Source organism: Alcaligenes sp., assembly GCF_050255915.1.
GTDB lineage: Bacteria > Pseudomonadota > Gammaproteobacteria > Burkholderiales > Burkholderiaceae_B > Alcaligenes > Alcaligenes aquatilis.
In genome coordinates this window covers 57,672-115,342 of the sequence record NZ_JBFWIQ010000006.1, presented here as the reverse complement: position 1 = coordinate 115,342, position 57,671 = coordinate 57,672, and the positions used below count along the sequence as shown (strand labels likewise).

Genomic DNA, 57,671 nt, shown 5'->3' with positions numbered 1-57,671 from the left:
ACCCAACTCACTTAGCAATTGCAAAGCGCGAGCCTGGCCTTGCTCGTGGTAAGGCGAGACCCACACGGGCGCCAAGGAGTCCACAGCAGGAACGGCAGGCTCTTGAGGAACATGCTTCTTACCATCTTCATACTTATAAAAACCTTCACCATTCTTGCGGCCAAACAGCTTGCCCGCGTGACGCACTGCCGTGATGGGCGAAGGACGGAAGCGAGGCTCGTCATAGAACTGGCGGTAAATGGACTCCATCACCGGGTGAGACACATCCAGCGCGGTCAGATCCAGCAGCTCAAAGGGGCCCATGCGGAAACCAGCTTGTTCGCGCATGATGGCGTCGATCTGGTAGAAAGGTGCCACACATTCCTGGGCGATTTTCAGACCCTCGATATTCATGCCACGACCGGCATGATTCACGATAAAACCGGGCATGTCCTTGGCGCGCACAGGCGTGTGGCCCATATCACGCGACACTTGCATCAGGGCATCCCCCACTTCGGGCGATGTGCGCAAGCCATCAATAACCTCGACCACTTTCATCAGGGGCACGGGGTTGAAGAAGTGATAGCCAGCCACGCGTTCAGGGTGGCGGCAGGCTTGAGCAATGGCGGTAATGGACAGCGAGGACGTATTGGAGGCCAACACGCAATCGGCCGGCACGATCTCTTCCAACTGCTGCAGCAAGCCTTGCTTGACGTCCAGACGTTCCACAATGGCTTCCACTACCAGATCGGCAGGGGCCAAGGCGTGCAGATCGCTGGCGGTCTGCAAGCATGCTTTGGCCGCATCCACCTGTTCAGCCGTCATGCGGCCTTTTTCCTGCAAACGGCTCCAGACGGCGTGTACATCCGCCAAGGCCGCCTTGACCGAGTCTGCATTCAGGTCATAGAGCAAGACCTGCTTGCCAGCCTGGGCGGCAATCTGGGCAATGCCCCGCCCCATAGCGCCTGCGCCAACAATAGCGATGGTTTGTATCTGTTTCATGATTCACAACCTGATCGAAAAGCAATAAAAATTAAGCCTGTTCCACGGAGCCGGACACCAAGGCCTCTACCTTGTCGGGCGACAGCTCCAGCACTCGCGCCAGAACCTCGCGGGTGTGCTCTCCCAGACGCGGGGGCGCACTGCGATACTGCACGGGCGTGGCCGACAAACGCAAAGGGCTGGCCACCGAAGGTACGCTCCCCCCCTGCCCGGTCGGCAAGTCCAGTCGCAAGCCGCGCGCCAGCACCTGTGGGTCCTGATAAACCTGTTCCATCGTATTGATGGGGCCGGCGGGTATACCCACGGCTTCCAGCGCCTGCAACCAGCTATCGCGGGTCCGGCTCTGCATGACCTGCGCCAGCATGGGCACCAGTTCGTCCCGATGCATGACACGTCCGGTATTGCGCGCAAAACGGGGGTCATCCGCCCACTCGGGATGGCCCAGCTCCTGCACAAAACTGCGAAACTGGGTATCGTTGCCCACCGCCACAATCAAATGCCCGTCACTGGCCTCAAAGACCTGATAGGGCACCAGATTTTGATGAGCATTACCGGGCCGCTGTGGCGCCTGCCCGGTACACAAGTAATTCATGTTCTGATTGGCCATCATGGCCACCTGGCAATCCAGCAAGGCAATATCCAGATGCTGGCCCAGACCACTGCGATGGCGCTCCACCACGGCCGCCAGTACAGCCACCGTGGCGTACATACCTGTCATGACATCGGCCACGGCCACACCCGCTTTTTGCGGTTCGCCACCGGGCTCACCTGTCAGGGACATCAAGCCCCCCAGCCCCTGGATCATGAAGTCATATCCTGGCCGACTTGCATAGGGGCCCGTCTGGCCAAATCCGGTAATCGAACAGTAAATCAGGGCTGGGTTGATGGCTTGCAGACTTTCATAGTCCAGCCCGTACTTTTTCAAACCACCGACCTTGAAATTTTCCACCAGAATATCGCAGCGCCTGACCAGTTGCCGCACCACTTCTGCGCCTTGTGCAGTGCCTATATCCAGGGTGATGGACTCTTTATTGCGGTTGGCAGCCCCAAAATAGGCCGCATCTTCCGTGTCCGCTCTGTGACCATCTCGTAGATACGGTGGCCCCCAGCCACGGGTATCGTCTCCCGCGCCGGGACGCTCTACCTTGATGACCTCCGCCCCCAAGTCAGCCAGGTTTTGGGTACACCAGGGCCCGGCCAGCACGCGCGTCAAGTCCAGAACACGTAATCCCGCCAAGGGCGCTTTTCGTTCAGTCGTGGTCATAGCAAACAAAAATCCTTCAAGTCGCGTATTGTGCACTACGTCTTCTTAGTCCGGTCTATGGACAGAAAAAGTGCTCAAACCATGGTCATTTTCGGGCCCGGAGGAATTTGTGCAACGCACCAGGCCGGGCGACGATAAACCGTCCTAGAATAGGTGACGATAGATTATCAGCGGCAGATCTTCCTTGCAGGACCCCACCCCTTCAAGAGGCGGGGCACATCTTTCGATAATAGGAGACCGACCTTATGCCATCGGCATTAACGCAGCAGCTTTATCAATCTATGACCCTGCCTGTGATGGCAGCACCCATGTTCATTGTCTCGAACCCGGCCCTGGTGATTGCGCAATGCGCCAGCGGCATTATCGGTTCTGTCCCCGCCTTGAACGCCCGCCCCCAGGAAAAGCTCAAGGACTGGCTGGACGAGATCGACGACACCCTGGCCGAACTGCGCGAGCGCCATCCCGAGCGCCGTATTGCTCCCTACGCCATCAATCACATCATTCATCAGTCCAACGACCGCCTGGAACAGGACCTGCGGGTGTGCGCTGACCACAAGGTGCCACTGGTGATTACCAGCCTGCGCGCCCCACAGGATATTGTGCCGCATGTACACGCCTGGGGCGGCAAGGTTTTCCATGATGTCACCACCTTGCGTCACGCCGAAAAAGCCCTGGAAGCCGGTGTCGATGGCCTGATCGTGGTGGCTGCGGGTGCCGGCGGCCATGCCGGTACCTTGAGCCCCTTTGTGCTGGTCAACGAAATCCGTCAGATTTTTGATGGCCCAATTGCCCTGTCGGGTGCCATGAGCCGTGGCCGCGACATTCTGGCCACCCAGGCCATGGGGGCCGACATGGCCTACATTGGCACGCGCTTCATTGCCAGTACCGAAGCCAATGCCTCGGACGATTACAAGAACATGATCGTCAAGGGCCGAGCCGCCGATATCGTCTACACCCCATTGTTTACGGGTATCCCCGGCAATTATCTGAAGGACAGTATCCGCGCTGCCGGTCTGGACCCAGACAAGCTCGATAGCGAGAAAGCGGCCGACACCGCCTTTGGCTCTGGTCTGAGCAAGGCTTGGCGCGATATCTGGGGCGCTGGCCAAGGCATTGGTGGCATTGACTCAATAGAGCCAACCGCCGACATCGTTGCTCGATTGCATCGTGAATATCAGGAAGCCAAAGCAGCGCTGCTGGCCTCCCCTTTTGCCTGAACGAGGAGCCTCCCATGATACGGACTCATGACGCAGGTCATTGGCTGGAAGTCATTCTGGATCGGCCGGAACGACGCAATGCCTTGACCAGCCCCATGTACGAAGAGTTGGCCGACATCATCGACCAGGCTGATCAGAACCAGAAATACCGTGCCCTGATTCTGACTGGTGCGGGCGAGCATTTCTGTGCCGGCAACGATATCTCCGAGCTGTCCAATGTGCGCAACAACGACATGCCGCCGCCGATCAAATTCCTGCGCAGTCTGGTCAAAGCCGACATCCCATTGATCGTGGCGGTAGAAGGCCATGCAGTAGGTATTGGCGTGACCTTGCTGCTGCATGCAGACTTTGTGTACGCGGCCCGTGACGCGCGTTTACGCATGCCCTTCACGGCACTGGGTCTGTGCCCGGAAGGTGCATCCAGCCATCTGCTGGCCCAGTATGTGGGGCCACGCCGAGCCAACGAATGGCTGCTGCTCTCGCAGGCGTTCAGTGCCGAGCAAGCCATGCAGGACGGTCTGCTCACCGAACTGACCGACCATGGCAATAGTCTGGAAGCGGCCCGTGCCTGCGCTCATGCGCTGTCCGAGCAGCCTCCCATTGCCTTGCGTACCAGCAAGCGTTTGCTCCGTGAACCCCAGCGCGAGGTTTTGCTGGAAGTCCTGGAACGTGAACGCAAGCTATTTTCCAAACTGCTGGAAGGCGACGAAGCCCTGCAAATTCTGGGACAAATGAGCCAGAACCGCAGCGACAAATAGCCGCTCTAGTGGCCTGATTTCTACGCAAACCTACATGTGCAGCGATCTTGCCACACTGCACCCGGTTCAGACGGGTTATAAGGGGCCTGTGAGAGCAGGTCCCTAATTTTTTTTTGCCGTATTCGCAAAAAATTCTTGCGTACAAAAAAAAAATCGCTGTATTTTATTTTTTGCGCTGCAACAAATGCACCGCTTTAACACGTTCTTTGCGGATACGCCCATGACACACTCCTGTCCCCCCCAAGCGCAAGGCTTGTACCTTCCCGCTAATGAACACGACGCCTGCGGCGTCGGATTTATCGCACACATCAAAGGCCAGGCGAGCCACGCCATCATTACCCAAGGCCTCAAAATCCTGGAAAACCTCGATCACCGCGGCGCTGTAGGCGCAGACCCTTTGATGGGTGACGGTGCGGGCATTCTGATCCAGATCCCCGACCAGCTTTACCGCGAAGAAATGGCCGCCCAGGGCGTGACCCTGCCTCCCCCTGGCGAGTACGGCGTGGCCATGGTGTTTCTGCCCAAGGAAACAGCTTCCCGCCTGGCCTGTGAACAGGAGCTGGAGCGTGCCGTACGAGCCGAAGGCCAGCACATGCTGGGCTGGCGCGACGTGCCCGTAGACAGCACCATGCCCATGTCCCCCACCGTCAAGGCCAACGAGCCGGTCATTCGCCAGTTGTTCATTGGTCGTGGCCCGGATGTGATGGTGCCCGACGCGCTGGAACGCAAGCTGTATGTGATCCGCAAGACCGCCAGCCACGCTATCTACCGCATGGATTTGGCCCACGGACAGGAATACTTTGTGACTTCGGCCTCCGTGCGGACCATCGTCTACAAAGGTCTGCTGCTGGCGGACCAGGTAGGCCGCTACTACCGCGATCTGGCCGACCCGCGTGCCTGTTCGGCCCTGGCCCTGGTGCACCAGCGCTTTTCCACCAACACCTTCCCCGCCTGGCCTTTGGCCCACCCTTACCGTCTGATCGCCCACAACGGCGAGATCAACACCGTACAGGGCAACTTCAACTGGCTGCGCGCCCGTGAAGGTGCCATGGAATCGGCTGTGCTGGGCTCGGATCTGCAAAAACTCTACCCTATCGTGTACGAGGGCCAGTCCGATACGGCCACCTTCGACAACTGTCTGGAATTGCTGGTGATGGCCGGCTACTCCCTGCCTCACGCCATGATGATCATGATGCCCGAGGCCTGGGAACAGCACGCCGAGATGGACGAGAGCCGTCGCGCCTTTTACGAGTACTACGCAGCCCAGATGGAGCCCTGGGATGGCCCGGCTGCCATCGCCTTTACCGATGGCATTCAAATCGGTGCTCTGCTGGACCGTAACGGCTTGCGCCCGGCCCGCTATGTCATCACGGACGACGATATGATTGTGCTGGCCTCCGAGGCCGGTACTCTTCCTATTCCCGAGCACCGCATTGTCAAAAAATGGCGTCTGCAGCCCGGCAAGATGCTGCTGATCGACCTGGAGCAAGGCCGCATCATTGATGATGCCGAGATCAAGTCCCAACTGGCCAATACCCACCCCTACAAGCAGTGGATTGAACGCCTGCGCTTGCGCCTGGACTCCCTGCCCAGCGTGCCCGGCGTGCGTCCCCAATTGGCGACCCGTGACCTGCTGGATCAGCAACAAGCCTTTGGCTGGACTCAGGAAGACATCAAAGTTGTGCTGCAGCCCATGGCCAGCAAAGGTGAAGAAGCAACCGGCTCCATGGGCAACGATGCGCCTTTGGCCGTGCTGTCCGACAAATCCAAGCCCTTCTACAACTACTTTCGCCAGCTATTTGCTCAGGTCACCAACCCGCCGATCGACCCGATTCGCGAACAAATGGTGATGTCGCTGGTGTCCTTTATTGGCCCCAAACCCAATTTGCTGGACATCAACAACGTCAACCCACCACTGCGTCTGGAAGTGTCCCAGCCTGTGTTAAGCCCGGCTGACATGAACCAGATCCGGCGCATTGATGCCGCCAGCAATGACAAGTTCCGCAGCCAGGAACTGGACATCGTCTACCCTAGCTCCTGGGGACCGGAAGGCATTGAGGCCAGCGTGGCCGCCCTGTGCGCCCGTGCGGCGGATGCCGTACGCGATGGCTACAACATTCTGATCCTGACCGATCGCCGTTGCGATGCCGAGCATGTGGCCATTCCCGCCCTGCTGGCGACCTCGGCCATTCACCAACACCTGATCCGCAATGGTCTGCGTACCCGCACCGGTCTGGTCGTGGAAACCGGCTCGGCCCGCGAAGTGCATCACTTTGCGCTGCTGGGTGCATACGGTGCCGAAGCCATGCACCCCTGGCTGGCTTTTGAGAGCCTGCAACACCTGGCCCAGGACCCCATCAACCAGATTGATGCCTCCCAGGCCGAGAGCCACTACATCAAGGCCATCAACAAGGGCTTGTACAAGGTCATGTCCAAAATGGGCATCTCCACCTACATGTCCTACACCGGCGCACAGATTTTCGAGACCATCGGCCTGTCGCACTCGCTGGTGGACAAGTACTTTGTGGGCACCGCCTGTCCGGTAGAAGGGATTGATATCTTCACCGTGGCCGAAGAGGCACTGCGCCAGCATCGCGCCGCCTACAGCAAAGATCCCGTTCTGGAGAACCATCTGGAAGCCGGTGGCGAATACGCAGTGCGTGTGCGTGGCGAAGAGCATATGTGGACGGCCGACTCCATTGCCAAGCTGCAACACGCCACCCGTAGCCAAAACTACAGCACCTACAAGGAATACGCTCAGCTCATCAACGAACAAAGCCGCCGTCATATGACCCTGCGCGGTTTGTTCGAGCTGCGTCTGGACCCGGCCAAGGCCATTGCCCTGGACGAAGTGGAACCCGCCAGCGAAATCGTCAAACGCTTTGCAACGGGCGCCATGTCGCTGGGTTCGATCTCGACTGAGGCCCATGCCGTACTGGCCGTGGCCATGAACCGGATTGGCGGCAAGTCCAATACCGGCGAAGGCGGCGAGGACGAGTTGCGCTATCAGCATGAAATGAAGCACGGCAAAAGCGCCATCCGCCAAGGTGACACCTTGGCCAGCGTCCTGGGCCAGGATCGCGTATTTGCCAACATCGACCTGCAAGAGAACGACTCGCTGCGCTCCCGTATCAAGCAGGTTGCATCCGGCCGCTTTGGCGTGTCGGCCCAATACCTGTGCAGTGCCGATCAAATCCAGATCAAAATGGCACAAGGTGCCAAGCCCGGCGAAGGCGGCCAACTGCCCGGCCACAAAGTGTCCGAGTACATCGCCAAGCTGCGTTACTCCGTGCCCGGTGTGGGCCTGATTTCGCCCCCACCCCACCACGACATTTACTCCATCGAAGATTTGGCCCAGTTGATTCACGACCTGAAGAACGTGAACCCGCAGGCAGATATCTCCGTCAAGCTGGTGTCCAAGGTAGGTGTGGGCACCGTGGCTGCCGGTGTGGCCAAAGCCAAGGCCGATCACATTGTGATTGCCGGTCACGACGGCGGCACCGGTGCCTCGCCCCTGTCCTCCATCAAGCATGCCGGCACCCCATGGGAACTGGGCCTGGCTGAAACCCAGCAGACCCTGTTGCTGAACCGCTTGCGCAGCCGCATCCGCGTACAGGCCGACGGCCAGATGAAAACCGGCCGCGATGTTGTGATCGGTGCCTTGCTGGGCGCAGATGAGTTTGGCTTTGCTACCGCCCCGCTGGTCGTGGAAGGCTGCATCATGATGCGCAAATGCCATCTGAACACCTGTCCCGTTGGCGTTGCCACCCAGGATCCCGTGCTGCGCCGCAAGTTCAAGGGCAAGCCCGAGCACGTAGTGAACTACTTCTTCTTCGTTGCCGAAGAGGTGCGTGAGCTGATGGCCAAGCTGGGCGTGCGTCATTTTGACGATCTGATCGGTCGCAGCGACTGGCTGGATATGCGCAGTGGCATTGAGCACTGGAAAGCCCAGGGTCTGGATTTTTCACGCCTGCTGCACAAAGTTGATAACGACGAGTCGCCACGTCAGATCGCTACCCAGGATCATGACCTGGATCACACACTGGATCGTCAACTGATCGAGCGCAGCGCCGTCACTCTGAACCAAGGCACCCCGCTCTCTTTCATTACCCCCGTACGCAATCGAAACCGCAGCATCGGCGCCATGCTCTCGGGCGTATTCACCAAAAAATACGGTCATCAAGGTCTGCCTGACGACAGCCTGCACATTCAATGCAAAGGCACGGCAGGCCAAAGCTTTGGCGCTTTCCTGGCTCAGGGCATCACCCTGGACCTGGTGGGCGAAGCCAATGATTACGTGGGTAAAGGTTTGTCCGGTGGCCGCATTATCGTGCGCTCACCCAACGACTTCCGTGGCTACGGCCCGGACCACATCATCGTGGGCAATACCGTGCTTTATGGTGCCTTGGCAGGTTCCGCCTATTTCAACGGCGTGGCCGGTGAACGTTTTGCCGTACGGAACTCCGGAGCCAGTGCAGTCGTGGAAGGCGTAGGCGACCACGGTTGCGAATACATGACCGGCGGCACCGTCGTGGTGCTGGGTGAAATTGGCCGCAACTTTGCCGCTGGCATGTCCGGTGGCGTGGCCTATGTGTGGGATCCCCAACGTCGCCTGCAACTGCGCTGCAACCCTGGCATGGTGGATCTGGAGCCTGTGCTGAGCAAGGCCGAGCAAGAAATGAACAGCAGCATGGCGCAATGGCACAGCCGTACTGCCGGAGGCGAACGCCAGACCGACGAAGCCATCTTGCACACCCTGGTTCAGGAGCACTTCAAGGCCACGGGCAGCTTCCAGGCCCGCGAGCTCCTGAAAGACTGGGACAGCGCCCGCGCGCAATTCGTCAAAGTCATTCCACGCGAGTACCGCCGTGCACTGAGCGAATTGTGGCAAGGCCCGCAGGCAAGCAAGGCCGCACCCAAAAGCAGTAAAACCCGCCGTTCGGCTTCGGCCTGAACCCTTCCCATCACCATCAGGAAACGACACATCATGGGAAAGACGACTGGATTTCTTGAGTTTCAACGTCTGCAAGAGGCCGTAGAAGCTCCTTTAAAGCGGGTCAAGCACTGGAAAGAGTTTGTCCAGGTATTAAATGACGAGCAGGCCGGCCAACAGGCCGCCCGCTGCATGGACTGCGGCATCCCTTTCTGCCATAACGGTTGCCCGGTCAACAACATCATCCCCGACTGGAATGATCTGGTTTACCGCCAACAGTGGAAAGAAGCCCTGGACGTGCTGCACTCCACCAACAACTTTCCGGAAATTACCGGCCGCATCTGCCCCGCACCATGCGAGGCAGCCTGTACGTTGAACATCGACCGTGTACCCGTGGGCATCAAGTCCATCGAGCACGCAATTATCGATAAGGGCTGGGCAGAAGGCTGGGTAGTACCTCAAGTGCCCACCCACAAAACCGGCAAACGCGTGGCCGTGATCGGCTCCGGCCCTGCCGGCTTGGCCTGTGCTCAGCAATTGGCACGCGTCGGACACGACGTCACCGTGTACGAGAAAAGCGACCGCATTGGTGGCTTGATGCGCTACGGCATCCCCGACTTCAAGCTGGAAAAACATCTGTTGGATCGCCGTATCGCACAAATGCAGGCCGAGGGCGTGCAGTTTTGCCCCTCTACCTATATTGGCCAGGCACAAGACCAGGCCGCGCAGGAACCCGGGCTAAGCGTGTTATCACCTGACGAACTGGAACTACAGTTCGACGCCATCGTCCTGGCAGGCGGCTCTGAAACCCCCCGCCTGCTCGATACCCCCGGCAGCCAGTTGCAAGGCGTACACCCTGCCATGGACTTCCTGCGCATCCAGAATCAGCAAGTTGCCGGTTCACGAGGCACCCCCGCCATCAGCGCCCAAGGCAAACATGTCGTGGTGATTGGCGGTGGCGATACCGGCTCGGACTGCGTGGGCACCAGCACACGCCAAGGCGCAAAATCAGTGACCCAGTTTGAACTGATGCCCCGCCCGCCTGAGCAGGAAAACACGGAGCTGACCTGGCCCTACTGGCCCATGAAACTGCGCACCTCGTCCTCGCACGAAGAAGGCTGCGAACGCGACTGGGCGATCAACACGGTAGAGCTGGAAGGCAAGAACGGACAGGTCAAAGAACTGCGCGCCGTGCGCGTGGAATGGAAAACCGATCCAGCAACAGGCCGCATGAGCATGACACCCATTGCTGGCTCCGAAATGACCTTCCCTGCCGATCTGGTTCTACTGGCCATGGGCTTTACCGCCCCCGTTCGCCAAGTTCTGGAAGCCTTTGCCGTAGACGCCGATCAACGCGGCAACGTCGCCGCCAACACAGACGACTACCAAACCAGCCGGGCCAAAGTCTTTGCGGCCGGAGACATGCGACGCGGCCAGTCCCTGATCGTCTGGGCCATCCGCGAAGGCCGCCAGTGTGCCCGTTCCGTAGACGAGTTCTTGATGGGGAGTTCGACACTGCCCCGTTAAGTCCTCTTGGCAGTACCGGTAAGCAAACAGCCAGCCGCGATAAACGGCTGGCTGTTTGTCTTTGGGTGAACAAAGCCACTCATGACCCTGGGTGCCTTTACAAGCTCTTATTCGCTATTGATCACTGCTGTCTGCTGTCTGCTGTCTGCTGTCTGCTGTCTGCTGCCTGCTGCCTGCTGCCTGCTGCCTGCTGTCTGCTGTCTGCTGTCTGCTGTCTGCTGTCTGCTGTCTGCTGTCTGCTGTCTGCTGTCTGCTGTCTGCTGTCTGCAACTAGCCTACGGGCAGTCCCTCCACAAGCACCAGCCTTTTTTCCAATACTGAGACACAGCCAACAAACAACCAGAACGATTGGCTACTGGCTACTGGCTTCCACCATTCTGAAGCCCTTGCTGGCGGGGGCGGGGTTGGAACATTCAGAGAGCTTGCCGCCGTCTGGGGCGGTCGTAGGGATGCAAGCACCTTGCTGTTTGAGTTCGGCGCTTGTGATTGGTCCGGCGGACCAATCACCGAACGAGTTCAAGGTGCGCCCTACGACGGGCTCAGACAAGGGTATCGGTGCGCAGCGCCGGCAAGCTTCCGCTCCGGCCCCGCCCCCGCCGGCAAGGGCTGCCGCAAGAAAGCCCCTCACCCTAAAACCCACTCCCCTAACCAACTGATTCCAAAAAACATTTCCCAAAATTCTAGGGTTTTCCCTTAAAAGCTACAAACCACCCCACGACCTAGGGTTTTCCCTTGTTTTTAAACTAGGGAAAACCCTATAATGAGGATTCGTAACTTAGACCTTCACCTTAAAGGGACAGCAAATGTCTACCATGACCACTTACTCGCACTACATCCACTGGAGTGATGCTGTTGAGCGTGGGGTAATGCAGCATGCCCTGGAAAATGGTGAATCCGTGTCTTTAACTAGACTGACCAAAGCAGCGGCCAAACAAGTTTCCAAAGCCGCAAACGTGGTGTTCAACTACATGGTCGCACTGACCCAGGCCTTGAACGAAGCCCGCATTCGCGATTCGCGCATGTCGGCCAGCTACTGGTAAGCCACGCATCACCGTCGTAACGCTCAAGCAAAACACCGCTTGATGTTGAAAAGCCTGCTAAATCAGCAGGCTTTTGTTTTTTCTGCGTTTGCCAGTGTTGTCGACTATGCACGTTGCTGCTCAAACTACAGCCTGAACCTACCAGGCATAAGCACCTCAAAGCCTATCCCCCCTCTCCCCAAGATCAAGATGGGTCTGTGCAATAGATGCTCATCATCCCCTAAGCATGCAGACATAGAAAAGGCCAGCAAAAGCTGGCTTGCAGGCTTGCGCGACTTAAGAGCATGAACAAAGCCCCCAATCATCTGCAAGCCATGAAAACCGCTCAAGACTTGTTCAACAAGTTCTTCAGCATATCCAGCCGCTGCTTGGGACTTAAGGCCGCCTGCGCCGGATCCTCTTGAGCACCAGGGTCTTCGATCTTCATCTCATCAATAAAGCGCGACCGCTCCCGCACCAGGTTTTCGCGTGCGCGCCGGCGCTTCTTGCACCAGCTCAAGCGCAAGCTACGCTGAGCACGGGTAATACCCACGTACATCAAACGTCGTTCTTCCTGAATGCGCTGAGCCAGAATATCGGCCTCTTTATCCGGATCGATATCTTCGTCATCACGCCCGATGTGAGGCAGCAGCCCCTCTTCCACCCCCACCAAGAACACATGCGGATACTCCAGACCCTTGGAGGCATGAAGTGTGGACAATTTGACTGCATCCGGGTCTTCGTCCTCGCCACGCTCCAGCATGGTGATCAGGGCGACTCGCTGCACCAGATCATTCAAACTAAGCTCATCGTCCGCCGCTTTGGATTTCAGCCAGGTAATCAGCTCCAGCACGTTTTCCCAACGGGTCTGCGCGGGGCGTTCGTCGAACATATCGTAGAGATAGCGCTCGTAATCAATCGCCCGCAGCAGCTCATCCAGCAATTCGCTGACAGCCGTTTCATGCCCTTCCTGATCGCTTTCTACCCGATCCGCCCGTTGCTGGATGCGCCCTATAAACTGCGCAAAAACACGTAAAGGCTCCAACTGACGCTCGGGCAGGCGATCCGTCAGTGCAATCTGGGGCACAGCCGAGAACAGGGACAACTTCTGTTCTGCTGCAAACTGCCCCAACACCTGCAAGGTAGCCTGCCCAATACCACGCCTTGGCGTGGTGGCAGCACGAATAAATGCCGGATCATCATCATCGTTCGCAACGACACGCAAGTAAGACAGGATGTCGCGAATCTCGGCCTTGTCAAAAAAACTCTGCCCACCCGAGATGGTGTAGGGAATGCGAAGATTACGCAGGGCCTGCTCAAAAATACGGGCCTGATGGTTGCCCCGGTACAAAACAGCAAAGTCACGCCACTCGGCCTGACGCTCAAAGCGTTCTGCCGATATGCGCATGGCAACCGAGTCTGCCTCGTTTTGCTCATCGTCCGTCACATGAACCTGAATGGGCTCACCAAAACCCAGATCAGACCAGAGCTTTTTACCGAACACGACGGGGTTATTGCCAATAACGTTATTGGCGGCCTGCAAGATGCGCTGCACCGAGCGATAGTTCTGCTCCAGCTTGACGACTTTCAGGTCGGGATAATCTTTAGGCAACTGCGCCAGATTCTCCACGGTGGCACCCCGCCAGGCATAGATCGCCTGATCATCATCCCCCACCACCGTGAACATATTGCGCTGACCGGTAAGAGAACGCACCAGCTGATACTGACAAAGATTGGTGTCCTGATACTCGTCCACCAACAGATACTGCACCCGGCGCTGCCAGCGCTCGCGCACGTCCTGATTGTCCTGCATCAATTGCGCCGGCAAACGAATCAAGTCGTCAAAGTCCACCGACTGATAGGCAATCAGGGTCGCCGCATAATCACGGTAAATACGCGCAGCTTCAATCTGGCTGGGCGAGTTCGCAGCACGCTCGGCCTCATCCGGCCCCATCAGGGCATTTTTCCACAAGGAAATCTCTTGCTGCACGGATCTCAGGCGCCCCTTATCCGTGGTGGCCAGCAACTCCTGAATGATTGCCAACGCATCGTTGGAGTCCAAAATGGAAAAGCGCGGCTTCAAACCCACGTGCTGGGCTTCCTCGCGCAACATGCGCAAGCCCAGAGAGTGGAAGGTGCTGACAGTCAGCCCTCGCAGCAGCTTGGGGTCCACCAAGGCGCGAATCCGCTCGTTCATTTCACGCGCAGCTTTATTGGTGAAGGTCAACGCGACCACTTGCCGCCCCGTGTATCCGCATTCGCGCAGCAAATAGGCGATTTTCTGCGTGATCACGCGTGTCTTGCCACTGCCCGCTCCGGCCAATACCAGACAGGGGCCGTCCATATACAACACAGCCTGACGCTGCATGGCGTTCAGGTCAGTGGGGACGGTATGGCCTGGTGTAGTGACGGAGGTGGACATGGTGAAATCAGTGAATACTAGGCAAGAAAACGAGGTTCAACGCCAAACAACCAGCAGAACTAAACGTGACATCCCGGCCAAGCCGAGTATGGTTTGATGACAAGCGAAAGGCCAACACAGAGATACAGCGGAAACGAGGTACAAGAGCATGACAGCGGCAGGGCAACAACATCGCGCCACAGCCTCATCGCTTCCTGCCTCTTGGCTCATCGCTGCATAGCTGCATAGCTGCATAGCTGCATAGCTGCATAGCTGCATAGCTGCATAGCGCACAAGGATACACCCTGCGGTACCCAAGCTACTCCTACCGCCTCTGCACGCACATGAGCCTGTGGAATTTTAGATCTCGAGGGGGTCGACCTCGATCGTAATACGCACTTTATGCTGCTTGGCCAACTGCGCGACCTGCGGCCCCCAGTATCGTACAAAGGCCTGCAAGGCCGGGCGATGAGCGCTTTCCAACAACAGTTGAGCGCGCTCGACTTTGGCAACGCGCAACACGCGTAAAGGCACAGGATCGTACAGGAAAACCTGATCCGCGCCTGGAAATTCGTTCGGATAGTCTTCGGGCAAGCGTCGTGCCTGCGTCAGCAAGCGAATGGCATCGGCCAACTGCGGCGCTTCGGCCGACAGCAGCACTTGATAAGCAAAAGGCGGCAAACCCACCGACTCGCGCTCGTTCAAGGCGCTTTGAGCAAAGCCAATGTAATCGTGTTTGATCAGACTTTGATAAACAGCCTGCTCCGGGTAGCCCGTCTGGATGATGACATCCGCCCCTTCAGTATGACGGCCTGCTCGGCCTGCCACCTGCATCAGTTGCGCAAACAAGCGCTCGGGCGCACGGAAATCATGGGCAAACAAGGTGGCATCTGCATTCAACACGCCGACAACGCTCAAGCGCGTAAAGTCATGGCCTTTGGCCACCATCTGGGTACCCACCATGATATCCACTTCACCTGCATGAACCTGCTCGAACAATTGCTGCGCACTGCCCTTCAAGCGGGTGCTGTCCGCATCAATACGCACCAGGCGAGCATTCGGAAACCGCTCACCCAAAAACTCTTCAATCCGCTGCGTACCCCGGCCCATGGGCTGCAGGTCCTGATCGCCACAATCCGGGCAAGCACGCGGCACAGGCGCTTGATAACCACAGTGATGACACTGCAAATTATGCTTGAAGCCATTTTGCCTATGCAGCACGGTGTAAACCGTGCAGCGCGGACATTGGGACAGCCAGCCGCAAGAGGCACAATGCAGCACAGGCGCGTAGCCACGTCGGTTAATAAAAACCAGCGACTGCTCGCCCCGATCCAGACACGCTTCCAGCGCATCCAGCAGTTGAGGAGAAAAACCCGAATCCAGCCGCAAATGACGGGTGTCGACCAGGCGCACTCGCGGCAAAGAGACCTCGCGGGCACGTTTGGGCAGGCTCAGCAGGCTATAGCGCCCTTGCCGGGCATGATTCCAGCTTTCCAGCGAAGGTGTGGCGGAGCCCAGCACCACCGGCACTTTCAGATCGTAGCCACGCCACACGGCCAGATCCCGAGCGGAGTAGCGCAAGCCATCTTGCTGCTTGTAAGAGGCATCGTGTTCCTCGTCCACAATAATCAGGCCCAGCTCGGGCATGGGCGTGAAGATGGACAGCCGTGTTCCCAGCAAAATGCGAGCCTGACCACTATTGACGCGCAGCCAGGAGCGCAGCCGCTCGCCTTCAGACAAGCCACTGTGCAGGACAGCCAGCACATCACCAGGCAGCACGCGCGCCAATCGTGCCCGCAAGACCTGCTCGAACTGAGGCGTCAGATTGATTTCGGGCACCATGAACAAAACCTGCCGACCAGCGGCCAACACGTGTTCCAGCACCCGCATATAGACTTCGGTTTTCCCGCTACCCGTTACGCCATGCAGCAATAGGCAGCTACCGGGTTTGGCCGCCACAATGCCATCGACCGCAGCCTGCTGTTCGGCATTGAGCACAGGCAGGACATCGCTGTCCACCGGCTCCACCTTCTTTTCCTTGCGCTTGGCCATGCGCAGTACCGGACCACCTGCGGAACGCTTGCCCAGATAGGCAGAAGGTTTACGCAAGGGCCCCGGCAAGGACGGCATCATGACCTCGCCCAAGGGACGGTGGTAATAGGTGGACGCAAAGCGCGCCATCCGCAACCAGTCTTCCGGAAAAGGAGGCAAGTCATCCAGCAGTTGATCAATCGACTTGACCTGCTCGGGCGGGTAGGAAGGTTGTTCCGGCAAGGCCACCACCACCCCTATCATCTGCCGCCGCCCAAAATGCACAATGACCCGCTGTCCGACCAGAACAGGTTCGTGGTGCTGATAATCAAACACCCCATCCAGGGGGACGTCCAAAGCCACATGCAGCCAGAAAGGTCCGGTGCTTGCCGATGCAGAAATAGCGTCAGGAGTGGCGGTCATGGATGGCGATTCGCAAAAGGGCTGGCCTGGCTGAAAGCCTGATAAGTCAAGAGCTTAGCGGCCTGTGGATAACTTTGGGGAAAATGACATGAACAAAAAACACAAAGAAGCAAGCACAGATACAATTTAATTTTCAATGCCTCTGAAACAAGAATAAAACTCAGAGAAATCAAATAATTAAAACCGGCTATTAAAATTAAACCTTAAATATAAAGACCACAAACTTCTACCCATCTGTGTGCATAACTTTGCGCACAAGCTGCCATAGCCCGTGCGCAAAAACAATCAAACGCTGTGGTGACGACGGCTGTAGGAATGCACTTCATCGACCAGAATGCCTACGGCTTCCGGATCAGTGAAACGCGAAATACCGTGACCGAAGTTGAACACGTGACCGCCCTGACCCACGGGGCCAAAGTCGTCGATAACGCGGCGGGCTTCACGACGGATGGCCTCTTCGCCACCAAACATGGTCATGGGGTCCAGATTGCCTTGCAGGGCCAGCTTGTCACCGATACGCGTGCGTGCACGGGACAGGTTTACCGTCCAGTCCACACCCATGGCATCAGCACCACAGCCCGCGATATCTTCCAGCCACATGCCGCCACCCTTGGTAAAGACAATGACAGGGACACGCTTGCCGTCATGCTCGCGAATCAGGCCATCAACCACTTTACGGGTGTAGGCCAGGGAGAATTCCTGGAACAGGGAATCGGACAGTACACCACCCCAGCTATCGAACAACATGACCGCCTGTGCACCGGCACGAATCTGGTTGTTCAGGTATTCGCAGGTGGTTTGGGCATTGATTTCCAGCATGCGGTGCATCAGGTCTGGACGCTGATACATCATGCTTTTCACCAAGCGGTAATCGTCCGAACCTTGACCTTCGACCATATAGCAGGCGATGGTCCAGGGGCTGCCGGCAAAGCCGATCAGCGGTACTTTGCCGTCCAGTTCCTTGCGGATCAGCGAGACAGCGTCGAACACGTATTGCAGCTTGGACATGTCCGGCGCTTGCAGCGCCATGACATCGGCCTCGTTGCGTACAGGGCGGGCAAAACGCGGGCCTTCACCCGCCACGAAATCCAGACCCAGACCCATGGCATGCGGTACGGTCAGGATGTCCGAGAACAGAATAGCCGCATCCAGATCGAAACGACGCAGGGGCTGTAAGGTGACTTCACACGCAAATTCGGGATTCTGAGCCAGTTGCATGAAAGAGCCAGCCTGGGCTCGAGTGGCATTGTATTCAGGCAAATAACGCCCGGCCTGACGCATCAGCCAGATGGGGGTGTAAGGCACCGGTTCGCGCAACAGCGAACGCAGGAAAACATCGTTTTTTAATTGAGGTAAAGACACGGCAATCCCTATTGAAAAATGCCTGTTAATTTTAACCATCGTGTTCGTCGTCTGGGTTTGACGCGGATCGAAAGCGCGCTGCATCGATATGGTGTTTGCGCATCAGTGCCCAGAAAGCACGCCGGTGCTTTTGTGCGGAGCGGGCCGCCATGGCGATATTGCCGCTATGGCGATCAAGGGCGGCATGGATATAAGCCTGCTCGAAGCGGGCCACGATCCGTCCCTTGGCAACTTTGAAAGATTCCTGGCTGCTGGCGTAGCGCGAGGCTACCGCAGCGGCATAGGCTTCCAGCGTTGTCCCCTCCTGTTGCAAGATCGTTTGCGACAGGCGCTGCTCCGTTGGGCCGGGATGCAGGACCAGATCCTGGTTTTCCTGCACCCTATAGTGTATCCGACCGGACAGCCCCGGTTCATTCAAAGCGTGGGAGGCCGTCTGCAAACGATGCCGATTGATGCGGGCACGCAAATCGTCCAGGCACAAAGGCTCACGGACATAGTCGGCCAGCCCCAGTTCCAGAAGGTCTGTCAGGGCGGCGGCTTTGATGGCGGCACGTACCAGACCAAAGACCGGCACCGGCAAATGGCCCTGGGCCGCCGACAGAGCACGACGCACCTGAATCAGGGTAGAGGCCTCAACGGGAATCAGACAGGCGTCAAACCGCAGCAGCAAGGCAGCCGAACGGCGCAAAAACAAATAGTCCTGATCGGCATGGGCAGGCGGCGGAGCCTGCAAGGCGTGCAGTTGCAAACGCTCGCACGGCGGGATGATGGCCAGCACGTTCTGGGCCCATGTTGGCTGGGCATGCAGCAAAGCGCAATCGAGGTGGAGACGCATAAGACTATCCTTGAGAAGCTAGGCGGGCCACACCGGCCGCCCCAGAATCATGAGCTTCTAGGATAGGAATCCGAGCGGTTTGCGATAAGTCGGATTTGCGTCTACGTAGCTGTACTTAATCGCCCAAAAGGCGGCTGCGACGCCATTCACTGGGTGATACGCCATAGCGTCGGCGAAAGGCGTGGCTGAACACGGCCGCATCGGAAAACCCCATTTGCCAGGCCAATTCACTGATCTGCCGGCCAGGTTTGCCATCGACCAGCAATTGACAGGCGCGCTCCAGGCGGGCGGCCATGATGTAGTCGGCGGGGGCTTGTCCGCACAGCTCGAACAGCTTATAGAGATAGCGGCGTGAAATACGAAACTGCAATGCCAGGGACTGTGCATTCAAACCGGTATCACCCAGATGATCCTGTACGTATTGCTGAATTTGCAGCAGTTGCCCACGCCGCACTTCGTCCAGGGCCGACTCGGTCGTCACCGGACGGCCATCGGCCAGACTCAACGCCATCATGCGAATGACGGTTTGGGACAGTTCGCTCAAGGCCGAGGGCGACAAGTGCCCGCGTTCCTGCAAGCCCAGACGCAGCATGTCCATGGCAATCCGGGCCGGACCGGTGGTGGCCGAGAACGACCGGGCTACGGCATCGCTTAACCAAGGCAGCCAAGGCAGCAGGCGCTCTTCCTCGAACTGCAAGACCAGAAAATGGGATTGATCCTGCACGGCTACTTCGTAAGGGCGGGTGGTGTCATAAATGCCCCACTGCCCAGCCTGCAAAATGCTGCTGCGATTGTTCTGCTCAATCTGGCTACTGCCACTGATTTGCAAGGTGACCTTGTACAGCGCCTGCTCGGAACGGTTGGCCAGGGCCTGGGTGCGGCGCACACGCTGCGCGCTGGTACACAGCTCCATCACATCGACCGAACCCATGCGGTCGGTTGCTGCCCGGTTAGAGAAGCCACGGCGCGAGTCCGGCTGGACTTCCAAGGGCACGAAGTACGCACACACCACTTCCTGCCAAGCAGCCAGGCTCTTGAAAGAAGCAGAGGGAGTGCGCAATAACATAGACATTGCCTGAGGGGCCCTTGCGGCCAACGCTATTGATCGGGGTAAGGAGCAGGATATGCCCCTTTTCTTATAGCCCTAAAAAATTCAAGCGTCTACGGTCGTTAACCCGCTATCTCAGCGCTCCATGGAGCCATACAGATAAGGAGCGGGCTCCAAACCCATGCTGTTCATCTTGACGGTTAACGCTGTACGCGCCTTGAGCACATCATCAAAACGGTGATGACGTGCCGCCCCTACCTCAGCCGAGGTAAAGGGCCGGTAATCGGGTGTCATTTCTTCGGGGCTGAATTTGGCCACAATCCAGTTCAGCACACGAGCCAGATCCGCATTATCCAGTTGCGACTGTGCAGCACCGGGAACCCGAATCATATAGTCCCGTCCCGCCGGCAAGCGGGTAAACAAGCCAATGGACTGGTTGAAGTCGGGGATTCCACGCTGCGTCAGGCCCTGACCATCGTAGCGATGGCAGCCAGCACATTGCAGCATATAGTCTTTAAAAGCCTGGGAGCTTTGCAAGTAGTCGCCCGTTCCGGTCATCTCTTCCTGGGCATGGGCCCAAGGCGTCAACGCCAGCAGTACGACGCCCAAACAGGCCAGGCGCAAAGATGTCCACACAGTGATGCCTCCTTAAGTGACCGGACGCCATCCTGGCCGCCCGGCACCTTATTCCAACCCTGAGGTCTGCCAAGAAGGAAGAGAACTGACATCCAATGGGCCGTTCTTCCCGCAACCCTGACAGCCTTGCGAGCCGTTTTTAGTTTTTAGCCAAACCCACCAATACCGACGTCGTGCAGTGGAAGGTACTGTTCTCGTTCGCCATGCACCAGTTCACATCATTGTGCAGGAAGAACTCGTAACCAGGACGCTCACGAGTCTGCGTATTGCACTGGCAGCGGCCGCAAGCGGTCTTGCCGCAGCAGTCGTGATAGCTGATCAAGTAGTCCTTTCCATCATGCGGGTTATGGCAAGTGCCAATCCACGAGATGGGCGACGGCGTCGAGCCCGGAGGGCACGTCGTGGTGGTGCCGCCGCAGCAAGAGCACAGGAAGCCGTCCACCGCGCAGTGACGCCAGTAGTCGCAGGAGTTCACCTCGTCTTCACTGGCCAGATCGGGATTCAGACTGATGTGATCGGCACCACTACTGCTGCTGCCACCACCACCGGCAGCGCGAGCCACGGGCAATACGGGCAGCACAAAGGCCGAACCGACCATTAGTTTACCCACCGAGCGCAGCACGCTGCGACGCGAAGTCTTGTGGGCCACAGAACGGGAGAGGCTCTCCCCAAATTTATCCAGCCAACGCATTGACGTTCTCCTTTCGTGATACCTGCACTTGCTTCATGCCCGAGTCACCGGCCAAGTATTCCTGCGCCGACGCAACACCCAGGTCTTTAGCGGTAAACAGGCTTTCGAGCTGTTCACGCGAATTGACCAGACCCTTGCCGCGCACGATGCCGTTCTCGTCGATCAACACGGCATAAGGCAGTTTGCTGATCTGAAAACCCATGCCCAATTGCGTGGACAGGACGTAGGGGAAGCTGTCCAGTTGTGCTTTCTGGTAGAAAGCCAGATGCTCGGGCATCTCGCCATCACTGGCCAGCACAATATCGACCCACTGACCTTCCGCGCCCTGAATAGACTTCAAAATAGGCAAAAGCTTCTTGCACACCGGGCAGGTAGGCGACATGAAGAAAATCAACTGGCTACGCGGGCCAGCCACCCCTACGGTAAGGGCACGACCACGCAGGTCTTGCAGTTCCATGACGGGTGCGGCATCACCCACTTGCGGGCCTTTGTCCATGGTCAGGGCACCCATGGGGGCAACCCGTTCGTACAACACGCCAATCTGGCGCGACAGGGCAAGTACCAGCACCACCAGGGCCAGTACGATTACCCATAAAATGACGTTGGAAATCAGTAAAGCGGTCATTGAGGTCTCCTAAGAATTCTGCATTTTCTGGAATTTCAGATGGGATTCGATCAGTTGGTTAGCCGCGTAGTACAGGCCCAGCAAGGCCAAGGTGGCACCAAAAAAGGTCAAACCATCCACCCAGACCAGTTCGCGGGCACTGCTGATAGCCCAGTCACCGCTGGCCACGGCCAACGCAGCCAGCAAAGCATTGCGAGCCACCAGCCACCAGGACAAACCACCGGAGGACTCACCCAACCCCGAGCAACCGCAATCGACATCGCGGCGGCCGCGCAGCAGGTTCATCACAATGCCACTGGTGGCGACCAATAGGACGCACAGGGCCAGAATCGCCCCTAGCGAACGGCTGGCTGGCCACAGCAGCAAAGGCGCACTCAAGGCCTCGGCAGCGACAAACAGCACACTGAATGGTCGTAACACCATTTCCGGCAGCAATCGATAACCGCCAACGGCTGCCTCGAACAGGCTGAAGTGACGCAATTTATCCAGCGCCCCCAGCCCCATCAGCACGGCCAAGCAAGCCAGGCTGGCATAAGTCAGGACCGGGTCCATATCAGACACCCCCAACTGGGTGAAACTGAACTTGCAAGGACGCTTCTGCCGCACCTTCGATCGTGCGCAGCAACTTGGGTTCAGGCTGGCTGATGTCGTAGACGTTCACATTGCCACCGTCCAGCGTCAGCAACAGATTGCGTTGCTGATCAATGGTCATGGACAAGGCATCACGTCCGGGTATACGGGCTAGGCGTTTTTTAGTCTTGGTATCCATGACCCAGATTTCGGCCGCAGGGAACTTGTGCGTGCCCTCTTTGCCATCCGGGTGCATGAACACGTACATACGGCCACTGGCACGATGCAGACCCACCAGGTTGTAGCCACCGGGCACCCAGTTCTTGGCCTTGTCCTCGTCATTTAACATGGACCAGGGACCATCCACCTTGACCTCGTCACTGCTGAAATCCGCACTGTAGACATTGCCGTAGTAGGACACGAAGTACGCCTTGTCCTTATCCAGAGCGGGCGCGATAAAAATCGGGTCGTCCTTCACAGAGAACATCTGCTTGCTGCGCGACTGGCTGGCCACCTTGCCGTCCTCGCCCAGATTGATCGTCAACAGGCCACCATCACCACAAATGGTCATGAAGCTGCGTGGACGGTTGGGCTGAGGGATCACGCTCCAGCAACCGGCTGCGGCGGTGACGTCTTCCACATAATCGCCCTTGGCCACGTCCACAATCCCGATAGAAGTCGCCGGCGAGGCGTTTTGCAGCACGATGAACTTGCCGTCCGTGGTCTGACGGAACAGGCCATCGTAGTTCAGACCTTGAACACGCTTGGGTGGCAAGGAAATTTCTTTTTCAAAGGTCAGCTTGTCGGCATCCCACACTTCCACCACGTCCGAGCGCTTTCCACGCGTAATGCGCTCGTGGTAGGTGGTCATGGTGTAGATTTTCTTGCCGTCGTTAGACAACTGCACGTGGCCGTTAAAGGCCGTGGGCACCATGCCCAGGAACTTGCCGTTGGTGTAGTCATAAACGTGTACACGGCTTTCGGTCAGGTGGTTGAACACCGAGTCCATGACATAGATGCGGTTTTCCTGGGGGGCAGACACGCTGTGCCCGCCAGTCAGGACCTCGCGCGGTTTATCCTGGGCTTGTGCTCCACCGGCCAGCACCATCAGCCCCAACATGGCGGCGGCGGTCGTTAATGTAAATTTAGACTTCATTGGATGTCTCTCCTCATGGGCGTCCACGCGGTCAGAACGCATAGGCATAACGGAATTGCAGGCCGCGCATGCGCGGGCCATTTTCGACTTTCAAATCATGGATGTACTGCAATTGCACCTGGTGAGCGTCAGTCAACTGGTGCGTGATCTCGGCGGCCAATTGATGGTTACGCGCCCGCGTCACCGTGGTTTGACCATTGACCCGCTCGCGCCCGCCCGTTTCGTAGCGATAGCGCATACCTACATACGTCTTTTCAGTCAGGTTGGTGGACACCAGGGCCATCAGACGAATTGCCGTGTCTTTTTTCAGGGTCTGACCGTAGTAGTTCTTGTTATTGCCAAAGAACTCGAACTCCGCCACACCTTCCACAAAAGAGGACTCGCCAAAGCCTTTCACAATCGCGAAGTCCTGAATCGTGCTCCAGCGGTTCTTGCCAGCAGACACATCCGCGTGCGAGCCGTGGTAGCGACCCGTCGGTGCAGTGATGAAAGGCTCCCAGGCAAACCAGAAACGGTTTTCCGGATCGTTGTGCAGCCACACGGCAGCACCGGCAGTCACATCACCCATCCCTGTCATGCGATCACGGTCTTGCCCTGGAACATCCAGCGTGGTGCGAAAGCCGGGCACGATCAGTTCGTACTGCACCGTTTTTCCGGCCAGCTCACGAAAGTGCATCTGGCGGTAAACCATGCCTTGCACATTCAGCTTGGGGCTATCGCCAATGCGTGAACCCTGATCATAAAAACCATGCGACTTCAGGCCCATCATGTAGACGGCCACGATATTGGTGCCCACCGGAGCAGGTATCCAATCCCGGGCACTGGGGTCGCCCGCATGGGCCAGTCCGGCACTGACGCCGCTCAAAGCCAAGGCCAGCGCGGTTCGCTGCAAAATTGCATACATTATTGTTGTCTCCTCAAAGAGGCGCGAACGGTATCGTTATTGTGTTCGCGCCCTTGTACTGAACCTGATCAAGTCCTTGATCAGGTTCTTACTAGGCTGCCGGATAGGCCATGCAGACCGATTTGGTCTCCAGGTAAGCCTCTACCGCCGCACGCCCGTGTTCCCGACCCAGGCCAGACTGCTTGTAGCCACCAAAGGGCATGCTGGGGTCCAGCATGTTGTGGGTGTTGACCCACACCGTGCCCGCCTTGATACCGGCGGTCAGACGTTGCACCCGGGCCAGGTCCTGACTCCAGACGCTGGCACCCAGGCCAAAGTCTGTATCGTTGGCCAATGCCAATGCCTGCGCCTCGGTGTCAAACGGGGTCGCCACCACCACAGGGCCAAAGATTTCTTCACGCATGATGCGGGCATCGGGTGCCACGTCGGCAAACACGGTGGGACGTACGAAGTAGCCCTGCTCGGGGCGTACGCCCTCGCCTGCCAACATGCGCCCGCCTTGCTGGCGACCCGCCTCAATGTAGTTCTGCACACGCTGCTGATGACGGGCGGAAATCAACGGAGCAATCTGGGTGGACTGCTCAAAGCCCGAGCCCAGAGTCATGGAAGAAGCCAGATCGGCTACGCCCTGCACCACGCGCTCGTAAATGCCTTTTTGGACAAACAGACGCGAACCGGCGGTACACACCTGACCCTGGTTAAAGAAGATGGCGTTGGCCGCACCTTGAATGGCCATGTCCACATCGCAATCGTCCATGATGACCACGGGGGACTTGCCGCCCAGCTCCAGAGACATACGCTTCATATCGTTGATGGCTTGATGGCCAATCAACTTGCCCACTTCCGTGGAGCCGGTAAAGGAAATCTTGTTCACGTCGGGGTGAGCCGTCAACGCCGCACCCGTGCTTTCGCCACGGCCCGTGATCACGTTGATCACACCGGCGGGGAAACCGGCTTCCAGAGCCAGTTCGGCCAGACGAATGGCGGTCAGCGGAGTCTCTTCAGCAGGCTTCAGAACCACGGTGCAACCCGCTGCCATGGCAGGGGCGATTTTCCACACGGCCATCAGCAGCGGGAAGTTCCAGGGCACGATGGCGCCAACCACACCCACAGGCTCTTGACGGGTGTAAGCGTGGTAATTGATGCCGGGAGGAAAAGCGATCGAGGGCGACAGCAGTTCACCGCTGATCTTGGTTGCCCAGCCAGCCATGTAACGCAGCCATTGCGCGCTGGCGGCCACTTCCAGACCGTAGGAGAAGAACAGCAGTTTGCCGTTGTTCAGGGTTTCCAAACGAGCCAGCTCGTCGGCGTTGGCTTCGACCAGATCGGCCAAACGCAACAGCAGGCGCTCGCGTTGGGCGGGCAGCATCTTGCCCCATTCGCCCTGTTCCAAAGCCTGGCGGGCAGCACGAACAGCAAGATCTACGCCTTGAGTACCGGCCTCGGGCTGGTGCGCAATCACCTGTCCCGTTGCGGGATCGTAGACGGGAATGGTGGGTCCTTGAGAATCACTGACGGGCTTGCCGTCAATAATCATGTGTTCGCGAATCGCGTTGCGCTCGGGTTGTACGTCTTGCCCCATAGTCTGTCTCCACACGGAATAGTTGATTCTTAACGAATCCAGTATAGGGACGAGGACAAGCCCGGACTTGTGATTCTGTGCACGGGGGCTTGTTGATTTGGGTACGGAGTGGACCCTGGCCTGCGCTAGAACAAATCCAACTGGGCGGGCATGCTCAGTTGAAAGTCTGCCTCACCGGTCAAATACACGCGGCGCTCAAAGTCCAGCAAGCTGGCTTTGCGGTGCAGGCCGGAGCTAAAGCCGGTCAACATGCCATTGGCACCCTGCACACGATGGCAAGGCACGATGATACTGATGGGGTTCAGGCCGCAAGCCTGGCCTACGGCACGCACCGCTTTGGGGCGGTCCAGATGTTCGGCCATTTGCCCGTAAGTCCAGGTTTGGCCGTAGGGAATCGTCAGCAAGGCCTGCCAGACCTGTTGCTGAAACTCGGTGCCTTGCAGGCTGAAGGGCAGATCAAACTGCTGCCGCTTGCCGGCAAAATACGCGTCCAACTGTTCCTGCACAGGTTCGGCCAACGCCGGTTCAGGGATCAAGCCGGCCAGTTGCTCGGGCGTCAGGCCATGCACAGTCTCTTCCTCGAAGTCCAGGCGCAGCAAAGCACCTTGAGCATCGACCAGCAAACGCATCACCCCTAAAGGCGTATCAAAGCAGGCAGTACGCAGCCCGACATAAGCAAACATGGCAATCCCGATCCAAGGGCAGAATGCTTGATCATACTGCGCGACTCTAGCCACTTCAAAAACCCTGGCAACACCCAGACAGCTTTGGCTCTAGCGTCAAAGACAAACGACAAACTCCAGATTACGCACGACAGCTTGTTGAGCGGGATATTCCGAGCAAGGTTCATGCTCCCACAAAGCATCAGACACTCAATAGCTAGTAATTCGCTCCTGCTTTTGTCTCTCCCCACACCCACCGCTAACGGTTGAAAGCGACGACCCACACGCAAACCTCGCCCCCCTCAAGTCCCTCACGCCGCGACAGCAGCCCAAAGAGCCGCACCGCCAGACCCCAGAAGGAGGAAGGGCTCATATTGATAATCATTGTGAGCCGGTCTGGGCCGGGGGGCCGTCCTCTGGGCGATTCAGGCTTCTTGCCGCAGGCGGGCTTGCTATTCGGGGTACAAGCGCCCTGCTGTTTGAGCGAAATGCTTGTGCTTTGTCCTGCGGACAAGGCACTTTCGCGAGTTCAGGGCGCGCCCGAATAGCAAGCCTGACAAGGGCACCGGTGCGCAGCACCGGCAAGAAGCCAAGCCCGGAGGACGGCCCCCCGGCCCAGACCGGCGTTTTCACGAGGCACTATCTAAACATGCAGCCTCTTCGCACTCCTTGTCCCCTTTTCTCGCAAATCTCCTGCTCCGGACACAGCTCCGCTCTACAAGGGCCAAAGAAGAAGAAGAAGAAGACGAAGAAGAAGAAGACGAAGAAGAAGAAGAAGAAGAAGAAGAAGAAGAAGAAGAAGAAGAAGAAGCAAAAAAAACCGGGTAAACAACGCCGGGTCCCCCAGACGCTACTTACCCGGCAAATCCAACAAATGCAGCAATTACTCAAGAACAGCAAGGTTTAAACGGTTTGCACGCCCTTGACGGACAAATCCAGGCCCACGCGGCGTACCACGGCCTCGAACTCGTCACGGCTGATGTGATCCAGCGCCGTGGCCGGATCGCGGGTAGCGTCGCAGGCGATGATGCCACGACGCATATAGGAATATTTGCGCAACGCCAGCGCCACCAAGGGCTGGAATTCGTAGCGAATCAGCGAGCAATAACGGTCAAAGACACGGGCGGCTTCTTCTTGATCGCCCTGGCGATGCAGCTCATACACTTTCAACAGAATTTCCGGGAAGGAAAAGCCGGTAACCACACCATCGGCCCCCCGTTGCAGTTCCTCCAGAAAATGCATGCCGCCCAGGCCACTCAAGATAGGCAGTGCATCACCGGACAAGCCACGCACGGCGGTAATTTTCTGACCAACAGGCGGATCTTCAGAGTTCAACATGGACACCCCCGCCTCGCCTTTCAGGCGCACGGCCAAGGCGGGGCTGATACGGGCGGCAAACAGTTCCGGGAAGTCATGAATCACCACCGGAATACGGATCACCTGCACGATCTGGCGGTAATAGGCCACCTGCATGTCCTCGTCGGCCCCGGCCAAGGGGGCCACAAAGATCGCATCCGCGCCCAGATCCTCGGCACTGCGAGCCTGTTCCACGGCGGCGGCTGTGCCCAGAGCACGCACGCCCACCCATACCGGCACCGCACCACGCACCGCAGCCACCACGGTTTCAATGACACGCCGGCGCTCGAAGGTGCTGAGCTTGTGCAGTTCACCCATTACCCCCAAAATCGCCAGTCCGTGAATACCGGCTTCCAGCTGGAAATTCACCAGACTGACCAGGCTTTGCAAATCCAGCTCGCCACCCGGCTTGAAGGGGGTGGGGCAAATGGAAAAGACACCTTTATTTTTCATAGTTACGCTTAGGCTCAACGTGGAATGACAAATGGCTTTTGCATACGCGAAATCATGCGTACCAAGGGCCACAGAAGAAGGAAGTAAATCAGCGCAGCAGCTATCAGCGGTGTCTGGCTGTAGGTCTCGCCCTGCATGATCTGGGCAGAACGCAACAGCTCGGGCAAGGCCACGGCCGAGGCAATCGAGGTCTGCTTGATGGCTTCCAACGTGTTGCTGGCCAGATCCGGAATCACATTGCGCACACCCTGGGGCACGACCACATAGGCCATGGCCTGACGGGCATTCAGGCCAGTCGAGCGTGCCGCCTCGTTCTGGCCGGGCGAGACCGACTCCAGCCCAGCGCGGAAAATCTCCGCAAAATAGCCACTGCTGTTGAGCACCAGCGCCAGCACCGTGGCGGAAAATTCATTCAAGGGCAGGCCCAGGAACGGCAGGCCGTAGTAAATGAAGATCAGCAACACCAAAGGCGGGAAGGCACGAAAGAAATCCACATACAGCAAGATCAATCGGTTCAGCCAGCGATGCCGCTGATAGTGCAGGCAAGCAATAATCAGGCCCAGCAACGCGGCCAGCGGCACAATAATGACGGCGAGCTTGACCGTCAGCCACAGGCCCTGCATCAGCAACGGCCAACTGGCGGCAAGAATGGTCGGATTCAGAAACGTATCGATCAGTTCCATAGCGCATCACTCCTACGACTTGATCGCATAGCGCCGTTCCAGCACCCTCGTCAGATGAACGAAGGGGAAGAAAATCAGGCAGAACAAAATGGCCCCGGCCGTAAAGGCGGTGGGGTTGGCGATGTTGGACTGGATGTTGCTGGACACATTCAGCAGCTCGGGCACGGCGATGACTGAACCCAGCGTGGTGCCTTTGGTAATCCCGATGGCACGATTGGTCAGCGGCGGAATCGCCAGGCGCACAGCCTGTGGCAAGATGATGGCAAACAGCGTCTGGCTGAAACCCATGCCGGTAGAGCGGCCCGCCTCCCATTGCCCTGTCGGCACCGCCGCAATGCCGGACCAGAAGATTTCTTCGGCAAAGGCAGACAGCACCAGGCTCAAGGCCAGCACGGTGGCCGGGATCGGTTCAATCACAATGCCTACTGAGGGCAAGGCAAAGAACACCAGCACAATAATGACCAACTGCGGAATCGCACGAAATACATCCACATACAGCGTCATCAGAATATTGACGGGACGCCAGCCATAGCAGCGCAGCACGGCCAGACCCAGGCCCAGAACGGTGCCCAGAATCACGGTCATCACAGCCATTTGCAGCGTGACCCAAAAGCCCTGCATGATCTCGGGCAAATGGGGGCTGATCAGCGTCCAGTTAAAGAAGTAATAAACAATCTGATCCATGGCCGACCTCAGTTCATGCGGCTCAGAAAATCCTGAATCCGCTTGTGACGCGGCTTACACAGAATTTCATCGGGGCTGCCCTGGTCCAGGATCACGCCCTGGTCCATGAACACAATACGGTCCCCCACTTCGCGGGCAAACTGCATCTCGTGCGTGACAATCACCATGGTCATGCCCGCATCGCGGGTACGTTTCATGACGTTCAACACTTCACCGACCAGTTCGGGGTCCAGGCCCGAGGTAGGCTCGTCAAACAGCATGACTTTGGGTTCCAGCGCCAGGGCGCGGGCAATGCCCACACGCTGCTGCTGGCCACCGGACAACTGGCTGGGATAGTGCTCGATACGTTCGGCCAGGCCCACTTGTTCCAGATGGTGGCGAGCCTGCTCTTCGGCCTGCGCCTTGGGGACTTTTTTCACCTTGCGCAGCGCGAGCATCACATTGCCCAGCGCCGTCATGTGCGGGTACAGGTGTATGCCTTGAAACACCATGCCTATGTTCTGACGCACCTGATTCAGGTCGGTGCGCGGACAAGTCACATCACTGTCTGCCACCACAATCGTGCCACTGGTAGGGGTCTCCAGACGGTTGATGCAGCGCAAGCAGGTACTTTTGCCCGAGCCCGAACCGCCAATCATCACCACGACTTCGCCGGTGCTGACGCTCAGGTCTATGCCTTTAAGAATTTCGGCTTGCCCAAACGACTTGCGCAAGCCCTGGATGCGGACAATTTCACTCATGGTCGCTCCTTGACCGCCTGCCCGACGGGCAGGCGGGGACCGGCCCCTGCAGGGCCGTATAGCTAGAGAAACAGCGCGATGGCGCTATTAAGGACGGGAGCAGTCGGGGGTGTGCTCGGTGGGCTCGTAACCAGGGTAGTCAGGCGCGCCATAACCGGGAAAAACGACTGTCATGGCGGTACCGGCATTGGGTTCCGTACCAAACCATTTCACATGCAGCTTCGATAGCGAGCCATCCTGCTTCATGCATTCCAGCACTTCATCTACACGGTTACGCAAGGCGGTGTCGTCTTTGCGAAAGGCAAAGGCATAGTTGGCCTCGGTGGTCATGTCGTAGACCGGGGCCAGGGCGGGGGTTTTTGTGGCGATATAGCGGGCCATAGGGGTGTCGGACATATTGGCAAAAGCACGACCAATGGCCACAGCCTGCACCGCATCCGTGTGCTTGTTAAAGCGCTGAATCTTGTAGCCGTACTTTTCCTGGTTCTCTTGCAACCAGCGGTCCGAGAAACTGCCGTTATTGACGGCAATGGTCTTGCCTTTCAGCTCTTCCAGCGCATTGACGGTGGCACCTTTTTTAGCCAGAAAGCTCAGGCCGCCTGCCATATACGGTTCGGCAAACAGCATTTGCTCGGCACGTTCCCGCGTGGTGTTGGTGGGGGCGGCCACCATGTCATAGCGGCTGGAAAACAAGCCTGCAAAAATAGCGGAAAACGGCGTATCGATGACCTCGACACCGTCATAACCCATGCGCTGGGCCACTTCCTGGGTCAGGTCGTTGGAAAAACCATCCATCTTGCCGTCGGTGCCACGCATGAAGAACGGCACCAGGCCCACGTCAGCCGCGACTTTGAACTTCTTACCCTGATTGGGATTGTCTGCATGTGCTGGCAGGCTCAAGGCCAGGCCAGCGGCCACGGCAGCCAGCATCAAGCCAGCCTTGCGTCCCAAACGGGCATGTCCCAGACGGGCACGTCCCAATCGGAACATATTGTGTTTGCGAGAAACAGCCGCAACCATCGCGGCGATAGTGTTTACGCCTTGCATAAGGTCTCCTTGCCATCATTTTCTGTTTGTAGTGCTTTAATTCTAGGGGTGGCAAAACCTTGATGTCATATGCTTTTTTATTAACTCTTCATAACACAGCGTTAAGCGAATTTCCGTGTCCCCTGTACACGGCGGACTCCACGAACACAGCTTGTTTTCCCGCCGGCCCGCCCTAAGGGTAAGTCCCCCCTTTGAAGAGGCAGTCAAACGACGGGACAGCGCGGGGGGCGGTATTGTTGAGTCACTCAGGCCCAGCCTGCCCGCATCCCTCGGGAGGCCGTGGAAATCACCACGTCCATGAAGTCGTGCGCCAATTGCGACACCGGCACGACATTGGAATGCAGCATGTGCAAGGGCATGGTGGTGCGCGGATTGATGGGGCGTACCACCACATCTGGCCAGACCCGGCCTGCCACGGCCAGTTCGTCCACAATCGCAATCCCGGCTCCGGCCTGCACCATGGCACAGGCAATATGCGTCAAACGCACTTCTACAGACAGTTGCGGCACACCCGGACGGTTACCAAATAGCTGCTGCACCATCTGCCCATAAGGCGTGTCATTGCCGTAACCAATCAAGTCCAGCCCTTCCAGATCGCTGGCATCCAGCTCCTGCTTGTCAGCCAAGGGATGACTGGCGGGCAACACCGCCACCAGATGGTTTTCGTAGATGGATTGGGCATGCAGGCTGGGATGGGTCAGCGGCACAATGGCCACGCCCACTTCGGCCTGTTGGGTGACCAAAGCCTGAACCAGATCACTGGAGATCAGGGTGCGCACATACACCTTCACATCCGGGAATGCTTTGCGAAAACGCGTCACCGCCATGGGGATCAAGGTTTGCCCCAGGCTGGGGCTGACAGCAATGTGCAAGCTGCCGTGGCGCTTTTCGATCAGGTCGGTCGCCACCTCGTTAACCCGCTGCACACTGTTATGGACTTGCTCCACTTCCTGATAGAGCCGACGCGCCTCTGGCGTGGGGTACAGACGTCCCTTGATGCGCTCGAACAGCACCAGACCAATGCGTGATTCCGTATAGGAAAGCAGGCGACTGATGGCCGGTTGCGATACGTTGAGCAACTGTGCCGCCTTGCTGATAGAACCGGTCAGCATGATGGCGCGAAAGACCTCGATTTGACGAAGATTGAGCAGCATCCCTTAACGTAGCCTTATGTTTCGAGCACAAATAAGCATAAGACATTTTGATTTGCCTATGTTTCAATTTTTTCAAGCTGCCATCCCGCTGCACCTTGATCGCAACGGGCCCAAAGAGCGGCTTCATAACTACGACACGGAGACAAAATCATGCAAACCCTGCTTGCGCGCACCCTTGCGGTGCTGGGCTTGGGACTGGCCGCCGCTGCGCCCACCGCCCACGCCGCTGACAACGTCCATCTAATGCTGGACTTCATCCCCACCGGCGACTATGCCCCCTACTATTCGGGCATTGCCAATGGGATTTACGACAAACACGGCATAGACCTGAAGATCACCCGAGGCACCGGTTCGGGCGATACCGTTCTGAAAGTAGCCGGTGGCGCTGCCGATATTGGCCTGGCCGATATTTCTGCCATTCTGACCTCGCGCCAGAACAGCCAGACTCCCGTCAAGGCCATTGCGTCCACCTTCTCGCACTCGGCCCACTCCCTGTTTGTGCTCAAGGACTCGGGCATCACCAACTTCTCCGGCCTGGAGGGCAAGAAAATTGCCGTCTCGCCCGGCAACAGCCACAAGCTTTACTTTCCAATGGTGGCACGCAAAGCCAATACCGACCCCGACAAGATCCAATGGGTGACGGTAGACGGCTCCTCTATGGCCCCCTTGCTGATCAACGGCAAAGTGGACGCCGCTCCCTTCCTGGCCACCAACTACTACTACCAGAACAAGCAGGCCAAGCGTTTTGGCAAGGAAATCGTGGTGCTGCCCTTTAGCGAGCAGGGTTTCAACATCTACGCCCTGTCCGTTTTCACCACCGACAAGACCTTGGCTGAACGCCCACAAATGGTGCAGAACTTCCTGAACGCCACCATCGAAGCCTGGGAAGCCGCCCGCAAGGATCCGGACGCCGCCTGCCAGGCCCACGTCAAGGCCAATCCAGAAATTGATCTGGATGACTGCATGGGCAACCTGAACGCCGTGCTGGGCTATATCTATACCGATTTCAGTGCTCAGCACGGGGTAGGCAGTCTGGAAGAAGGCCGCATGAAAACCACCTACGAGGCCGTTGTTGAAGCTCAGAGCCTGGACCCGGCCTGGGACTACCACCAAGCCTACGACCCGCAGTTCATCGTCAAAGCCAACGGCACAGCCAAGCCCTGAGCTGAGCTGAGCTGATTTTTGCACGCGCACTGGCTTGGCCCAGGCGGGTCAGCGCGCGCCTAGGAGCGCATTGTGATACGCATTCAAGACGTGAACCTGATCTACGGTCGTCATACCGAGCGCGAGACTCAGGCACTGAAACAAATCAATCTGGACATCCAGGACAACGAAATCATTGCCATCGTCGGCGCCTCGGGCTGTGGTAAATCCACGCTGTTGCGCCTGATTGCGGGCTTATTGATGCCCACCAGCGGCACGGTCAGCATTGATGATGAAATCGTTGCCCACCCTCGTCAGGACACCGGCATTGTGTTCCAGGCTCCCACCCTGGTGCCTTGGGCCAATATTCTGAACAACACCCTCTTGCCGTCCAGCATCATGGGGCGGCTGGACGATCAGGCTCGCAACCGCGCCACACGCCTGCTGACCACCGCCGGTCTGGGCAATTTTCTGCACCATCACCCCAAGCAATTGTCCGGCGGCATGCAACAACGCGTGGCCATTTGCCGCGCGCTGGTACACAACCCCAAAGTGGTGCTGATGGATGAGCCTTTCGGCGCACTGGACGCGCTGACCCGCGAAACCATGACACTGGAACTGCTGCGCCTTTGGTACGAAGACCCCAAAACCATTGTGTTTGTGACGCACTCGATTTCCGAAGCCGTCATGCTGGGCCACCGTATTGTGGTGATGTCGCCACGCCCTGGCCAGATTAGCGAAATTCTGGATGTGAACCTGCCCCGCGAACGCGACTTTTCCCTGGTGGGCACGCCGGAATTCACACGCTGTGCCGCCGCCGTGCGTGAACTTATTTTCCAACACGAGGTGGCTTGATGAGCGAGCAAACTCAAACCCTGGTCGCCGCGCCCGTGCGCAAGCGACGACTGCGCCTGCGCGATTTCAATGAAATTACCGTCCCGGCCATCACCCTGATTGCCGTGGTCATTCTGTGGGAACTGGCCAGCCGCCTGTTTGATATCCCTGAATACCTGGTGCCTGCCCCCTCGCGCATCTGGGCCGATTCCATGCAAATGAAAGAGGCCATGCTGATGCACACGCTGGTGTCCACGCGCACCATCATGCTGGGCTTTTTGCTGTCCATTGTGGTGAGCTTCCCGCTGGCCGTGCTGATTACCTACTCGCGTTTTTTCGAGCAGGCGATTTACCCGCTGCTGATTCTGACTCAGTCCATCCCCAAGGTGGCCCTGGCCCCGATTCTGGTGATTATCTTTGGACCTACTGAGCTGCCGCGTGTCGTGGTGACTTTTTTGGTCGCGTTTTTCCCGCTGGTGATCTCCATGACCGCTGGCCTGCTGGCCGCCCCGCCCGAGCTGATCGAGCTGGTCCGTGCCTGCCGTGCCACCCGTATGCAAGAGTTCTTCCGTATCCGTCTGCCCTTTGCCGTGCCCTTTATTTTCTCGGGCCTGAAGGTCGCCATCACCTTGTCCGTCGTCGGCGCGGTGGTGGGTGAGTTTGTAGCGGCCGACCAAGGCCTGGGCTACCTGATCACCACCTCCACCGCTTTCTTCAAGACGCCGGTGGCCTTTGGCGCCATGGCCATCTTGTCGGTGCTGGGTATTGTGTTCTTCCAGGTGATCTCTGCCGCCGAACGTATCCTGTTCCCTTGGGCAATCAAAGACAATCGGAGCGGATCATGACATCCCCTTATACGGTCATCCGTGGGGGCCTGGTGCTGGCTCACGCCCAGGCCAAAGCCGAGCTTTTGGACATTCTGATCAAGAATGGCGAGATCGAAGCCATGGGACCGCCCGGCCTGCCCGCCCCCTTTGACGCCACGGTAGTGCAAGCGGATGACCAACTGCTGCATCCCGGCCTGATCAACGCCCACACCCACGGCCACGGCACCTATGCCAAGGCCATGGGGGATCGCTGGTCACTGGAACTGTTGTTGACAGCAGGCCCCTGGATCAATGGCGACCGTCATCTGGAAGACAAGTACCTGAGCACGCAGCTAAACGCGGCAGAAATGCTGCTCAAAGGCTGTACCGCCAGCTACGACCTGTATTCTGAGGTCCCCGTCCCCACGGCGGAAGGCATGAATGCCGTCGCCCAGGCCTATGTGGATGCCGGTATGCGGGCCACCGTCGCCCCCATGATGGCGGACCTGTCTTTTTACCAATCCGTGCCCGGCCTGATCGACGCCCTGCCGGAAGAACTGCAGAAGTTTGTGGCCCAACTGGCACCCCAGTCGTTTCGGGCCACGCTATCGGGTCTGACAGACTTTCTGGACCAGCAGCGCAACCCCGACCGCATTCGCGTGGCTTTGGCGCCAACCATTCCCATGCTGTGCTCGGACGAGTTCCTGCAAACCTGCGGTGAAATCAGCGCAGAACGCACTATCGGCCTGCACAGCCACGTTGGCGAGTCCTATGTGCAAGCCCTGACCGGCATGAAGCGTTATGGCACCACTATTGTTCAGCATCTGGACAAGCTGGGCCTGATCTCGCCCCGCTTCACCCTGGCGCACGCCATCTGGCTGGACGAACGCGATCTGGACATTCTGGCCTCGCGCGGCGCCATGGTGGCCCACAACCCCGGCAGCAATATGCGTTTAGGTAATGGGATTGCCGATGTAAACGCCATGCTGGAACGCGGTATTACCGTGGGCCTGGGCACGGACGGCTCAAACAGTGGCGATAACCAGAACATGTACGAAGCCATGCGTCTGGCCTCTTTCTCGTCCAAGGTGCGCGGCCCGGATACGGAACGCTGGGTCACAACCGAACAAGCGCTGTATGCAGCGACGGAGGGCAGTGCCCGCTGTCTGGGCATGGGCGAGCAGTTGGGGCGTCTGGAACCGGGCCGCAAGGCCGACATCGTGTTTCTGGATCTGGGCCATATCAACTGGATTCCGCGTAACAACACGGTCAACCAATTAGTGCATCTGGAAGACGGCCTGGCGCTGCGCCATGTGATGGTCGACGGCCAGTTTGCCGTGCGCGACCGACAGTTAACACAAGTGAATATGCCGTACCTGCGCCAGCAAGTGGAGCAGGCCCAGGAACGCATCACGCGCAACACCTATGACAAGCGTCACATCACGGAAAAACTGGCCAAGGCGGTGGGCTCTTTCTGCCTGTGCCTGGGCCATGACCGCTATCACGTACAGCGCTGGGCGCACTCCAAGCAAGACTTAACATGACGTTATGTTTTACCGATAAATAGGCATACGACATTCATGATTGAATTTGCTTCAATCATAGAAACGAACACGATTACGGACACGCGACATGCGCGGGCCCGAGCCATCCAAGGAGGAAAATAATGAGCGACTTCGATCTGGTAGTACGAGGAAATATTGTTGAGCGCGACCGCATCATCACGGACGGCTGGCTGGCCGTGCGGGAAGGTCGCGTAGCAGCCCGTGGCGTTGGCGCGGCCCCCTCGGCCCGCGAGCACGTAGATGCGCGTGGCATGTGGGTGATGCCCGGCGTGCTGGACGGCCAGGTGCACTCGGGCAGCCAGGCCAATCAGGAAGGGCTGGGCTGGGCCTCGCGTGCGGCCGCCGCCGGTGGCGTGACCACCATGGTGGAAATGCCTTACGACGATCCCGAACCCGTTGCCTCCCGTCCGCAACTGGACGACAAGATTGCCCGCATTGAAAGTGACTGCCACGTGGACGTGGCCTGCTACGGCACCCTGAACGACCAGCATGGTTTGGAAGCGGCGGCAGGCCTAATTGAAGGCGGCGTGTGCGGCTTCAAATTCTCTACCTTTGAAGCCAGCCCCAACCGCTTCCCGCGCGTGGAAGAAGACATCCTGATGGAAGCCTTCCGCCTGATCGCCCCCTCTGGTCTGGCTTGCGGTGTGCACAACCAGGACCAGGAACTGACTCGCAAGAACATCAAGCGCATGGTCGAAGCCGGTGATACGGGCTGGGACGCATTCTTGCGCGCCCACACACCGTTGATCGAAAACCTGGCCACCAGCGCTATTTACGAAATCGGTGCCCAGACCGGTGCCCGTGCCCACGCCGTGCACGTGTCCCTGTCGCGCGGTTTTGAAATCTGCAATATGTACCGTCAGGCAGGCCACAAGGCCTCGATTGAAACCTGCGTGCAGTACCTGATGCTGAACCACGAAGAGCACACCCGCCGCTTCGGTGCCAAGACCAAGCACTACCCACCGATTCGCCCCAAGGCGGAAATGGATCTGCTCTGGACCCACATTGCCAACGACGAATGTACCTTCGTGTCCTCCGACCACGTGAGCTGGGGCCTGGAGCGCAAGCAGTTTGACAATGTGTTCCAGAACTCCTCCGGTGGTCCTGGTCTGGAAACCCTGCTGCCCGCCTTCTGGACAGGCTGCGCCGAGCACGGCATTTCTCCCACCATGGTCGTCAAACAGTTGTGCTGGGGCCCTGCTCAACACTTTCTGCTGGAACACCGCAAGGGCTCGCTGAATGTAGGAGCAGACGCCGACATCGTGATCGTCAAACCCGAAACCTACCGCTTTGACCCGTCCACCAGCCTGTCTGCTGTGACCTGGAGCTCCTTTGAGGACCGTGAATTCCAGGTACGTGTGCAAGCTACCTATGTGCGCGGCCAACTGGCCTGGGACGGCAAAACCGTGCGTAACGCAGCGGGCGACGGTCAGTTCATTCGTCCGCACAAGGCAGGCGAACTGTCATGAGTCTGGCCATGCCCTTGCTGAACCAGGAGCGTCTATGGCGCAGCACTCAGGAGCTGGCCGCGTTCACGCTACCCGACCAGCCCTGGACCCGTCGCGCCTTCTCCGATCTGTTTCTGCAATCGCGTCAGTGGCTGCTGAAACAGTTCGAGGAAGCGGGCCTGACAGTACGCGTGGATGCCGCCGGCAATCTGATCGGTCGCCGCGAAGGACGCAAGCCCGGTCTGGCACCGATTACGACCGGCTCGCACTGCGACACCGTGATGTATGGCGGGCGCTACGACGGCATTATCGGCGTGCTGGCCGGGCTGGAAGTCGCCCGTTGCCTGAACGAGCAGAACATCCAGCTAGACCACCCTTTTGAAGTGGTGGATTTTCTGTCTGAGGAACCTAGCGACTATGGCGTGTCCTGCGTAGGCAGCCGCGCCATGGGCGGAGTTCTGTCCGAGGCCATGCTGGCCGAACGCAATCCACAGGGCGAAACACTGGCACAAGGCATTGCCCGTATCGGTGGCCGCCCCCAGGAACTGGCCCAGGCCCGTCGTGCACCCGGTGATACTGCCGCTTTTGTCGAGTTGCATATCGAACAAGGGCCGGTGCTGGAATCACGCAATCTGCCCATTGGTGTGGTCAGCAATATCGTGGGCATTTGCCGCCACCGCATCATCATCACGGGTCGTCCAGACCATGCTGGCACCACACCCATGGACATCCGCCGTGATGCCCTGGTCGGTGCCAGCCTGATCATCAATGCAGTGGACCGCAAGGCTCGCCGTGCGCTGGGTGGGCCAGACTATCTGGTCGCTACCATTGGCAACCTGAACCTGACTCCCAACGCCTCCAATGCCGTTCCCGGACGCGTAGAAATGATGGTGGAAGTGCGCAGCGACCGTCAGGAGCTGATGCAGAACTTTACCGAAGAACTGCTGGCCCAGCTGCGCCCGGAAATCGAGGCCATGGGCCTGGGTCTGGACGCGGCGCAAGTCAGCCTGGCCAAGCCCACAGACTGCACGCCGGATGTGATGAACATTATCGAGCAGGCCGCCAGTGCGTTGGGATACCAGAGCATGGTCATGCCTAGCGGAGCCGGTCACGATGCGGTGTACATGGCACCCAGCGGCCCCATGGGCATGATCTTCATTCCTTGCCTGAATGGCCGCAGCCATTGCCCCGAAGAATCCATTACTTCCGAGCAGCTTTTGGACGGTACGCGGGTTCTGTATCAGACCGTTGTCATGTTGGACCAGAGGAACTGACATGGACTGGTCCTGTGATCAGCTCAGCGAACGCGAACGCTACCGTTTGTTGGTCAACACCGTGTTGCCGCGCCCCATTGCCCTGGTCACGACCTGTGACCAGCAGGGGCGCGTGAACACGGCCCCGTTCAGTTTCTTCAATGTGATGGGTTCAGCGCCTGCCGTGCTGGCACTGGGCCTGGAAAACGATACGCACTCTGCCGATGGCCTGAAGGACACCACCCGCAATATTCTGGCCACCGGCCAGTTTGTGGTGAACCTGATCAGTGCCAAGCTGGCACACGCCATGAATATTTGCGGCATTGCCTACCCGACCGGGCAGGCCGAGCATCTGCAAGCGGGCCTGGATCTGACCCCCAGCCTGCAAGTGCAACCGCCCCGTATCGCCCAATGCCCGGTGCAGTTTGAATGCCGCTTGCACACTGCGCTGGACCTGGGCCCGCTACGTCATATCGTCATTGGCGAAATCCTGCATTTGCACTGCGACGACGCCATCCTGACGCCTGAAAGGCGCATTGATATAGACGCGTACGACCCGATCGGGCGCATGCATGGTTCTGACTGGTATGTCGGCCTGCAAGGCCGCTTTCAGTCAGAAAAATTAAGCCACCAAAACGGGCCACCACCCACCCAAACATAACAACATCATGAACCGTCGCCCTCATATCTACGTTCTGAACCCCAATTCCAGCCAGATCGTAACGGACGGCCTGGACCGTGCTGTCCAGCCTTTGCGTCTGTCCGATGGCCCGGCTATTTCCTGCCTGCGCCTGCCCCAAGGACCGGCAGGTGTACAAAGCCAAACCGATATCGACACATTGATTCCCCACCTGCGCGCCCAGGCCCTGAGCGTCAAAGAAGACGCCGCTGCCTATGTGGTGGCCTGCTTTAGCGACCCCGGCCTGTACACCTTGCGCGAAACGGTGAATGTGCCTGTATTGGGCATTGCCGAAACCGGCGTGCTGACCGCCTTGTCGCTGGGCCAACGCTTTGGCGTGCTGTCCATTTTGCAGACCTCCATCCCGCGTCACCTGCGTTACTTTGGCGCAATGGGTGTGACGGATCGTCTGGCAGCCGATCTGGCCATCAATATGGGCGTGTCGGAGCTGGCTGACGAGAAAAAAGCCCTGCAACGCCTGACAGAAGTTGGCCAGCGCTTGCGTGATGAGCACGGTGCCGATGTTGTAGTGCTAGGTTGTGCTGGTATGGCCAATCAGCGCGAGGCGCTGGAACAGGCTTTGGGCATTGCCGTCGTGGAGCCCACGCAGGCGACCGTTGCGGTTGCCTTGGGCCGTTGCTTATTAGGCTGGTAAGCCTTGATGAACGCCCCTCTGCAATCCGGCTGCCTGGCAACCGCACAGCGGCTGCTTCAGGCTCGCCAAGAGAACCGCCCCATCGAGGACTGGCCCGAATCGCTGCGCCCGGTGTCGTTTGATCAGGCTTATCGCGTTCAAGCCATGCAAATGGACGCCTTGGGCCCCCTAGGTGGCTGGAAAGTCGGCGCGGCCAATAGCGTAGCCCCGCCTACCTGCGCCCCCCTGCCCCAGCGTTTTCGTTACGCCAGCCCGGATATTCCCGCCGGTAAAGACCTGTCCTTGCGCGGTATAGAAGTGGAAATCGGCCTGATTCTGGGTCAGGACTTGCCACCCGGTCAGGCCCTCTATTCCATGCAGCAGATCTGGCAGGCGATCAGCCAGGTTTGTGTGGCGGTAGAAATTGTGGAATCGCGTTTTGCGCAGCGTGACGCCGTGGGCCGTCTATCCACCTTGGCCGATCTGGCCAGTCACGGTGCGCTGGTCCATCAAGCACAAGGTATCGCCGCGCAAGACATGGCATTGCTACAGCCTGAATGGGCGCGCTTGCAAGTGGGGCAGCAAGCCTTGCTGCAAGGCCCGAACCAGAATCCAGCGGGCGAGCTGACACGGCTACTGATCTGGCTGGCCAATCAGGGCAGCCACCATCTTGGCGGGCTGAAAAACGGTCAGGTCATCATTACGGGCACGTGCCTGCCCATGCTGTATGCCGCTCCTGGCGACCGGATTCAGGCAGCCATTCACGGGATCGGTGAGCTGGACTTTATCTGTGCATAAAAGCACAAAGCCAGCGTCCAAAACGGCGCTGGCTTTGCCTGACAGAGCCTCTCATCAAGCAGCACAGGCTCTGCACTGCTATTGCAGGGAATGCCGCGTGCAAAGCCGATTTGCCAATAGTGACGGGCCTTGGGAGACAAAGACCCAAGCATCAGACCATGCGATACACATCAAGCCTGATATTGCAGATGAATCAGCGGATAAGGCCTGCCCTGATCGTCCACAGGCGAGCGGCCAACCCGCTTGAAGCCCATTTTTTCGTAGAAGCCCACGGCTTGCCCATTCTGTTCATTCACATCGGTGGTCATGGTGGGATGCAGGCTCAAGCCGTGCAGTACCAAAGCCTTGCCCACACCCGTTCCCCGGCTGTCCGGGTCCACAAACAAGGCCTGCATATGGCCTTCATCAATCAGCATGAAAGCCAGCGGGTAGTCCGTCTCGTCCACCGCCAGCCACAAGCTGGCCTGAGGCAGAAAACCGCAGACCAGTTCATCAATTTCCTGACGATCCTGAGCGGATAAAAAGTCGTGTGTAGCATCAACGGCCTTGCGCCAGATTTCAACAGCACGTTGCCCGTCCTCCGGGCGCGAATGGCGAATATTCATCATCTTTCCCTTTTAGGGGTTCATCTGGTTTTCACAGCAGGGGGATCACGCCTAACAACCACGCACTGGCTCTGCCTGGCCTGTACTGTCCGCCGAAACCGGCCGGGCTTCCAGAAAAAACAGACGTCGCAAATGCTGCTCGGCTTGTTCCGGGCTCAGTTGCGTAGACTGGGTCAGCAACATATTGGCTAGGCCGTCATACAAGGCGGACAGCCGCAACGCGGTACCTTCAGGATCGGGCGCTTGCCACAGTCCTTGTTCGGTCCCGAGTCTCAGGTAGGAGGCCAACTGTTCCAGCATCCGGCGTTGTACCCGTGTCATCACCACCGCCAGTGCCGCATCGGTTTTGGCCAGGTCGGCAGCCTCCAGCCACAAGAACCAGTAAATGCGATTGTTCTGTTCAAAGGCACTGTTCAGGTAACTTTCCATCAAGGCCTGCGGTTCTTGCGAGGCTTGCGCCTCCTGATCCAGCAACTGGTCAAAAATCTCGCCCCAGGCATCGGCCCGTAATTCGGACCAACGAAAGTAATGATTTAACAGCCCACGGCCCACCCCCGCCCGCTCGGTCACCATGCGGGTGGTCGCAGCACGTACCCCCACTTCCATCAAAATCTGGGCAGCGGCCTGTCGAATTCGCGTGGCACTGTCTTCTTTTTCACTCATCACCTGTCCCCTATTGACACATTGAGCAATCGCTCAATATTATGACATTGAACAAACGCTCAAACAATAAACACCTATGTCTTCGGCCTCTCGCAACTCCTCCATCGACCTGATTCGCACCGCTGCCCTGATTGGCATTTGTGTCGTGAACCTGCCCTATCTGGCACTGAGCGACAGTGACCCGATAAACATCTCCACCACCTATGACCATACCGCTGCCTTCCTGATCGAATTTCTGTTTCAGGGCAAATTTTTCCTATTGTTCTCGCTGATTTTTGGCTGGGGCATCGAAATCCAGGCACGCTCTGCCGAACGTGCTGGCGTTCCCCTGAGCCGCCGTTATTTTCGTCGCATGCTCGGCTTGGCCGTGCTGGGTTGCTTGCACGCAACCCTGGTATTTACTGGCGACATCCTGCTGCTCTACTCGGTGCTAGGTGTACTGATCTGGCCGCTGCGCACGCTCTCTGCGCGTGCTCTGGTCAAGGTCGCCTTGCTGATGGTGCTGATAGAAATTATTAGTATTGGACTGATCGTTTACCTGCTCTCCAGTACAGAGGACATGGCCCCGGTTTACTCCCTGGGTGGAGCCTTCTCCGAAGCCACGCTGGCGCGCCTGAAAGAATGGCCGAATGCCTTCGCTTTCATGTTCCTGTATCAAGGCCCTTTGGCGTTCGGAGCCATGTTGCTGGGACTGGCTGCAGCCAAAAGCAATTTCTTTGCACATCGTAGTGCAGGACAACACAAGCTGGGACGCGCCCTGCCCTGGCTCTTGCCGCTGGCTTTGGCCATCAATTGTTTTAGCGCCCTGGTGGCTTACGAAACCAACCTGATGGGACTGATTGGCCTGCTCAGCATTGCGATAGGTGCCCCCATGCTGTCAGCCGTGTATCTCTATCTATTGCTGCGCTGCGGGCAATGGTTCAGACTGCCCAATGTCTTGATTGAAGCAGGCCGCAATTCGCTGAGCGCCTATGTGACCCAAGGCATTTTGGCCGGGCTGATCTTCGGCAGCTATGGCCTGGATCGGTTCGATTCCTTTGGCAACGCGACCCTATTCGCCATTGCCATCGTACTGGCATTGCTGTCCATGATTTTGACGGGCCTGATTGCCCAGCACTGGGGGCGCGGCCCGCTGGAAGCGGTGCTACGACGCATCACCTACGGTGCCCAAAAAATCAGATAGCACGCTGACACCACCCCAAATCGTTTTTTGCTCTCTATTATGTGTACTGGAAATACGAGGACGGCAAAAATGAATTGCCACTACGCCACAATAAAATCAGGAGTGATGTCCCATGAGTAACAATGAAATCACTTGGTCCAATGGCCAATGGAGCGACACCAGCGCGCCTTTGATTGGCGCCACAGATCATGCTTTCTGGATGGCCACGACCGTATTTGACGGTGCCCGTTCCATCCACGGCCATACTCCGGATCTGGATCTGCACTGTGAGCGCCTGAACCGCTCGGCCATCACCCTGGGCATGGAACCCGTGATGACGCCCCAGCAAACCGTGGACCTGGTGCATGAGGGCCTGAAAAAACTATCCCACTCCACGGATTACTACATCAAGCTGCTGTATTTCGCGCCCGGCGGTTTCATCCAGCCCGATCCAGCCACCAGCCAATTGGCCATTCATATTTTTGAATCCCCCATGCCGGAAGACAGCGGCTTTAGCGCCACGTTCAGCGAATTCCTGCGCCCAGACCCCTCCATGGCTCCCACCGATGCCAAGGCGTCCTGCCTGTACCCCAACACCCAACGTATCTTGCGCGATGCCAGCGCACGGGGTTTTGACAACGCCATCGTGCTGGACTCCAAAGGCAAAGTGGCCGAGTTTGCCGTCGCCAACTTGTGGATTGTGCGTGACGGCGTCGTGCTCACACCCGAGCTGAACGGCACCTTTCTGAACGGCATTACCCGCCGCCGTGTCATGCAACTACTGCGCGACGATGGCCTTGACGTACGTGAAGTCAGCCTGACACCGCAAGACGTGCTGGATGCGGACGAGGTATTCAGTACCGGCAATTATGGCAAGGTCCTGCACTGCAATCGCATTGACGATCACCACTATGCGCACGGCCCGGTTGAGACCCGTGCTCGCGAGCTGTACATGGCTTATACCGAGCGCAACTAAGTCTCAAAAGGTAGCCAAGCGGCCACCTACATTACTGAAAAATAGGCAGTGCGCCCAATGAAAAACGGCTCATTATTGAGCCGTTTTTATTTTTATACGACGGGAGAAACCGGGCTATCGCCCTGCCCCAAATCTGGCGCTTGGTCCCCTTCTGCTTGCGCTTGCGCCTGCTTCATCTGATTGAGCAGGCTATGCAGCATCTCGGTCGACAAGCCGTGCAGCACCAAGCGGTAGCCTGCTCGCAAGGTCGACATAGGCACCAAAGGATGGCCATTGTTGAGCAGAATCAGGTGCTCGGGCGCCTGCAAAATCTTGGCCGCATAGATACCAATCGTCTCGTCCAACTGCAAGGAATTAGCTGCACGCCAGAAGTCGTTATCGGTCAGCAGCAACTGGTACAAGGGCGTGAACAGTTCAATGGCACTTTGCAGGTCCATCTTGTTCAGCGGGCCTTGCGGCATATCGTCCAGCGCCAGGGGCACGGGCTGAATCATGGAAAAATCCACCCGCTCCGGCGGGCCGATTTCCTGATTATTGTCCCGCAAGGACTGATTGAGCCGGATCACGAAATTGAACAGATTCAAATCGTGCTTCACAAAAGTGTGATCACGCAATTCGTCGATGTTCATGGGCGTGAGCGGCGAAGTCGGCACCTGGGTGGGCGAGTTGGCGGCGATAAAGGCCAGCACCTGTGAACCCAGATGGAAGTGGCGCAGAATCAGCCAGTTGGCCTGTGGCGAGACAAAACGTTTCAGGCCCCACACCAGAATGCGGTGCAGCAGGCCCGAGTGCGACCATTTGCGTGGCAAAAAGGTTTTAACGACTTGAATCAGCACAATCATCAGGCGTGCCAATGGCCGCAAGAACGGCAGCAGATACTGACGCGATGAGGAACTGGAGTCGGTCAGCCAGGCCTGCTTGACCTCGTCAGGCAGGGGCGTGCTGCGATCCAGATATAGGGCCCGCCAGGGATTGGGATCCTGCGGGTCATGCGGTTTGCTTAAAAAATCCGGGATTTGATCCATGACTTAACACTCTTTCGCGTATTGGAACTGCATCAGGTACAGGGCGGCAGTGCGACGTGCGGTTTCAATAATAATCTGCTCGGCGCGGCCTGTTTCATCGCAATCCAGAGCCAATTCCACCGCCACCAGCCAACGGGCCAGGTGATGCTCGTCGTTCATGCCGTGATAGTGCAGGAAACGGTACATATTCGGTTCCAGCGACAGCGAGGATTTCAGCAGGGGCAACAAAGCGGGCACAATGCGTTGGCCCGTGCCTTCAATAATATAAATCGCCCCCAGCAAACCAATCGGGTCCTGACTGGCCGCCAAGGCATGCAGGTAAGAATTCAGAGCCTGACCACCGGGATTACGAGTCAGTTGCTCGATCTCGGTCGCGGTGCCACCCGCATATTGATAATCCTCGAACAGAATCTTGAAGTCGTCCTGCTCTTCGCCTGCGTGCAGACGAATCAGCTCGGCCAGCGGTGCGTAAGTGGGCGACAAGGAGTCGCAGGCTTCGCGCATCCACTTGGCCCCTTCACGCACTTGGGGAATCCAGTCTGCCATCCACTTTTGATAGTCCTGCATGCGAATCGAGCCATCATGCAGGCTGCGCAGCAAAGGCGTACGCCACACCTGGGAACGATAGTCATGCCAGATGGGGGCCAATTGCGTCAGCAAATCGCGCAAGCCTTGCGGGGCCGTGGCCGGATCGTGCGGGGGAGCAATATCCACCTGCTCGCAGGACGCAGCTACCGCTTGCTTGGCAGACGGGTAGGACACGGTTGGGGCCGGCGCATCGCAGGCTTCCACTTCCAGCAGCATGTAGGCCGTCATGAAGCGGCCCGACTCGGGCACGTAACACAGGATTTGCTCGCCGGGCGTCAAGGTCCGATCACGCATGAACTCGGCCAGCATGATCAGAATGGATGCGGCTCCTGTATTGCCGCGCCAGCGCAGATTGCTGTACCAACGTTCGGCCGGGATACCCAGGCCAGCCTGCTCCAGCAAATCGGCCACTACAGGCATGAATTTTTCGGACGAGTAATGGCACAGGAAGTGGCTGATGCGCTCGGGGTCGACCCAGCCATCGCGCACCAGCTTCACGTACTCGTGAATGCCGATGTCAAACAAGTGCGGCAGCAGTCGAATGTCCTGGCGCAGGGACAAGGCACCGGCCTGCTCAGCGTCGGCCCAGGAGTCGTAATCCAGATGGCTACGCGTGGAGTCGCGGGCGGCACCTAGCTGCATGCAAACGGGGTAATCACCCGAGAAGGATTTTTGATGAATCCAGCGCAGACGCAAACGCACGCCGGGCTGGGTGGTAGGCAGCACCTGATCCTGGTGGCTAAGCAAAGCCGCACCGGCGCCATCGGACAGCATCCAGCGCAAAAAATGCGCGTCGAAGTCTGCCTGATAATCTTGTGATGCAAAACGCGAGCGGCGAAACAGGCGCGAAGGCATTTCGCTGGCCACCGCCATGCCATGGCGATGCGCCCCCAACTCGATACCTTGGGCAACCGTCTGCAAAGCCGTGACTCCTGCGGCGCAAATCCCGTGTACGGAATGCACTTCCAGCGGGGGGGCCGCCAGTTCCCCTTGAATCGCATTAGCAAAACCGGGCATCAGCAAATCCCCCCCTGATGAGCCGCTGGCCAGCAGGCCAATGTCGCTCATGCTCAAACCCGCCTGCTCCAGGCAACGGCGAATGGCATTAGCGGCCATAGCCGTATTGCTCCAACGCGTACTGCCATCTTCACCAATGGCGTAGTAGCGCTGTTGAATGCCGTTCTCGGCCAGAATGCGCTGCTTGATACGCCCCGAAATACGATTCAAGGGGGCAATAAAGTTATCCATGGCGGTGTTATCGACCGGCTCGCCGGGCATAAACCACTGGGCCTGATGGATAACAACGTGCTCAAAGGCCACGGGCATAGAAATACTCCTGATTACACGCAATCACGCCGACACTCTGTCTGGTCCACGGCGTTCAAGGATTGGCTGCGGTAGCGAGGCACAAACAGGCCCAGCACAAAAACACGCAGCATATAAGGCACCAGTCCCCCTTCGTTCAAGACGTCCGGGGTGCGGGCTCGGTATTCAGTGTCGTGCAGCCCGGTCAACTCGGACCAGTGCGTGCGCGGATGTTCATGGTGGGCCACATGCAGGCCGATATTAAAGAGCAAGGGGTTGACCAGGCCCTCGAAATTGCGGGCATAGGCCAACTGTTCGCCATGTCGACCCTCATGACTGCCGTCAGCATGGGCATGCTGCAGATAATTGGTGGTCAGCAGCCAGTGCAAACCATGCAACTGCGGCACGATGACGTACAAAAAACCTTTCCACGGATCCAGCGCCAAGGCCAGCGTCCAGCTCGCCAGCCACACACCGTATTGCGCCATGCAATAGGCCCAGACGCCCGGCCAATGCCGGCGCAAGCTGCCCAGCCAGCTAAAAATCGTGGGGTACAGCGCAGGCACAGCCTCAAAGGGGTGCATCAGCCAGCCCAGCGTGTCGTTGGTGTCCCCCCGCCAGAAACGGTAGGTGCGGGCCACATCTTTTTCACCATGTTTGTAGCGATGGTGATTGCGTCCATGCGCAGGCCAGAACACGCAAGCGGGGTGGCCTTGTACCAGAGTCAGCCAGAAATCCGTCAAGCGATTGGGGAGACGGCCGCGCCACATGCGCAAATGGTGATGATTGTGGTTGATAACGCCTATGCCCAGCGTCAGAAACAGCAGCACGCCGTACAGCATCCAGGAGAAACCGCCCCGCCACAGCGCGACCACCAGCACAGGGTAGGCAATCAGGTACAACAGGCTTTGCCAATCACGCGGGTGACGCAAACGCCAGGCAACACTCATCCGCGCGCCTCCTGGGGGCGATCGGGCAAGCGGGTGCCAAACAGGCGGTCCATAAAGCTGAATTGAAAGCCATAATTGCCGTTGTACTGCGCGTGATGGCGCTGGTGACGACGGCTGGCTGCCAGCCAGTTGCGGCTGGAGACATGGGGGAAAAAGTCGTAATTGGAGTGGCCGATGCTGTTGAAAAACAGGCTGAACAAAGGCACGGACAAGAGCGACCAAAAACTGAAGTCATGCACCACCATGGGCAGCAAGATCACATTGCCCAGCATGAGCGACTCCAGCGGGTGAAAACTGTAGGTAGAGAACGGCGTCACCACAACGGAAGAATGGTGCGGGCCATGATACCGGCGCAACCAACGGGTATGCAGGAGGCGGTGATTGATCCAGAAGTGCACATCGTTCCAGATCACCAGAGCCAGAATTTCCAGGGCAATACGGGTCGCGCTGGCATCGGGCGTCAAATGCGCCCAGCCCAGTTGCAAGAAGCCCCAGGGAAAAATCATGCCTGTGCCGAAGATCAGAATGGCCGTACCGGATTGCTTCAGTTCCCGGCGCAGTTGCCCAGGGCGCAAAGGACGTGTGTCCAAGGGACGTCCCCACCCCAAGGCAGGACAAAGCCAACGCGTCAGCGCCAAAGTGCCCAATGCGAACAGCAAATAAATGCCGCCGAAAAACAATAAGCCCACGCCCATGACCTGCCAGACGTTCAAGGCCTGAAAAGCCTGCCCCATTCCACTCTCTACGTAACAAAGTGCGCTCATGCTAGCGCGCTCAGAACGATTACGTTTGTTAATTTGGTTACTAATTGCTCACATTTGGACTGCCCACCCTTGTGATACCACCGTGCGCCAGCCCAGATTAATCATAACGGGATTTCTCCAGAGCCTGATAGACTGAACGCGCCCTTCGGGGACACAGAACTTGATCAGGCACTTGTCTTGAACCTGCCCGCATACGATATACTGACTCGTCACCGACTTCCTTTAGACACTATGAGACGCTGGTTCGTCGTCGTCTTACTTCTTATCCTTCCCCTGCAGGCTTACAGCTCCCACTACCACGCAACCGTGCAAGGTGGTCAATCGGCTTTATTCGTTCAACACGAATCCGATGCAGCCGAGTCTGTGGAACATCGCGTCTCCTCCGGGAATCATCCCTTGCAGCAGCTCAGCGCCATTCTGGCGCATACGCCCATGCAACAGTACGCCGATCATGCAGACACGCCTTTGCCTTATCCGGTACAGTCTTTTTGGCTGCATGCCTGGCCGACGGCTTGCCCAGCTTATTCCCTACCCACTATTTGCTGCGAATTCGCCCCCGAGCATCGCCCACCGCGCCTCTGATCTCTGAGGTGCCTGCGCGCGCTGCTCTTTTGCTTTTTTGCACTTATTTATCTGTCTAACAGGACAACATCATGGAATGGCTACTCGATCCCAGCATCTGGGTCGGCTTATTAACGTTGGTGGTGCTGGAGATTGTTCTCGGCATCGACAACCTGATCTTTATCGCAATTCTGGCCGATAAGCTCCCTCCGCATCAGCGCGACCGTGCTCGCCTGATCGGTCTGTCTCTGGCGCTCATCATGCGCCTGGGTCTGCTTACCATCGTCTCCTGGCTGGTCACCCTGACTACGCCGCTGTTCTCTATCGGACCACTCAGCTTTTCAGGCCGGGACCTGATCTTGCTGCTGGGCGGTCTGTTCCTGCTGTTCAAAGCCACCAGCGAACTGCACGAACGCCTGGAAGGCGGCAGCCACCACGCCAGCACCAATAAGGCTTACGCCAGCTTTGGTGTGGTCGTGGCGCAAATTGTGGTCCTGGATGCCGTGTTCTCCCTGGATGCGGTCATTACCGCCGTGGGTATGGTGGACGAACTGCCCGTGATGATGACGGCCGTGATCATCTCCATCGCCTTGATGATCTGGGCCTCCAAACCGCTCACCACCTTCGTGAACAACCATCCCACCGTGGTGGTACTGTGCCTGAGCTTTTTGCTGATGATTGGTCTGACACTGACCGCCGAAGGCCTGGGCTTCAAGATTCCCAAGGGCTATTTGTACGCGGCCATTGGTTTTTCTATTCTGATCGAGTTCTTCAACCAGATTGCCCACCGCAGCCTGCTGCGCTCACAATCGCGCCGCCCTTTGCGAGACCGTACGGCTGAAGCCGTGCTGCGCATGCTCAGCAACCGCAAGAATCAAGACAAGGACGACGGCGGTAGTGACGGCCAACTGGAACTCAATGAGCAGACTTTCCGCACCGAAGAACGCAATATGGTCAGCGGTGTGCTCAGTCTGGCAGAACGCCCGATCCGCTCCTTGATGACTCCTCGCCAGGAAATTACCTGGCTCAATATCGAGGACTCCACCGACACCTTGCGCCAGCAATTGCGCGCGACTCCGCACAGCTTCCTGCCGGTGTGTCAGGGCGATCTGGACCAGGTAGTGGGTGTGGCCCGCGCCAAGGACTTGCTGGCCGATCTGGACAACTACCCCGAGGTGAAAGTGTGGCCAGACTTGCGCGAACCCATCATCGTGCACGAGCACACGGATGTCCTTAGCGCGATTGCCATGCTCAAGCAGTCCAATGGCCAGTTCGTGCTGGTCACTGACGAGTACGGGGCAATTGAAGGTCTGCTGACCCCTATCGACATTCTCGAGGCCATTGCCGGTGAATTCCCCGACGAGGACGAACAGCCCGCCATTCAGCAAATTGGCCCCAATCTGTGGCAGGTGGACGGCAGCACCGACTTGCTCTTGCTGGCCCAGGCGGTAGAGGCAGACGATTTGCTCTTGAAAGACAGCAACTTCAACTCCGTAGCCGGCTTCTTGCTGGAGCGTCTGGACTCCCTACCTACGGTAAGGACCGTTGTTGAGGCCGAAGGCTTGCGCTTTGAGATCACCGAAGTCAGCCAGCGTCGTATTGCAACGGTACACGTCAGCCGTTTGCAAACACCCGCGCAGACACAAGAGTAAAGAAATGGCCCGCTTCACAGCGGGCCATTTTCAATCAGGCACGGCTCAAAAGAGCAATTCCACCCGGCAAACACATCACCTGTACGCCGTATACCTGCTGCAAGACCTCCAGCACCTCGGGCAAGTTATCCAGACTGACCGCAAAGCTGACCAATACAGAGCCCAACGTGGCGTCTCGCAAAATCAAATGTCCTGCCCAATAGCGGTTCAGCTCAGCCAGCACCTGTGACAAGGGCTGCTCATGAAAAGCCAATCGGCCCTGCCGCCAGGACGGCAAGTTCTCCGCTGCAACCGTCTGCACCGAACTGATGGCATGGCGTCCATACACCAACTGCTCTCCGGCCCCCAAACGATAGCCTTGCCCGCCAACGTCCACCTGCGCACTGCCGGACAAACAGGTCACCTGAGTTTGGCCATTCAGATAGCGAATATTGGTACGGCCATTAAAAGTCTGAATGGAGCCTGCGCCAGCGAACACCGTAGCTACCGAGGCCGACCGCTCGGACTGACGCACCTCCACCTCTCCGTCCAGCAGAGCCACAACCCTGCCCAAATGCGGGTCGTCACTGACATTCAAACGACTGCGGGTATTCATATCCAGCCAAACATGGTCCATCAGTTGGACGCGCCGCTGCTCGCCTGCACCCGTGCGATAGTCAGCACGTAAATCGGCCAAGGAGGGCCACAGTTGCAAAGGGGGTTTGGCGAGCAAATACAGTCCACCCCCCAGTAGCAAACCACCCAGCAAGGCACGGCGCAAAGGCTGATGACCGCGTTTTTTCATCAACTTGGCCTCGCGCAGCCATTGTTCACGGTCTTGAGGTGTGGCATCCCACATTTCGCGCGCGTGGGCGAAAGCGGCGGCATGAGACGGGCTGCGCCCACACCAACGACGCAACTCCCGAGCCTGACGAGAGGTCAGCGAGGACGTTTTCAGGCGGCTGACCCAGGCTCGTGCCTCCTTGTGCAAGGTGTCTTCATCCAGATTCACGGCATTAGCAGGGTTCATCAACAAATCAATTCAAAAAGCACGACACAAGGACTGAAAATCGCAATCCAAAACGTTTTGCCTATCCGTTTAAACGGATAAAAATTAAATTTCAAGGGCAAGCGTAAATTGTCGGAAACTGCAGGCCCTACCGTCAAGCCACAGGCAGTCATAAAGGGTAAAGTCCAGTGTTAACAGCACTGCATCATCTGCCGACGCAGCCAGGCATGGCCCGGGTCGGCATGGCGACGGCTATGCCAGACTTGCTGAAACAATACCGAGGGAATAGGCAGCGGCGGCTGGAAAAACACCAGTTCGGCCTGCTCGCGCAGATGCTCGGCACTGCGGCTGGACACTGTCAAAATCAGGTCCGTGCCAGCCAGTACTTGAGCAGCAGCACTCCAATGCGGCAAAGACAACACGATTTGCCGTTTAAGACCGCGTCGATTCAAGACATTGTCGACTTCACTTTCCCCTCCCGGACGCATGGCCAGCAGTACATGCGGGCGCTGTAACCATTCAGCCAAAGCGGGCGCTTGCCCCTCAGCCAGGCTGGCCCGATCCGCAATACAGATCAGATGTTCCTCAAACAAGGTCTGCGCCTGCAGACTGGCCGGGATTTCCGAAAACACCCCCAGGGCCAGATCAATCTCGCCATCGCGCAACTGCGCCAACATGGCTTCCCGGCTGGCCTGGCTGACCGCCAAGCGAATCCCCGGCGCTTCTTGCCGTAGGCAGCGCATCAAGGGAGGCAAAACGATTTGTGCACCGTAATCCGACATGGCAAGACGGAATTCACGTTGTTCGCTGGCCGGGTCAAAACCGCCCGTATCCAGCAAACCATTTAATTGCTCTAAAGCCTGTTCCAGCGGGCGCTGCAATTGCAAGGCCAGCGCGGTTGGTTCCAAGCGGGAACCCCGACGTATCAGCAAAGGATCGTTGAACACTTGGCGCAGATGCGCCAAAGCATGACTGACGGCGGGCTGACTTTTATGCAAACGCCTGGCAGCCCGCGTCACATGCTGTTCGGTCAACAAGGCATGCAGGCTCAGCATTAAATTCAAGTCTATACGGCGTAGCTCATTCATAGAACGAATAATGACTGTGCACACTATTAATTTCAATAAGAATTACGAATAGTGCAAGATAGAGCTTTGATTCTTAGGGAGATGCGCTTATGCCGGGTACCGTTTTATTCAGTATGTTGGTGGCTGTCTTTGCCGGATCGGCTGTGCCGTTTCAAGCCGCCAGCAATGCCGTTCTGGGTAAAGTCCTGGGGCATCCGCTATGGGCAACACTGGTCTCACTCTGTATCAGTGCGGCGCTGGTGCTGCCAACAATCTGGCTGATGCGCGCCCCCGCTCCCCTGACTGCACAACTGGCACATGCCCCCTGGTGGGTATGGACAGGTGGTATTGGCGGGGTGATTTACATCAGCGCCGCCCTGATCCTGACGCCACGCATGGGCGCGGCCAGCTTTATTGTCTGTGTGGTAGCCGGGCAAATGCTCAGCTCCATGCTGATCGACCACTACGGCTTGATGGGCCTGACCCCGCGCCCTGTCCATATGGGACGCATCGTGGGCGTGCTGCTGATTCTGGCTGGCATGGGCTTGGTGCAATGGTTTACGCCATCCGTGCCTGCAGCGGCTGAAAATGAAAGCGCCACTGCGGATCACAGTGGCGCTCAGCAAGGCAATCCAAGTCTTGCTCACCGTGCAGGCGCTAAAAGCAGCACCCGCTCTTGAGCCCGCTTAGGTGCAAGCCTTGGTCGATTTGGGGCGGAACTGGCTGCCCCACCAGAACCCGGCCGACAAGGCAGCCGCACACAACATGCCCAAGGCCAGCAACAGGCCGCTGTCGAACAACAGCGGAGCCACTACACCAGAAACAGTGGCAAACAAGAGCATTTGCCAGGCACTTTGTACCGAGGAAGCCAGACCGCGCATGGTGGGGAAGGTGCCCAAGGTCACCACCGTCATGCCTGGCAAGGCCATCGACATGCCAAAGGCGTACACAAAAATAGGCATCACCGCCCAAGGCACTTCAGCCTGGAACAGCAGGTTATACACGGTGTTAAAGGTTGCACCAGCCAGCATGATGGACAAGCCCAGACGAATCATGCGTGCCGGGGCCAATTTTTCGGCAAAGCGAGCATTCAGAATGGAGCCGCCCAACATACCCCCAATAAAGGGCAGGAACAGCCAGGCAAAGGCGGTTTCTGTCAGACCCAGCACACCAATCACAAAGCTGGCCGCTGACGAAATGTACAAGGCAAAACCACCAAAAGCGAATGCAATGGCCGAGATGGCCAGCACAAACCGGCCATTGCTCAAGGCGCGTGCATAATTGGCCAAAATGACCCACAGTTTCAAGGGCTGGCGCGATGCCACGGGCAAGGTTTCAGGTAGTTGTCGCCAACACAGCGCAATCAGGCCGATGCTCAGTACCGTCAGCATCCAGAACACGGAACGCCAGCCCGAATAGCTGCTTAAATAGCCTCCCATTACCGGAGCAAGAGCGGGCGCCAAACTGAACACCATGGTGATGTGGGCAAACAAGCGCTGGGCCTGCACCCCTTGTACACAGTCGCGCGCCAGGGCCTGACCGACGACCCGCCCCGCACCAGCCGAACAGCCCTGGATCAAACGGAAGAACAACAGCCAAGAAAAGCTAGGGGCCAGCGCCGAGCCCACGGACCCGATCAAGAACAGGATCAGGGAGGCCAGAATCACGGGACGCCGCCCGAAACTGTCGGACAACATGCCCCAGAACAGGCTCATGAAGGCAAAACCAAACAGATACAGACTTAAGGTCTGCTGAACCATTGACTGGTCAACGGAAAATTCAACACCGATGCGGTGAAATGACGGCAGATAGGCATCGGTAGCAAAAGGCCCCAGCATCGCCAACGCCGCCAACACCAAGGTCAGCTTGCGGTAATTCATAGATAGCTTTGGAAAACAGGAGGGCGCCAGAACTGGCGCAGGGATAGGGGCATGGTACCCCTTAACCGGACCGTACGGACATATCCGCACAAGGCGTAGTGTATCAAACGATATAAGCTGGATTAAGCCCGCCTGTTTCTGCTCTCGCTCGCTCGGTAAGGACTAAGACAACTCAGCGTCTGCCCGGCGACGGTGTCCCATAAGCCTCGCGGCTGGTCTGCCCAAAACCGCTTTGATGCAGCAGGCTGCGTTCAATAAAGCGGCTGACTTGAGAGCGCACTTCCGGCAACCACGGGCCCTGGTCAAACACTTGCGGGAACTTCATGCTGAACCAGGCATAAAGGCTGATCTGCTTGCTCAACAATTCGGCATCTTCCAGACGGGAGGGGCTGGCAGATTTCAGCCAGGACGGAGCCGGTGGCAAGGCCATGGGGCGTTGTGCCACATAGGCGGACAGGCAACGCTTGAAGTAATCCAGCTCGGTATCTTTATCCACAGACACCGGCGCACACGCAAAGGTAAACTTCTCACGCAGATCCAGCTTGGGTGCCAGACGGTCTACACAAAAGCCCAGTTCAATAGCGTCTTTCAAGCCTGCTGTCTGGAACAAGGGGCTGTCAGAGGCCACTTTTTGCGCAAAATATTGGAGCACTGCGCCAATATTGTTGTTATCCAATAAAGACGCCAGCGCCTGCACGTGCTCAGGGCTGGGTGCAATAGGCAAGCGCAAATCCACGCTGGGGGCTTCGCTCTGCAATTGGGTGCGAATATGATTCAGGTCCTGCTTGTCCATCGCCCCCACATAGCCTTTGGGGTACAGACCGTAGCGGCCTGCCCGTCCGGCAATCTGGCGCACTTCAGTGGCGTTCAGGGCACGCATGGAGCGGCCATCGAACTTGTGCACCGTCGAGAACAAGACGCGGCGAATCGGCAGGTTCAAGCCCATGCCAATCGCATCGGTCGCCACCAGCACATCGGCCTCGCCTTGGGAAAAGCGTTCGGACTCGGTACGGCGCACTTCAGGAGCCAGCGCGCCGTAAATCGTGGCAACTTTCCAGCCTTGGGCGCGGTAACGAGCGCTTAGCGTCAATACGTCCTTACGGGTAAAGGCCACCACCGCATCGCCCTTGGACACGCCCTGAGCCTCGCGTTGACGGTCTTTACGACCCCGCCACGGCGCTTCCTGACGCCCTTGCTTGCCCGTCGCACGCGGCGGCTCAACCGGATAAGGCATGACTTCCAGCGGAGTTTTGCGTTCGGTAAACTCCAGCTCCATGGTCTCTTGCATGGAGCGCACCAGACGCTCGCACGGACGCAAAACCGAAGCGTCACCACAGACAAACAGAGTACGGGCTGGCACACCGACCAAGGCTGCCGTCCAGGCCCAGCCACGCTGCTCGTCTTGCAGCATTTGAATCTCGTCCAGGACGGCCACACGCACTTCCATCGTGGGGTCCATCATCTCGACCGTGCAGGCAGTGTGCTGGGCACCGGGCACCATCACGCGCTCTTCACCCGTCACCAGATTGCAGGGGATACCAGCATTCATCAAGCGGTCGCGCACTTCCATGGCCAGCAGTCGC

The 57,671-nt window shown here is 57.9% G+C and carries 51 protein-coding genes (2 of these 51 cut by a window edge); 20 read left to right on the top strand and 31 right to left on the bottom strand.

All coding sequences use genetic code 11. The annotated features are described in order from the left end of the window. Positions 1–981, bottom strand: the 5' portion of a protein-coding gene (locus tag AB7E06_RS09385) for a 3-hydroxyacyl-CoA dehydrogenase (RefSeq protein WP_427956533.1). It extends 555 nt beyond the left edge of the window; the window shows 981 of its 1,536 coding nt (coding positions 1–981); the start codon lies at positions 979–981; its stop codon lies off the left edge, out of view. 31 nt (positions 982–1,012) lie between these two features. Continuing rightward, on the bottom strand, positions 1,013–2,245 hold the full coding sequence (locus AB7E06_RS09380; RefSeq protein ID WP_427956530.1) for a CaiB/BaiF CoA transferase family protein: 1,233 nt from the start codon (positions 2,243–2,245) through the stop codon (positions 1,013–1,015). Positions 2,246–2,490: 245 nt separating this feature from the next. On the opposite strand from AB7E06_RS09380, the gene AB7E06_RS09375 reads away from it, so the two are divergent. The 5 genes from AB7E06_RS09375 to AB7E06_RS09355 all read left to right on the top strand — a co-directional run bounded on the left by AB7E06_RS09375 (position 2,491) and on the right by AB7E06_RS09355 (position 11,720). Continuing rightward, positions 2,491–3,462 carry an NAD(P)H-dependent flavin oxidoreductase gene (locus AB7E06_RS09375; RefSeq protein ID WP_427956527.1) on the top strand — a complete coding sequence of 324 codons (972 nt, stop codon included), beginning with the start codon at positions 2,491–2,493 and terminating at the stop codon, positions 3,460–3,462. Between the two features lie 14 nt (positions 3,463–3,476). After that, positions 3,477–4,220 carry an enoyl-CoA hydratase/isomerase family protein gene (locus tag AB7E06_RS09370; protein WP_108728238.1) on the top strand — a complete coding sequence of 248 codons (744 nt, stop codon included), beginning with the start codon at positions 3,477–3,479 and terminating at the stop codon, positions 4,218–4,220. A gap of 220 nt (positions 4,221–4,440) precedes the next feature. Further along, positions 4,441–9,174: a glutamate synthase-related protein gene (locus AB7E06_RS09365; protein ID WP_427956524.1), complete on the top strand. Its 4,734-nt coding sequence runs from the start codon at positions 4,441–4,443 to the stop codon at positions 9,172–9,174. 33 nt (positions 9,175–9,207) lie between these two features. Further along, complete coding sequence (locus AB7E06_RS09360) at positions 9,208–10,680, top strand: glutamate synthase subunit beta (protein ID WP_094195430.1); 1,473 nt, start codon at positions 9,208–9,210, stop codon at positions 10,678–10,680. A gap of 803 nt (positions 10,681–11,483) precedes the next feature. Then, positions 11,484–11,720, top strand: a complete 237-nt coding sequence (locus tag AB7E06_RS09355) for a hypothetical protein (RefSeq protein WP_230018900.1) — start codon at positions 11,484–11,486, stop codon at positions 11,718–11,720. 325 nt (positions 11,721–12,045) lie between these two features. Here the strand turns inward: AB7E06_RS09355 and AB7E06_RS09350 are convergent, their stop codons facing one another. The 13 genes from AB7E06_RS09350 to AB7E06_RS09290 all read right to left on the bottom strand — a co-directional run bounded on the left by AB7E06_RS09350 (position 12,046) and on the right by AB7E06_RS09290 (position 26,646). Next, positions 12,046–14,121 carry a UvrD-helicase domain-containing protein gene (locus AB7E06_RS09350; protein WP_094195427.1) on the bottom strand — a complete coding sequence of 692 codons (2,076 nt, stop codon included), beginning with the start codon at positions 14,119–14,121 and terminating at the stop codon, positions 12,046–12,048. Positions 14,122–14,460: 339 nt separating this feature from the next. Next, the gene (locus AB7E06_RS09345) at positions 14,461–16,554 is read right to left on the bottom strand and encodes a primosomal protein N' (RefSeq protein WP_123050894.1); all 2,094 of its coding nucleotides are present in this window, start codon (positions 16,552–16,554) and stop codon (positions 14,461–14,463) included. 285 nt (positions 16,555–16,839) lie between these two features. After that, positions 16,840–17,916, bottom strand: a complete 1,077-nt coding sequence (gene hemE / locus AB7E06_RS09340; protein WP_094195425.1) for a uroporphyrinogen decarboxylase — start codon at positions 17,914–17,916, stop codon at positions 16,840–16,842. Between the two features lie 31 nt (positions 17,917–17,947). Beyond that, positions 17,948–18,751 carry a hypothetical protein gene (locus tag AB7E06_RS09335; protein ID WP_094195424.1) on the bottom strand — a complete coding sequence of 268 codons (804 nt, stop codon included), beginning with the start codon at positions 18,749–18,751 and terminating at the stop codon, positions 17,948–17,950. Positions 18,752–18,866: 115 nt separating this feature from the next. Further along, positions 18,867–19,817 carry a helix-turn-helix domain-containing protein gene (locus AB7E06_RS09330; RefSeq protein WP_108728242.1) on the bottom strand — a complete coding sequence of 317 codons (951 nt, stop codon included), beginning with the start codon at positions 19,815–19,817 and terminating at the stop codon, positions 18,867–18,869. A 117-nt stretch (positions 19,818–19,934) separates the two neighbouring features. After that, the gene (locus AB7E06_RS09325) at positions 19,935–20,435 is read right to left on the bottom strand and encodes a cytochrome C (RefSeq protein ID WP_108728243.1); all 501 of its coding nucleotides are present in this window, start codon (positions 20,433–20,435) and stop codon (positions 19,935–19,937) included. A gap of 139 nt (positions 20,436–20,574) precedes the next feature. Beyond that, complete coding sequence (locus AB7E06_RS09320) at positions 20,575–21,126, bottom strand: methylamine dehydrogenase light chain (protein ID WP_108728244.1); 552 nt, start codon at positions 21,124–21,126, stop codon at positions 20,575–20,577. Then, positions 21,110–21,751, bottom strand: coding sequence for a methylamine dehydrogenase accessory protein MauD (mauD, locus tag AB7E06_RS09315; RefSeq protein ID WP_094195420.1), 642 nt, complete (start codon positions 21,749–21,751; stop codon positions 21,110–21,112). The genes AB7E06_RS09320 and mauD overlap by 17 nt, the downstream gene beginning before the upstream one ends. Before the next feature lie 9 nt (positions 21,752–21,760). Then, a complete protein-coding gene (locus AB7E06_RS09310) occupies positions 21,761–22,303 on the bottom strand; it encodes a MauE/DoxX family redox-associated membrane protein (protein ID WP_094195419.1) in 543 nt (180 codons plus the stop codon). 1 nt (position 22,304) lies between these two features. After that, a complete protein-coding gene (locus AB7E06_RS09305) occupies positions 22,305–23,477 on the bottom strand; it encodes an amine dehydrogenase large subunit (protein ID WP_321267510.1) in 1,173 nt (390 codons plus the stop codon). Positions 23,478–23,508: 31 nt separating this feature from the next. Beyond that, a complete protein-coding gene (locus tag AB7E06_RS09300; RefSeq protein WP_108728247.1) occupies positions 23,509–24,381 on the bottom strand; it encodes a transporter in 873 nt (290 codons plus the stop codon). A 91-nt stretch (positions 24,382–24,472) separates the two neighbouring features. Then, positions 24,473–25,963 (bottom strand): aldehyde dehydrogenase family protein, encoded by a 1,491-nt coding sequence (locus tag AB7E06_RS09295; RefSeq protein ID WP_108728248.1) that lies wholly within the window; start codon positions 25,961–25,963, stop codon positions 24,473–24,475. 125 nt (positions 25,964–26,088) lie between these two features. After that, positions 26,089–26,646, bottom strand: coding sequence for a methylated-DNA--[protein]-cysteine S-methyltransferase (locus AB7E06_RS09290; RefSeq protein WP_108728249.1), 558 nt, complete (start codon positions 26,644–26,646; stop codon positions 26,089–26,091). Positions 26,647–27,294: 648 nt separating this feature from the next. Here AB7E06_RS09290 and AB7E06_RS09285 point away from each other — a divergent pair. Continuing rightward, a complete protein-coding gene (locus AB7E06_RS09285) occupies positions 27,295–27,453 on the top strand; it encodes a hypothetical protein (RefSeq protein WP_427956513.1) in 159 nt (52 codons plus the stop codon). A gap of 75 nt (positions 27,454–27,528) precedes the next feature. Here the strand turns inward: AB7E06_RS09285 and AB7E06_RS09280 are convergent, their stop codons facing one another. The 6 genes from AB7E06_RS09280 to AB7E06_RS09255 form a co-directional block, all read right to left on the bottom strand. Further along, a complete protein-coding gene (locus AB7E06_RS09280) occupies positions 27,529–28,434 on the bottom strand; it encodes a dihydrodipicolinate synthase family protein (RefSeq protein WP_108728250.1) in 906 nt (301 codons plus the stop codon). A 14-nt stretch (positions 28,435–28,448) separates the two neighbouring features. Beyond that, positions 28,449–29,117: an amino acid ABC transporter permease gene (locus AB7E06_RS09275; RefSeq protein WP_094195413.1), complete on the bottom strand. Its 669-nt coding sequence runs from the start codon at positions 29,115–29,117 to the stop codon at positions 28,449–28,451. 12 nt (positions 29,118–29,129) lie between these two features. Beyond that, positions 29,130–29,801 (bottom strand): amino acid ABC transporter permease, encoded by a 672-nt coding sequence (locus tag AB7E06_RS09270; protein WP_108728251.1) that lies wholly within the window; start codon positions 29,799–29,801, stop codon positions 29,130–29,132. Between the two features lie 8 nt (positions 29,802–29,809). Then, entirely contained in the window at positions 29,810–30,541 is a 732-nt protein-coding gene (locus tag AB7E06_RS09265; protein WP_108728252.1) for an amino acid ABC transporter ATP-binding protein, read from the bottom strand. Positions 30,542–30,628: 87 nt separating this feature from the next. Then, positions 30,629–31,588: a substrate-binding periplasmic protein gene (locus tag AB7E06_RS09260; protein ID WP_427956509.1), complete on the bottom strand. Its 960-nt coding sequence runs from the start codon at positions 31,586–31,588 to the stop codon at positions 30,629–30,631. A gap of 245 nt (positions 31,589–31,833) precedes the next feature. Then, positions 31,834–32,742, bottom strand: a complete 909-nt coding sequence (locus AB7E06_RS09255) for a LysR substrate-binding domain-containing protein (protein WP_094195409.1) — start codon at positions 32,740–32,742, stop codon at positions 31,834–31,836. Between the two features lie 150 nt (positions 32,743–32,892). On the opposite strand from AB7E06_RS09255, the gene AB7E06_RS09250 reads away from it, so the two are divergent. The 9 genes from AB7E06_RS09250 to AB7E06_RS09210 all read left to right on the top strand — a co-directional run bounded on the left by AB7E06_RS09250 (position 32,893) and on the right by AB7E06_RS09210 (position 41,902). Next, complete coding sequence (locus tag AB7E06_RS09250; RefSeq protein ID WP_094195408.1) at positions 32,893–33,906, top strand: ABC transporter substrate-binding protein; 1,014 nt, start codon at positions 32,893–32,895, stop codon at positions 33,904–33,906. 72 nt (positions 33,907–33,978) lie between these two features. After that, complete coding sequence (locus AB7E06_RS09245; RefSeq protein WP_125277349.1) at positions 33,979–34,740, top strand: ABC transporter ATP-binding protein; 762 nt, start codon at positions 33,979–33,981, stop codon at positions 34,738–34,740. Next, on the top strand, positions 34,740–35,564 hold the full coding sequence (locus AB7E06_RS09240) for an ABC transporter permease (protein ID WP_094195406.1): 825 nt from the start codon (positions 34,740–34,742) through the stop codon (positions 35,562–35,564). Before AB7E06_RS09245 ends, AB7E06_RS09240 begins: the two co-directional genes overlap by 1 nt. Further along, positions 35,561–37,069 (top strand): amidohydrolase family protein, encoded by a 1,509-nt coding sequence (locus AB7E06_RS09235; protein ID WP_427956504.1) that lies wholly within the window; start codon positions 35,561–35,563, stop codon positions 37,067–37,069. Before AB7E06_RS09240 ends, AB7E06_RS09235 begins: the two co-directional genes overlap by 4 nt. Before the next feature lie 122 nt (positions 37,070–37,191). Beyond that, positions 37,192–38,559, top strand: a complete 1,368-nt coding sequence (locus AB7E06_RS09230) for a dihydroorotase (RefSeq protein WP_249460961.1) — start codon at positions 37,192–37,194, stop codon at positions 38,557–38,559. Then, positions 38,556–39,812: a Zn-dependent hydrolase gene (locus AB7E06_RS09225; RefSeq protein WP_094195403.1), complete on the top strand. Its 1,257-nt coding sequence runs from the start codon at positions 38,556–38,558 to the stop codon at positions 39,810–39,812. The genes AB7E06_RS09230 and AB7E06_RS09225 overlap by 4 nt, the downstream gene beginning before the upstream one ends. Before the next feature lies 1 nt (position 39,813). Further along, positions 39,814–40,452 carry a flavin reductase family protein gene (locus tag AB7E06_RS09220; RefSeq protein ID WP_094195402.1) on the top strand — a complete coding sequence of 213 codons (639 nt, stop codon included), beginning with the start codon at positions 39,814–39,816 and terminating at the stop codon, positions 40,450–40,452. Positions 40,453–40,459: 7 nt separating this feature from the next. Next, positions 40,460–41,125 carry an aspartate/glutamate racemase family protein gene (locus tag AB7E06_RS09215; protein ID WP_094195401.1) on the top strand — a complete coding sequence of 222 codons (666 nt, stop codon included), beginning with the start codon at positions 40,460–40,462 and terminating at the stop codon, positions 41,123–41,125. A gap of 6 nt (positions 41,126–41,131) precedes the next feature. Then, entirely contained in the window at positions 41,132–41,902 is a 771-nt protein-coding gene (locus AB7E06_RS09210) for a fumarylacetoacetate hydrolase family protein (protein ID WP_094195400.1), read from the top strand. A 170-nt stretch (positions 41,903–42,072) separates the two neighbouring features. Here AB7E06_RS09210 and AB7E06_RS09205 read toward each other — a convergent pair whose 3' ends face one another. Next, the gene (locus AB7E06_RS09205) at positions 42,073–42,510 is read right to left on the bottom strand and encodes an acetyltransferase (protein WP_094195399.1); all 438 of its coding nucleotides are present in this window, start codon (positions 42,508–42,510) and stop codon (positions 42,073–42,075) included. Positions 42,511–42,558: 48 nt separating this feature from the next. After that, a complete protein-coding gene (locus tag AB7E06_RS09200) occupies positions 42,559–43,170 on the bottom strand; it encodes a TetR/AcrR family transcriptional regulator (RefSeq protein ID WP_199827852.1) in 612 nt (203 codons plus the stop codon). Between the two features lie 76 nt (positions 43,171–43,246). Here AB7E06_RS09200 and AB7E06_RS09195 point away from each other — a divergent pair, with 76 nt between their 5' ends. Beyond that, positions 43,247–44,353: a DUF418 domain-containing protein gene (locus AB7E06_RS09195; RefSeq protein WP_094195397.1), complete on the top strand. Its 1,107-nt coding sequence runs from the start codon at positions 43,247–43,249 to the stop codon at positions 44,351–44,353. Between the two features lie 112 nt (positions 44,354–44,465). Beyond that, positions 44,466–45,308, top strand: a complete 843-nt coding sequence (locus tag AB7E06_RS09190) for a branched-chain amino acid aminotransferase (RefSeq protein ID WP_094195396.1) — start codon at positions 44,466–44,468, stop codon at positions 45,306–45,308. A 92-nt stretch (positions 45,309–45,400) separates the two neighbouring features. Here AB7E06_RS09190 and AB7E06_RS09185 read toward each other — a convergent pair whose 3' ends face one another. Genes AB7E06_RS09185 through AB7E06_RS09170 form a run of 4 tightly spaced genes read right to left on the bottom strand, consistent with a single transcriptional unit; the run spans position 45,401 to position 49,910 of the window. After that, positions 45,401–46,333, bottom strand: a complete 933-nt coding sequence (locus tag AB7E06_RS09185; protein WP_094195395.1) for a DUF6999 family protein — start codon at positions 46,331–46,333, stop codon at positions 45,401–45,403. A 3-nt stretch (positions 46,334–46,336) separates the two neighbouring features. Continuing rightward, positions 46,337–48,247, bottom strand: a complete 1,911-nt coding sequence (locus tag AB7E06_RS09180) for a beta-ketoacyl-ACP synthase III (protein WP_094195394.1) — start codon at positions 48,245–48,247, stop codon at positions 46,337–46,339. Between the two features lie 14 nt (positions 48,248–48,261). Further along, complete coding sequence (locus AB7E06_RS09175; RefSeq protein ID WP_094195393.1) at positions 48,262–49,176, bottom strand: fatty acid desaturase; 915 nt, start codon at positions 49,174–49,176, stop codon at positions 48,262–48,264. Then, entirely contained in the window at positions 49,173–49,910 is a 738-nt protein-coding gene (locus AB7E06_RS09170) for a sterol desaturase family protein (RefSeq protein WP_094195392.1), read from the bottom strand. Before AB7E06_RS09170 ends, AB7E06_RS09175 begins: the two co-directional genes overlap by 4 nt. A gap of 261 nt (positions 49,911–50,171) precedes the next feature. On the opposite strand from AB7E06_RS09170, the gene AB7E06_RS09165 reads away from it, so the two are divergent. Together AB7E06_RS09165 and AB7E06_RS09160 are read left to right on the top strand one after the other, a co-directional pair. Further along, a complete protein-coding gene (locus AB7E06_RS09165) occupies positions 50,172–50,522 on the top strand; it encodes a hypothetical protein (RefSeq protein ID WP_159063888.1) in 351 nt (116 codons plus the stop codon). 71 nt (positions 50,523–50,593) lie between these two features. Further along, on the top strand, positions 50,594–52,153 hold the full coding sequence (locus tag AB7E06_RS09160; RefSeq protein ID WP_094195391.1) for a TerC family protein: 1,560 nt from the start codon (positions 50,594–50,596) through the stop codon (positions 52,151–52,153). 34 nt (positions 52,154–52,187) lie between these two features. Here the strand turns inward: AB7E06_RS09160 and AB7E06_RS09155 are convergent, their stop codons facing one another. Together AB7E06_RS09155 and AB7E06_RS09150 are read right to left on the bottom strand one after the other, a co-directional pair. Then, a complete protein-coding gene (locus AB7E06_RS09155; RefSeq protein WP_094195390.1) occupies positions 52,188–53,162 on the bottom strand; it encodes a FecR family protein in 975 nt (324 codons plus the stop codon). A gap of 170 nt (positions 53,163–53,332) precedes the next feature. After that, complete coding sequence (locus AB7E06_RS09150) at positions 53,333–54,229, bottom strand: LysR family transcriptional regulator (protein WP_427956493.1); 897 nt, start codon at positions 54,227–54,229, stop codon at positions 53,333–53,335. 89 nt (positions 54,230–54,318) lie between these two features. On the opposite strand from AB7E06_RS09150, the gene AB7E06_RS09145 reads away from it, so the two are divergent. Beyond that, on the top strand, positions 54,319–54,888 hold the full coding sequence (locus AB7E06_RS09145; RefSeq protein ID WP_125277333.1) for a DMT family transporter: 570 nt from the start codon (positions 54,319–54,321) through the stop codon (positions 54,886–54,888). 6 nt (positions 54,889–54,894) lie between these two features. On the opposite strand, the gene AB7E06_RS09140 is transcribed toward AB7E06_RS09145, so the two are convergent. Together AB7E06_RS09140 and AB7E06_RS09135 are read right to left on the bottom strand one after the other, a co-directional pair. After that, positions 54,895–56,088, bottom strand: a complete 1,194-nt coding sequence (locus AB7E06_RS09140) for a multidrug effflux MFS transporter (protein ID WP_427956489.1) — start codon at positions 56,086–56,088, stop codon at positions 54,895–54,897. Positions 56,089–56,260: 172 nt separating this feature from the next. After that, positions 56,261–57,671 carry the 3' portion of a helicase-related protein gene (locus tag AB7E06_RS09135; RefSeq protein ID WP_427956486.1) on the bottom strand. The gene runs 1,790 nt beyond the window's last position, so the window shows 1,411 of its 3,201 coding nt (coding positions 1,791–3,201); its start codon lies off the right edge, out of view; it ends in the stop codon at positions 56,261–56,263.

Coding starts and splice junctions, on each gene's coding strand:
- AB7E06_RS09380 (WP_427956530.1), bottom strand. CDS start 2,245: ATGACCACGACTGAACGAAAAGCGCCCTTGGCGGGATTACGTGTTCTG.
- AB7E06_RS09375 (WP_427956527.1), top strand. CDS start 2,491: ATGCCATCGGCATTAACGCAGCAGCTTTATCAATCTATGACCCTGCCT.
- AB7E06_RS09370 (WP_108728238.1), top strand. CDS start 3,477: ATGATACGGACTCATGACGCAGGTCATTGGCTGGAAGTCATTCTGGAT.
- AB7E06_RS09365 (WP_427956524.1), top strand. CDS start 4,441: ATGACACACTCCTGTCCCCCCCAAGCGCAAGGCTTGTACCTTCCCGCT.
- AB7E06_RS09360 (WP_094195430.1), top strand. CDS start 9,208: ATGGGAAAGACGACTGGATTTCTTGAGTTTCAACGTCTGCAAGAGGCC.
- AB7E06_RS09355 (WP_230018900.1), top strand. CDS start 11,484: ATGTCTACCATGACCACTTACTCGCACTACATCCACTGGAGTGATGCT.
- AB7E06_RS09350 (WP_094195427.1), bottom strand. CDS start 14,121: ATGTCCACCTCCGTCACTACACCAGGCCATACCGTCCCCACTGACCTG.
- AB7E06_RS09345 (WP_123050894.1), bottom strand. CDS start 16,554: ATGACCGCCACTCCTGACGCTATTTCTGCATCGGCAAGCACCGGACCT.
- AB7E06_RS09335 (WP_094195424.1), bottom strand. CDS start 18,751: ATGCGTCTCCACCTCGATTGCGCTTTGCTGCATGCCCAGCCAACATGG.
- AB7E06_RS09330 (WP_108728242.1), bottom strand. CDS start 19,817: ATGTTATTGCGCACTCCCTCTGCTTCTTTCAAGAGCCTGGCTGCTTGG.
- AB7E06_RS09320 (WP_108728244.1), bottom strand. CDS start 21,126: ATGCGTTGGCTGGATAAATTTGGGGAGAGCCTCTCCCGTTCTGTGGCC.
- mauD (WP_094195420.1), bottom strand. CDS start 21,751: ATGACCGCTTTACTGATTTCCAACGTCATTTTATGGGTAATCGTACTG.
- AB7E06_RS09310 (WP_094195419.1), bottom strand. CDS start 22,303: ATGGACCCGGTCCTGACTTATGCCAGCCTGGCTTGCTTGGCCGTGCTG.
- AB7E06_RS09305 (WP_321267510.1), bottom strand. CDS start 23,477: ATGAAGTCTAAATTTACATTAACGACCGCCGCCGCCATGTTGGGGCTG.
- AB7E06_RS09300 (WP_108728247.1), bottom strand. CDS start 24,381: ATGTATGCAATTTTGCAGCGAACCGCGCTGGCCTTGGCTTTGAGCGGC.
- AB7E06_RS09295 (WP_108728248.1), bottom strand. CDS start 25,963: ATGGGGCAAGACGTACAACCCGAGCGCAACGCGATTCGCGAACACATG.
- AB7E06_RS09290 (WP_108728249.1), bottom strand. CDS start 26,646: ATGTTTGCTTATGTCGGGCTGCGTACTGCCTGCTTTGATACGCCTTTA.
- AB7E06_RS09280 (WP_108728250.1), bottom strand. CDS start 28,434: ATGAAAAATAAAGGTGTCTTTTCCATTTGCCCCACCCCCTTCAAGCCG.
- AB7E06_RS09275 (WP_094195413.1), bottom strand. CDS start 29,117: ATGGAACTGATCGATACGTTTCTGAATCCGACCATTCTTGCCGCCAGT.
- AB7E06_RS09270 (WP_108728251.1), bottom strand. CDS start 29,801: ATGGATCAGATTGTTTATTACTTCTTTAACTGGACGCTGATCAGCCCC.
- AB7E06_RS09265 (WP_108728252.1), bottom strand. CDS start 30,541: ATGAGTGAAATTGTCCGCATCCAGGGCTTGCGCAAGTCGTTTGGGCAA.
- AB7E06_RS09260 (WP_427956509.1), bottom strand. CDS start 31,588: ATGCAAGGCGTAAACACTATCGCCGCGATGGTTGCGGCTGTTTCTCGC.
- AB7E06_RS09255 (WP_094195409.1), bottom strand. CDS start 32,742: ATGCTGCTCAATCTTCGTCAAATCGAGGTCTTTCGCGCCATCATGCTG.
- AB7E06_RS09250 (WP_094195408.1), top strand. CDS start 32,893: ATGCAAACCCTGCTTGCGCGCACCCTTGCGGTGCTGGGCTTGGGACTG.
- AB7E06_RS09240 (WP_094195406.1), top strand. CDS start 34,740: ATGAGCGAGCAAACTCAAACCCTGGTCGCCGCGCCCGTGCGCAAGCGA.
- AB7E06_RS09235 (WP_427956504.1), top strand. CDS start 35,561: ATGACATCCCCTTATACGGTCATCCGTGGGGGCCTGGTGCTGGCTCAC.
- AB7E06_RS09230 (WP_249460961.1), top strand. CDS start 37,192: ATGAGCGACTTCGATCTGGTAGTACGAGGAAATATTGTTGAGCGCGAC.
- AB7E06_RS09225 (WP_094195403.1), top strand. CDS start 38,556: ATGAGTCTGGCCATGCCCTTGCTGAACCAGGAGCGTCTATGGCGCAGC.
- AB7E06_RS09220 (WP_094195402.1), top strand. CDS start 39,814: ATGGACTGGTCCTGTGATCAGCTCAGCGAACGCGAACGCTACCGTTTG.
- AB7E06_RS09215 (WP_094195401.1), top strand. CDS start 40,460: ATGAACCGTCGCCCTCATATCTACGTTCTGAACCCCAATTCCAGCCAG.
- AB7E06_RS09210 (WP_094195400.1), top strand. CDS start 41,132: ATGAACGCCCCTCTGCAATCCGGCTGCCTGGCAACCGCACAGCGGCTG.
- AB7E06_RS09205 (WP_094195399.1), bottom strand. CDS start 42,510: ATGATGAATATTCGCCATTCGCGCCCGGAGGACGGGCAACGTGCTGTT.
- AB7E06_RS09200 (WP_199827852.1), bottom strand. CDS start 43,170: ATGAGTGAAAAAGAAGACAGTGCCACGCGAATTCGACAGGCCGCTGCC.
- AB7E06_RS09195 (WP_094195397.1), top strand. CDS start 43,247: ATGTCTTCGGCCTCTCGCAACTCCTCCATCGACCTGATTCGCACCGCT.
- AB7E06_RS09190 (WP_094195396.1), top strand. CDS start 44,466: ATGAGTAACAATGAAATCACTTGGTCCAATGGCCAATGGAGCGACACC.
- AB7E06_RS09185 (WP_094195395.1), bottom strand. CDS start 46,333: ATGGATCAAATCCCGGATTTTTTAAGCAAACCGCATGACCCGCAGGAT.
- AB7E06_RS09180 (WP_094195394.1), bottom strand. CDS start 48,247: ATGCCCGTGGCCTTTGAGCACGTTGTTATCCATCAGGCCCAGTGGTTT.
- AB7E06_RS09175 (WP_094195393.1), bottom strand. CDS start 49,176: ATGAGTGTTGCCTGGCGTTTGCGTCACCCGCGTGATTGGCAAAGCCTG.
- AB7E06_RS09170 (WP_094195392.1), bottom strand. CDS start 49,910: ATGGGGCAGGCTTTTCAGGCCTTGAACGTCTGGCAGGTCATGGGCGTG.
- AB7E06_RS09165 (WP_159063888.1), top strand. CDS start 50,172: ATGAGACGCTGGTTCGTCGTCGTCTTACTTCTTATCCTTCCCCTGCAG.
- AB7E06_RS09160 (WP_094195391.1), top strand. CDS start 50,594: ATGGAATGGCTACTCGATCCCAGCATCTGGGTCGGCTTATTAACGTTG.
- AB7E06_RS09155 (WP_094195390.1), bottom strand. CDS start 53,162: ATGAACCCTGCTAATGCCGTGAATCTGGATGAAGACACCTTGCACAAG.
- AB7E06_RS09150 (WP_427956493.1), bottom strand. CDS start 54,229: ATGAATGAGCTACGCCGTATAGACTTGAATTTAATGCTGAGCCTGCAT.
- AB7E06_RS09145 (WP_125277333.1), top strand. CDS start 54,319: ATGCCGGGTACCGTTTTATTCAGTATGTTGGTGGCTGTCTTTGCCGGA.
- AB7E06_RS09140 (WP_427956489.1), bottom strand. CDS start 56,088: ATGAATTACCGCAAGCTGACCTTGGTGTTGGCGGCGTTGGCGATGCTG.